Genomic DNA, 51,860 nt, shown 5'->3' with positions numbered 1-51,860 from the left:
TGTGGCGCAGACCCGCCAGGGCAAGGACCGTACCGCCCATGAAGCGTTTTTCAGGGAGATGCTCGGCGACGTCGACGAACCGACCTTGCCGTTTGGCGTGCAGCGGATCGACAGCGAGCGGGATGCCACCGAGGAGGTCGATCACTGGCTGGGCGCGGCCTTCAGCCAGCGTCTGCGACGCCAGGCACGGTACCTGGGGGTGAGCGCCGCCACGCTGTATCACTGGGTCTGGGCGCAGGTCATCGGCGCGGTGTCGGCGCGCGATGACGTGGTGTTCGGCACGGTCTTGCTCGGCCGCCTGCAGGCCGGTGACGGTGCGGAGCGTTCCCTGGGGATGTTTATCAACACCTTGCCGCTGCGCGTGCGCCTGAAGGATGAAAGCTTGACTGCGGCGGTCAAGAATACCCACGTCGCCCTGAGCCAGTTGGTGGCTCATGAGCATGCGTCGCTGACGTTGGCACAACGCTGCAGCGGCGTGGCCGCGCCGGCACCGTTGTTCAGTGCCTTGCTCAACTACCGTCATGGCGCGGCCAGCGTCAGCGAGGCCAGCCGCGTTGCCTGGGACGGCATCGAGATGCTCGCCAATGAAGGGGTCAATAGTTTTCCGCTGATTCTCTCGGTGGATGACGTGGGAGAAGACTTCCGGGTCAGTGCCCTGGCACCGCGCTCGGTGGGCGCGCAGCGGGTCTTGGGTTACGTGTGCACAGCGTTGGCCGGGCTGGTCGAGACCTTGGAGCAGGCACCACATTCGGCGGCCAACCGCCTGTCGATCCTGGGCGGCGATGAGCGCCGGCAGTTGTTGCAGACGTTCAACGATACGGCGCGTAGCTACCCGCACACCTGCACCTTGCATCGGCAGTTCGAAGCCCATGCGGCGGCTGATCCGCAGGCGTTGGCGGCGGTGCATGGCAAGCGTCCCTTGAGTTATGCGCAGTTGAACCGACGGGCCAACCAGTTGGCTCATCACCTGCTCGGCCAAGGCGTGGCGCCCGGCGAGCGTGTGGCAATCCTGCTGGAGCGCTCCGTGGACCTGCTGGTCAGCCAGTTGGCAATCAGCAAGTGCGCGGCGGTGTATGTGCCGTTGGATGTCAACGCGCCGTTGGACCGGCAAGGCTTCATGATTTCGGACAGCGGCGCGCAATGGGTGCTGACGGCAGCCTCGATCAAGGTGCCGGAAGGTGCCCGTCGCCTGGACCTGGACACCCTGGAACTGAGCGCTGAACCCACGCATAACCCGGCGCTGGAGCAATCCGCGGAAACGGCGGCGTACATCATGTACACCTCCGGCTCCACCGGCACGCCGAAGGGTGTGCTGGTGCCGCATCGGGCGATCACACGTTTGGTGATCAACAACGGCTATGCCGATTTCAATCAGCATGATCGCGTAGCGTTCGCCTCCAACCCGGCGTTTGACGCCAGCACCCTGGACGTATGGGCACCCTTACTCAACGGCGGCGCGGTGGTGGTAGTCGATCAGGATACGTTGCTGTCCCAGGCTGATTTTGCCGAGCTGCTGCAGGAGCAGGCGGTCAGCGTGTTGTGGATGACCGCTGGGTTGTTCCATCAATACGCCGAAGGGCTGTTGACGGTCTTCCCGCAGCTGCGTTACCTGATCGTCGGTGGCGATGTACTGGACCCGAACGTGATCGCTCGCGTACTCAAGGACGGCGCACCGCAGCACTTGCTCAATGGCTACGGCCCGACTGAGGCGACGACGTTCTCGACCACCCATGAGATTACCCGGGCCGACGAGGGCAGCATCCCGATTGGACGTCCGGTGGGCAATAGCCGTGCCTACGTGTTGGACGCCCGCCAGCAACCGGTACCGGTCGGTGTCACCGGCGAGTTGTACATCGGTGGCCAGGGTGTTGCCCTGGGCTATCTGAACCGGGCTGACCTGACGGCGGAGAAATTCCTCACCGACCCGTTCAACGCCGGCGGCTTGATGTACCGCACCGGCGACCTGGTGGCGTGGCGTGCCGACGGCACCTTGCAGTACCAGGGACGTAACGACCAGCAAGTGAAAATCCGCGGTTTCCGCATCGAACTGGGCGAGATCGAAACGCGCCTGGGCGAACACCCGCAGGTCAAGGACGCGGTGGTTCTCGCCCGTCAGGACGAGCCTGGGCACAAGCGTCTGGTCGCCTATTTCACCGAGCGTGAAGCGCTGGATATCGACGTGCTGCGTGCGTACCTGCAAGCGCAGTTGCCGGAGTATATGGTGCCATCGGCCTATGTGCGCCTGGACAGCCTGCCGCTGACCAGCAACGGCAAGGTCGACCGCAAGGCCTTGCCCGCGCCGGACCAGGACGCGTTGCTCAGCCGCGTTTACGAGGCTCCCGAGGGGCCGACGGAAGTGGCGCTGGCGCAACTGTGGGAGACGCTACTCAACGTCGGGCAGGTGGGGCGGCATGACCACTTCTTCGAGTTGGGTGGGCATTCATTGTTGGCGGTGAGCCTGGTCGAGCAGATGCGCAGACAAGGCATGGACGCTGACTTGCGGGTGCTGCTCGCGCAACCGACGCTGGCTGCAATGGCCGCGGCGGTGGGGCAGGTCGAGCATGTGGTCGTGCCGCAATCGAGCGTGCCCACGTTCGAGCGCAAGCGCCGGATCTGATCGGCACACACACGGCAGGCCGGCGCGGGTAAACCGCGCCGGCTTGCCGGGCGTGCGCGCTTGTTGCAGCCGCGTGTCACCCCTGCGTTGTCCCTGCTTCCTATGACATACACCTCCCCGTGGATGTTTTAGTTTTCCAGCCCTGTGGGAAGCCCTGGGGCACGCATTCAACCCATCACTTTTTGAACCTGACGGCGACAGCGCCGAGCCCATGCAGGGCCGAGCGCTGCTGTTTGACGCCGGGTGTTCAGGTTGCAATTGAAGCCGGACTTTCTCGTCACTGTTTTCGAATCTTAAGCAGGTCACACCATGCACTTCAGCGAATTGATGGCAGTTCTTTCGACTCACGCGATCCACCTGCAACGTGAAGAGGATGACCTTGTCATCCTGGGCGACGATGAAGGGCTCGACGATGAGTTGATCGACCACTTGCGCGAACACAAAGCGCAAGTGCTTGAGTTGATCGCGCGCAATGGGGGGGACTGGTTGAGCCCGGCCTACCGCATTACGCCGCAGATGCTGCCATTGACGACCCTGGACCAGGCAACCATTGACCGGATTGTCGACGCCGTGCCGGGCGGCCTGGCCAACGTCAAGGACATCTACCCGCTGGCGCCGCTGCAGGAAGGCATGTTGTACCACCATTTGACGGCGGAGCAGGGCGACCCCTATTTGCTGCAATCGCTGTATGCCTTCGACAGCCGTGCGCGGCTGGAGCACTTCACCCAGGCGATGCAATACGTGATCAAGCGTCACGACATCCTGCGCACCACCGTGGTCTGGGAAAGCCTCGATGAACCTATGCAAGTGGTACTGCGCAAGGCCACGCTGATCAGTGAGGAACTGCATCTGGACCCACGCGAAGGCGATGTGTTGGGCCAGTTGCGCAGCCGCTTCGATGCGCGCCACTACCGTCTGGATATCCGCCAGGCACCGATGATGCGCGTGGCCTTCGCGCTGGATTCGCCGAACCAGCGCTGGGTGGCGGTGCTGTTGTTTCACCATATGGCCCTGGACCATACGGCAATGGAGGTGGTGCAGCACGAAATGCAGGCCTTCCTGCTGGGGCAGACCGAGCACCTGGGCGAGCCGGTACCGTATCGCAATTATGTGGCGCAGGCGCGCCTGGGAGTCACTGAACAGCAGCATGAAGCGTTCTTTCGCGAGATGCTCAGTGATATCTATGAGCCGACGCTGCCTTTCGGTCTGCAGGACGTGCAGGGTGACGGTCATGGCATCGAAGAAAGCCATCGCATGCTGGACAACGCCTTGAGCCAACGGCTGCGCCTGCAGGCCCGGCAGTTGGGGGTGAGTGCGGCCAGCGTGATGCACCTGGCACTGGCCCAGGTACTGGGTAAAGTGTCCGGGCGCCAGGAGGTGGTATTCGGTACCGTATTGCTGGGCCGGATGCACGCGGGCGAGGGCTCGGATCGCGCCCTGGGGATGTTCATCAACACCCTGCCGCTGCGTGTGAGCGTGGGCGCGCAAAGCGTGCGCAGTGGCCTGAAACTGACCCACCAGCGGTTGACCGCATTGCTCCAGCATGAACACGCCTCGCTGGCCCTGGCTCAGCGTTGCAGCGCCGTGGCGACGCCGACGCCGCTGTTCAGCGCCATGCTCAACTACCGCCACAGTGCTGCCGGCGGTAGTGCCGAGGCGCAGACGGCATGGGCCGGCATACACGCCTTGGGCGCTGAAGAGCGCACCAACTACCCGCTGACCGTCAACCTCGACGACTTGGGGGAAGATTTTCATATCACGCTGCTTGCGGACGCCCAAATCGGCGCGGCGCGGATCGCCGATTATCTGCATGCCGCCCTGGAAAGCCAGGTGGCCGCGCTGGAACACACGCCGCAGGCGGCGTTGCAAACCCTGGGCATCCTGCCGACGGCCGAACGTCAGCACCTGCTGCACCACTGGAACAGTTGCGATGCCGTATTTGCCGACAGCGCCTTGATCCACCAGCAGGTCGAAGCCCAGGCAGCGGCCGAACCCGACGCTACGGCGGTGCTGTTTGAAGACCTGCGCCTGAGCTATGGCGACTTGAACCGCCGCGCCAACCAGGTCGCGCACCGCTTGCTGAGCCTCGGCGTGCGCCCGGATGACCGTGTGGCGATCTGCGTCGAGCGCGGCCTGGACATGATCATCGGCCTGCTGGGTATCCTCAAGGCCGGTGCCGGTTACGTACCGATCGACCCGGCGTACCCGCAGGAACGCATCAGCTACACCCTGCAGGACAGCGCGCCGGTGGCGGTGCTGGTGCAGCAGGCGACCCGTGCCCAGGTGAGCGAGGTGTCGGTGCCGGTGATCGAACTGGACGGCGGCGATTGCCGGGCCGAATCCACCGATAACCCGCAGGTCCCGGGCCTGACCGCGTCCAGCCTGGCCTACGTGATCTACACCTCCGGCTCCACCGGCCTGCCCAAGGGCGTGATGATTGAGCACCGCAACGTAGCGCGGCTGTTCAGCGCCACCGAGGGCTGGTTCAACTTCAACGAGCAAGATGTGTGGGCACTGTTTCACTCGTTTGCCTTCGACTTCTCGGTGTGGGAAATCTGGGGCGCGCTGATGCATGGCGGGCAACTGCTGGTGGTGCCGCAGCTCACCAGCCGTTCGCCGGACGAATGCTATGCGCTGCTATGCAACGCCGGAGTGACTATTCTCAACCAGACGCCGAGTGCCTTCCGTTCGTTGATTGCGGCCCAGGGCCAGAGCGAACTCAAGCACTCCCTGCGCCAGGTGATATTTGGCGGCGAAGCCCTGGAGCCGGGGATTCTCAAGCCTTGGTATGCGCGGATGGGCAACGCCGGTACGCAACTGGTGAACATGTACGGCATCACCGAAACCACCGTGCATGTGACTTATCGTGCGCTCCAAGCGGCGGATGCGCAGTTGGTCGGCGTCAGCCCGATTGGTGGGCGCATACCGGACTTGCAACTGTATGTGCTCGACGACCAGAACGAACCGGTGCCGGTGGGCGTGGTCGGCGAGTTGTACGTGGGCGGCGCGGGGGTTGCCCGTGGCTATCTCAACCGACCGGAGTTGAACGCCGAACGGTTTATCGCCGACCCGTTCAGCGGTCGTGCCGAGGCGCGCCTGTACAAGACCGGGGACCTGGGGCGTTGGCAGGCGGACGGCAGCCTTGACTACCTGGGCCGCAACGACGACCAGGTGAAGATCCGCGGTTTCCGTATTGAACTGGGCGAGATCGAAGCGCGCTTGGCGGCCTGTGAGGGCGTGCGCGAAGCGGTGGTGATTGCCCGCGAAGATGAGCCGGGCGACAAGCGCCTGGTGGCCTATGTGATCGCCACCGACGACGCTGAACCGTCGGCCGCCGAGCTGCGTGCGCAGTTGCTGGTGTCCCTGGCTGAATACATGGTGCCCGCCGCGTTTGTGCGGGTGGCGCAGTTCCCGTTGACCACCAACGGCAAGCTGGACCGCAAGGCGTTGCCGGCGCCGGATGCCGATGCATTGGCGCGTCGCCGGTTCGAAGCCCCCGAGGGTGAGGTGGAAGCCACGATTGCCGCGATCTGGCAAGATTTGCTCGGCGTTGAACGCGTGGGCCGCCAGGATCACTTTTTCGAATTGGGCGGCCATTCGTTATTGGCGGTCAAACTGATCGAGCGCATGCGCCAGGTTGGGCTGGGCGCCGATGTGCGTGTGCTGTTCGGCCAGCCGACCCTGGCCGCACTGGCGGCCGCCGTGGCCGATGCAAGCAAGGACGTGGCGGTGCCCGCCAATCGTGTCCCTGAAGGCTGCGAACACATTACCCCGGATATGCTGCCCCTGGCCACGCTGGATCAGGCCGCCATCGAGCGGATCGTCGCAAGCGTGCCGGGCGGCGCGCGTAACGTCCAGGAAATCTATAGCCTGGCGCCGCTGCAAGAGGGGATTCTGTACCACCACCTCGCGGCGGCCCAAGGCGATCCGTACCTGCAATACATGACCTTCAGCTTTGACAGCCGCGAGCGCCTGCAACGCTTTGCCGCTGCACTGCAAGGCGTGATTTCGCGGCATGACATCCTGCGCACCGCCGTGGTCTGGGAGCGCCTCGACGAGCCGGTACAAGTGGTCTGGCGCGAGGCGCAACTGGGGATGGATGAGATTCACCTGGACCCGGCCGCCGGGGATATCGCCGCGCAATTGACCGAGTGTCTCAACCCGCGTCACCACCGCCTGGATATTCGCCAGGCGCCCATGATGCGCATCGGCTACAGCGAAGACGCGCCCAACCAACGCTGGGTCGCGGTGTTGCTGCTGCACCATCTGGTGGATGACGCCACGTCGCTGCGTATGCTCATCTCGGAAATCGAAGCCCATACCCGTGGCGAAGAGGCCCTGCTGCCACCGTCGGTGCCGTACCGTAATTATGTCGCTCAGGCGCGCCAGGGCGTGAGTCGCGAAGCGCATGAAGCGTTCTTCAGCGAGATGCTCGGGGACATCGATGAACCGACCTTGCCCTTTGGTCTGCAGGATGTGCAGGGCGACGGCCACGGTGTCGAAGAGGTCGTCCTGCTGCTGGATGACAGCCTCAGCCGGCGCCTGCGCGCACAGTCCCGCCAGTTGGGGGTTACTCCGGCCAGCTTGTATCACTTGGCGTGGGCGCGGGTGCTGGGCGGCGTGTCGGGACGCACCGATGTGGTGTTCGGCACCGTGTTGCTGGGGCGCTTGCAGGGCGGTGAAGGCTCAGACCGCGCCTTGGGGATGTTCATCAACACCTTGCCGCTGCGGGTCAGCCTCGCTGAAGCCGGCGTACGCGCCATGGTCAAGAGCACTCATGCGCGCCTGACCGACTTGCTCGGCCATGAGCACGCCTCGCTGGTGCTGGCGCAACGCTGCAGCCAAGTGGCGGCGTCGACGCCGCTGTTCAGTTCGCTGCTCAACTATCGCCAGCTCGGTGGCGCGGACGTCTCGGCACAAGCGCTGACGGCCTGGGAAGGCATTGCCGTGCTCGACAGCAAGGAGCGCACCAACTACCCGCTGACCCTGTCGGTGAACGACATGGGTGAGGCATTCAGCCTGTCGGTCATGGCCGACGGTTCGATTGGCGCGGCGCGAGTGTGCGGCTACATGCAATGCGTCCTGGAGAATCTGGTCCAGGCCTTGGAGCAGACCCCGCAGGCTTCGCTGCAAAGCCTGGCGATGCTGCCGGCGGGCGAGCGCGAACACTTGTTGCAACACTGGAACGCTACCGACAGCCTGTTCGCCGACAGCGCGTTGATTCATCACCAGGTCGAGCTGCAGGCCGCTGTGCGGCCCGACGCTACGGCGGTGCTGTTTGAAGACCTGCGCCTGAGCTATGGCGACTTGAACCGCCGCGCCAACCAGGTTGCGCATCGCTTGTTGAGCCTCGGCGTGCGCCCGGATGACCGCGTGGCGATCTGCGTCGAGCGCGGGCTGGACATGATCATCGGCCTGCTCGGCATCCTCAAGGCCGGTGCCGGTTATGTGCCGATCGACCCGGCATACCCGCAGGAACGCATCCGCTACACCCTGCAGGACAGCACGCCGGTGGCGGTGCTGGTGCAGCAGGCGACCCGTGCCCTGGTGACCGAGGTGTCGGTGCCGGTGGTCGAACTGGACGGCGGCGATTGCCAGGCCGAATCCACTCAGAATCCCCACGTACCGGACCTGACTTCGGCCAACCTGGCGTACGTGATCTACACCTCCGGTTCCACCGGCTTGCCCAAGGGAGTGATGGTCGAGCACCACAACGTGGCACGCTTGTTCAGCGCCACCGAGGGCTGGTTCAACTTCAACGATCAAGATGTATGGGCACTGTTCCACTCGTTTGCCTTTGACTTCTCGGTCTGGGAAATCTGGGGCGCACTCATCCACGGTGGGCAGTTGCTGGTGGTGCCGCAGCTCACCAGCCGTTCGCCGGACGCGTGTTATGCGCTGCTGTGCAGCGCCGGGGTGACCATCCTCAACCAGACGCCGAGTGCCTTTCGTTCGTTGATTGCGGCCCAGGGCCAGAGTGCCTTGAAGCATTCCCTGCGCCAGGTGATCTTCGGCGGCGAAGCCCTGGAGCCGGGGATTCTCAAGCCTTGGTACGCACGCCCAGGCAACGCCGGTACGCAACTGGTCAACATGTACGGCATCACCGAAACCACCGTGCATGTGACCTATCGCGCCCTTGAAGCGGCGGATGCGCAGCGGGTCGGCGTCAGCCCGATTGGTGGACGCATTCCGGATTTGCAACTGTATATTCTCGACGACCAGCGCGAACCGGTGCCGGTCGGCGTAGTCGGCGAGTTGTACGTGGGGGGCGCGGGGGTTGCCCGTGGCTACTTGAACCGGCCGGAGTTGAACGCCGAACGGTTTATCGTCGACCCGTTCAGTGGACGTGCCGAGGCGCGCCTGTACAAGACCGGGGACCTGGGGCGCTGGCTGGCGGACGGCAGCATTGACTACCTGGGCCGCAACGACGACCAGGTGAAAATCCGTGGCTTCCGTATCGAGCTGGGCGAGATCGAAGCACGCCTGGCGGCCTGTGAGGGTGTGCGTGAAGCCGTGGTGATTGCCCGTGAAGACGCTCCCGGTAACAAGCGTCTGGTGGCCTATGTGATCGCCACCGACGGCGCTGAACCGTCGGCCGCTGAGCTGCGTGCGCAGTTGCTGGTGTCTCTGGCCGATTACATGGTCCCCAGTGCGTTCGTCATGCTTGATGGCTTCCCGCTGACCACCAACGGCAAGCTCGACCGCAAGGCCTTGCCGGCCCCCGATGGCGAAGCCCTGGCCCGTCGCGAATACGAGCATCCTGAAGGCGAGATGGAACTGACCCTTGCCGCGCTCTGGCAAGAATTGCTCGATGTGGAGCGTGTGGGTCGCCACGACAACTTCTTTGAACTGGGTGGTCATTCGCTGCTGGCGGTCAAACTGATCGAACGCATGCGCCAGATTGACTTGAGCGCCGATGTGCGCGTGCTGTTCGGCCAGCCGACCCTGGCGGCGCTGGCGGCGGCGGTCGGGGGGCATCAGGCACTGGAGGTGCCGGCCAACCGCATCGAGCCGGACTGCCAGCGCATCACCCCGGACCTGTTGCCCCTGGCCGACCTTGACCAGGCCGCTATCGACCGGATCGTCGCGAGCGTGCCGGGCGGCGTGCGCAATGTGCAGGATATCTACGGCCTGGCGCCGCTGCAGGACGGCATGCTCTACCACCACCTGGCGGCGCCGCAAGGCGATGCCTACCTGCTGCACATGCTGTTCACCTTCACCGGTCCGGAGCCGGTGAACCAGTTCGCCAAGGCGCTGCAAAGCGTGATCGAGCGCCACGATATCCTGCGCAGCAGCATCGCCTGGGAAGGGCTCGAGGACCCGGTGCAAGTCGTTTGGCGCCAGGCAACCCTGGGGCTGGAAGAGGTGGTGATCGACCCGGCGGACGGTGACGTGCTGACGCAGCTGCACGAGCAGTTCGACCCGCGCCATTACCGCCTGGACCTGAGCCGTGCGCCGCTGATGCATCTGGCCTACGCCCAGGACAGCGCCCAGCAGCGCTGGGTCGGTATCCTGCTGTTCCATCACATGGTGCTCGACCACACCGCGCTTGAGGTGCTGATCGAAGAAGTCCAGGCCAGCCTGCAGGGCTGCACCGAAGACCTGGCGCCGTCGATTCCCTATCGCAACCATGTGGCGCAGTCGCGCCTGGGCGCGGATCGACAGGCCCACGAACGCTTCTTCAAAGGCATGCTCGGCGACATCGATGAACCGACCTTGGCCTTCGGCCTGCGCGATGTGCAGGGTGATGGCAGCGGTGTCGAAGAAGCCCACCTGATGCTTGACAGCCAACTGAGCGGGCGCTTGCGCGAGCAGGCGCGCTTGCTCGGCGTCAGCGCCGCCAGCCTGATGCACCTGGCCTGGGGCCAAGTGTTGGCGCAGATTGCGGGGCGTGACGACGTGGTCTTCGGTACGGTGTTGCTCGGCCGCCTGCAAGGCGGTGAAGGCGCCGGCCGTGCCTTGGGCCTGTTCATCAATACCTTGCCACTGCGCGTCAGCGTCGGCGGGCAGGGTGCCCGCGAAGCGGTGCGTGTCACGCATGAGCGGCTGTCGCAATTGCTTGCCCATGAACACGCGTCGTTGTCCCTGGCCCAACAGTGCAGCGGCCTGCCGGCGACGCAGGCGCTGTTCAATACCTTGCTCAACTACCGGCACAGCGCGTCGGTCGAGGCCACCAGCACGGATATCGCCGCGTGGGACGGTATCCAGGCTGTGAGCATGGAAGAGCGCACCAACTATCCGCTGGTGTTGAACGTCGATGATTTCGGTGTCGGCTTCCAGCTCAATGCCCAGGCGCTGGTGAAAATCGGTGCGCAACGGGTCTGCGGCTTTATGCAGATGGCCCTGGCGCACCTGGTCAACGCGTTGGAGCACACGCCCCAGCTGGCGTTGAATCAGCTCTCGGTGCTGTCGGCCGCCGAGCGTGATGCCGTGCTGTTCGATGTCAACGCCACCGCTGTGCATTACTCCGAGGCGCAGACCATCCACCGCCTGTTCGAGGCCCAGGTCGAACGCCAGCCGGATGCCACGGCGGTGCGCCAGGACGACCAGCACATCACGTACCGCCAGCTTGATCAGCGCGCCAATCAGTTGGCCCACTGCCTGCTCGAAGCGGGCGTGCGGACGGATGATCGGGTTGCCATCTGCGCGCGCCGCAGCCTGGAAACCCTGGTCGGCCTGGTGGCCATCCTCAAGGCCGGTGCGGCGTATGTGCCGATTGATCCGGCGCACCCGCAGGAGCGCATCACTTACCTGTTGCAGGACTGCGCCCCGGTGCTGGTGTTGGCGCAATCGAGCACGCGCTCGCTGCTGAGCCACACCGAACTGCCGGTGATCGAACTGGACAGCGACCAATGGCACCGCCGTCCGACGCTCAACCCGAACGTGGCAGGCTTGACGCCGGCCAACCTGGCCTACGTGATCTACACCTCCGGTTCCACCGGCTTGCCCAAAGGCGTGATGGTAGAACACCGTACCTTGGAGAACTTGGTGCACTGGCATTGCCAGGCCTTCAACCTGCACGCGGGCGGGCATACCTCCAGCGTCGCCGGGTTCGGTTTCGATGCCATGGCCTGGGAAGTCTGGCCGGCCCTCTGCGTGGGGGCGACGCTGCACCTGCCACCCGCCAAGCAGGGCAGCGAGGACATCGACGCGTTGCTGCGCTGGTGGCTGGCGCAGCCGCTGGATGTGAGCTTCCTGCCGACCCCGGTGGCGGAGTACGCATTCAATCAGCAGTTGCAGCACCCGACCCTGAAAACCTTGCTGATCGGTGGTGACCGCCTGCGTCAGTTCAACACGCCGCAGCGTTTCAATGTGGTCAACAACTATGGCCCGACCGAAGCCACGGTGGTCGCGACCTCCGGCCTGATTGAGGCCGGCGGCGTCCTGCACATCGGCAAACCCATCGCCAACACCCAGGTCTACCTGCTCGACGCGCACCTCAAGCCGGTGCCGCAGGGTGTCGCCGGTGAGCTGTACGTCGGTGGCGCCGGTGTGGCGCGGGGTTACCTGAACCGTGCGGAACTGACCGCCGAACGCTTTTTGCAAGACCCCTTCAGCCACGACCCGCAAGCCCGCCTGTATCGCACCGGCGACCTGGCGCGCTGGCTGGAAGACGGCACGCTGGAGTACCTGGGACGCAATGACGACCAGGTGAAAATCCGTGGTGTGCGGATCGAGCTGGGCGAAATCGAAGCCTGCCTGGCCGAGCATCCGCATGTCGGCGAAACCGTGGTGCTGGCCCGCGACGGGCGCCTGGTGGCGTACTTCACCGAACATCAGGCCCTTGACCGTCAGACCCTGCGCAGCTGGCTACAGACGCAATTGCCGGAGTACATGGTGCCGGCGGCGTACGTGCGCCTGGACAGCCTGCCGCTGACCGCCAACGGCAAGCTCGACCGCAAGGCCCTGCCGGTGCCCGACCAGGACGCCGTGCTCAGCCGCGGTTATGAAGCGCCACAGGGCGAGGTCGAAACCGCCCTGGCGCATATCTGGAGCCAGGTACTCAAGGTCGAACAGGTCGGGCGTGAGGACCATTTCTTCGAACTGGGCGGGCACTCGTTGCTGGCCATGCGCTTGATCTCCCAGGTGCGCCTGCACCTGGGGGTGGAGCTGGACCTGGCGGACCTGTTTGCACATCCGCAACTGACGGCTCTGGCGCACGTGGTGGGCAAGGCCGGGCGCAGCAGCCTGCCGCCGATTGTGCCGGTGTCCCGGGACGAATCCCTGCCGTTGTCGTTTGCCCAACAGCGCCTGTGGTTCCTGGCGCAAATGGACAATGCGGGGGCGGCCTACAACATGCCGATCGGCCTGGGCCTGCGCGGCGCGCTGGACACCCTGGCGCTGGAGCGCGCGCTGGCGCAGATCGTCAGTCGTCACGAGGTGCTGCGCAGTGCCTTTGTGATGGACAACGATGAGCCGCAACTGGTGATCACGCCGGTCGAGGGTTCATTTGTGCTGGAACAGGATGACCTGCGCGAGCTGGCCGACGCACCGCAGCGGTTGAAGGTGTTGACCGAATATGAAGCGTCGACGCCGTTCGACCTGGTCAATGGCCCGCTGCTGCGCGCACGCCTGGTACGCATGGGCGACGAGCACCATGTGTTGTTGCTGACCGTGCACCATATCGCCGCTGACGGCTGGTCGATGGGCGTGCTGAGCCGCGAAATGGTGACGCTGTATGGCGCCTTCAGCCAGGGCCTGGCCGACCCGTTGCCGCCGCTTACGTTGCAATACGCCGACTTTGCAGTGTGGCAACGCCGTTGGTTGAGTGGCGAGGTCTTGCACAGGCAAAACCTGTACTGGCAGCAGACCCTGGCCGGAGCGCCGGCCATACTGACCCTGCCGACAGACCGGCCGCGCCCGGCGCAACAGGATTTCTCCGGCGCAGTGCTGGCGTTTCAACTGGATGAGGAAGTGACCCAGGGCCTCAAGCGCCTGAGTCAACGGCATGGAACTTCGTTGTACATGAGCCTGCTGGCGGCGTGGGGCGTGTTGTTGGCGCGCTTGTCGGGGCAGGATGAAGTGGTGATCGGCTCGCCGGTGGCCAACCGCAACCAGGTGGAGCTGGAAGGTCTGATCGGCCTGTTCGTCAACACGCTGGCGATGCGGATTGATACCTCGGGCGAACCGACGGTGCCCACCTTGCTGGCGCGGGTCAAGGCCCGGACACTGGGCGCGCAGGCGCATCAGGACCTGCCGTTCGAACAAGTGGTAGACATCGTCAAGCCGGTGCGCAGCATGGCCTACAGCCCGGTGTTCCAGGCCATGCTGACCTGGCAGGGCAGTGAAGAAGGGGGCACGCCGGTAGTCGGCGACCTGCTCATGGAAGAGGGCGGCCAGGTCAACACATCGGCGAAGTTCGATGTGTCCCTGGAGTTAAGCGAAGCCCAGGGCCATATCATCGGCTCGCTGAGCTATGCCACGGCGCTGTTCGATGAAGCGACCGTCAAGCGTCACCTGGGCTACTTCGAGCGCCTGTTACGCGCGATGGTTGCCGACGATCAATGCGTGCCGGCGCGTGTACCCCTGCTGGATGAGCAGGAGCGTCAACAGCAGTTGGCCGGCCTCAGCGGCCTGCGCACACCGCTCAACCCCGGTACCGTGCACAGCCTGTTTGAAGCCCAGGCCGTGCGCACGCCCGATGCGGTGGCGGTGCAGGCGGCCGGTGCGGCGCTGACCTACCGTCAGCTTAACGAGCGCGCCAACCAGTTGGCCCATCACCTGCGTGACCTCGGCGTGCAGCCGGACGCGCGCGTGGCGATTTGCGTGGAGCGCAGCGCCGAGCTGATCGTTGGTTTGCTGGCGATTCTCAAGGCCGGTGGCGCCTATGTGCCGATCGACCCGAATTACCCGCTGGAACGCATTCACTACATGCTCAAGGACAGCGCCCCGGCGGCGCTGCTGGTGCACGGCGCGACCACGCAATTGGCTGCCGCAGCGGGCTTGCCGGTCGTCGACCTCGACCGTGAGGACTGGCGTGGGCATGCGTTGGACAACCCGCAGGTGGCCGGGCTGAGCGCAACGCATCTGACCTATGTGATCTACACCTCGGGTTCCACCGGCCAGCCCAAAGGCGTCATGGTCGAACACCAGGGCGTGGTCAACATGCTCGACTGGTACCTCGCGGACGTCGGGCTGGGCGCCGACGATGCGGTGTTGCTGCTGACGTCCCACAGCTTTGACCTGACCCAGAAAAACATCTTCGCCAGCCTGGCCGTCGGTGCCACCTTGCACCTGGCGGACAGCCCGTTCGATCCTTCGAGCATCGTGCGCCAGATCGACGCGCAGGCGATCACCCACATCAACCTGGCGCCGAGTGCGTTTTACACGTTGATCGACGCCGATCAACAGCACGTCTTGAGCCGCCTGCGCCGGGTGGTGCTCGGCGGTGAACCGATCAAACTGTCGCAGTTGGAAAAACTACGGGTGCCGCGTCCGCAATTCATCAACAGCTATGGCCCGACCGAGTGCAGCGACGTGGTGGCCTGGCACAGCGTCAATGCCGACCTTGCCGGCTATGGGGCGGGGGATATTCCGCTGGGCCGGCCGTTGCGCAACCTGACGCTCTACGTGCTGGACGCCTGCGGGCAACAGGTACCCACCGGCAGTGTCGGCGAATTGTACATTGGCGGTGCCGGCGTGGCGCGCGGCTACCTCAACCGCGAAGACCTGACGGCCGAACGTTTCCTCGACGACCCGTTCACCGCCCAGGGCCGCATGTACCGTACCGGCGACCTGGCGCGTTACCGGGCGGACGGCACCCTCGAGTACCTGGGGCGCAATGACGACCAGGTCAAGATTCGCGGCCTGCGCATTGAGCTGGGTGAAATCGAAGCCTTGCTCGCGGCCCATCCCGAGGTGCTTGAAGCGGCCGTCCTGGTGCGCGATGAGCGCCTGGTGGCGTATTTCACCGCGCACATGGCGGGGCAGGCACCTCAGATCGAGGATTTGCGCACCTACCTGCAAAGCGAACTGCCGGAATACATGGTGCCGTCGGCCTATGTTCAACTGCAGACACTGCCGCTGAGCCCCAACGGCAAGCTGGATCGCAAAGCGCTGCCGGCACCGGGGCTCGATGCGGTGGTCAGTGGGGTGTATGAAGCGCCGGAAGGCGAAATTGAAACCACGCTGGCGCAGATCTGGCAGGACCTGCTGGGGCTTGAACAGGTAGGCCGCCAAGGACATTTCTTTGAATTGGGCGGGCACTCGCTGTTGGCGATGCGCCTGATTTCCCAGGTGCGTCAGCGCCTGGGTGTCGAGTTGGCGCTCGCCGAGTTGTTTGCCCATCCGCAGTTGGCGGCGTTGGCCCAGGTGCTCGCCCAGGCGGCACGCAGTACGTTGCCGGCGATCTTGCCGGTGCCACGAGACCAGGATTTACCGCTGTCGTTTGCCCAGCAGCGCTTGTGGTTCCTGGCGCAGATGGAGGGCGCCAGCACCGCCTACAACATGCCGATTGCCCTGGGGCTGCGCGGGCATCTGGATACCCAGGCGCTGGAGCGCGCGCTGACCGCTATTGTGGCGCGGCATGAAGCGCTGCGTAGCCGGTTTGTGCAATACAACAATGAGCCGCTGGTACGTATCGAACCGGCCGAACGGGCGTTCGCGCTCAAGCGCCTGGAGGTGGACAGCGATGTCGACTTGCAGCTGCACGTCAGCAATGAAGCCCTTGAACCGTTCGACCTGGAACAGGGACCGCTGATCCGCGCACGCTTGTTGCGACGCGCCGACGATCACCACCTGTTGCTGCTGACCATGCACCACATCGTTTCCGATGGCTGGTCGATGGGCATCCTGACCCGTGAGTTGATGGCGCTGTATGAAGCGTTCCGCCTGGGGCAGGCCGACCCGCTGCCGCCGCTGGCCCTGCAATACGGCGATTTTGCCGTGTGGCAACGGCGCTGGTTGAGTGGCGATGTGCTGCAGCAACAGAGCCAGTACTGGCAGCAGGCTTTGGCGGATGCACCGGCCTTGCTGTTGTTACCCACCGACCGCCCACGGCCGGCGCGCCAGGACTACAGCGGCGCGACCCTGAGCCTGTTGCTCGATGTCAACCTGACCGCCGGGCTCAAGGCCTTGAGCCAGCGTCACGGCACCACGCTGTACATGACCATGATGGCCGCGTGGGGCGCGTTGCTCTGCCGGCTGTCCGGCCAGGAGGAGGTGGTGATCGGCTCGCCGGCGGCCAACCGCATGCGTGCCGAAGTCGAAGGCCTGATCGGCCTGTTCGTCAACACCCTGGCAGTGCGTATCGGCGCAGGCGAAGAGCTGACGGTGGCAGCGTTGCTGGCCCACGCGAAAGACCGCACCCTGGCCGCGCAGGCCCATCAGGACTTGCCGTTCGAGCAAGTAGTGGAAGTGCTCAAGCCGGCGCGTAGCCTGGCCCACAGCCCGCTGTTCCAGACCTTGCTGACCTGGCAGAGCAGCGATGCCCCGAGCCTGGTGATGGGCGATCTGCAGTTCGAAGGGGTCGGCGAGGCCAGCAGCTTTGCCAAGTTCGACCTGTCCCTGGACCTCAGCGAAGTGCAGGGGCACATTGCCGGTGCCCTGGAGTACGCCACGGCCTTGTTCGACGAGACCACCGTGCAACGTTACCTGGGGTACTTCGAGTGCCTGCTGCACGCCATGGTTGCCGATGACCAGGCCTTGCTGACGCAGATTCCCCTGATCGATGAAGACGAGCGCGACTACCTGTTGCACGGCCTCAACCACACCCAGGTGGCCTATCCGCAGGACAGCACCATTCACCACCTGTTCGAAGCCCGGGTCGAGGCACATCCGGATGCCATCGCCGTGGCGTTCGAACAGCAGCGCATCAGTTACGCTGAACTGAACCGTCGGGCCAACCGCCTGGCGCACCACCTGATCGGCCTGGGCATCAGCCCGGATGACCGCGTGGCGATCTGCGCCGAGCGTGGCGATGAAGTATTGGTGGGCCTGCTCGGGGTACTCAAGGCCGGCGGCGCCTATGTGCCGCTGGACCCCAATTACCCGCCGGAGCGTCTGGCCTACATGATTGCCGACAGTACGCCGTCGGCGGTCTTGACCCAGCGCGCGTTGCAGGACCGGCTGCCGCCGCTGGAGGTTGCGCAAGTGCTGCTGGACGAGCCGTGCAGCGGTGCCGAGCACAACCCGCAGGTACCGGGGCTGACTGCCCGTCACCTGGCGTATGTGATCTACACGTCCGGTTCCACCGGCAATCCCAAGGGTGTGATGATCGAACATCGCGGGCTGGTCAACTACAGCCTGGACGCCGCGCGCCTGTTCGGGCTGACCGCGCGGGACACGGTGTTGCAGCAGAACACCCTGAACTTCGACCTGTCGGTGGAGGAGATCTTCCCGGCCTGGCTGGCGGGCGCGACGCTGGCGCCAAGCCGTTATGTGTTTGGCACTGAAGCCGCGCGGGACCCGGCGATCACGCCGACCTTCCTGCACCTGACGGCCGCGCACTGGCACACCCTGGCCGCCGAATGGCACCACAGCCCCGAGCAGGCCCAGGAGCATCTGCGCCATGTGCGGTTGATCAACGTGACCGGTGATGCGTTGTCGGCGCAGAAATTGAAGCTGTGGGACGAGGTCCGCCCGGCCCATACCCGGTTGATCAACACCTATGGCCCGACGGAAGCGACGGTGTCCTGCACCACCGCTTATGTGACCCACACGGGCGATACCACGGGCAATACCACCATCGGTAAACCGATGGCCAACACCCGTATCTACCTGCTCGATAGCCAACAGCAACCGGTGCCGTTCGGCGTGGCGGGGGAGATTTTCATCGGCGGTGACGGTGTCGCGCGTGGTTATCTGAACCTCGACCAGATCAGTGCCGAGCGCTTCCTCCCTGACCCGTTCAACGACGCGCCGGGAGCGCGGATGTACAAGACCGGTGACCTGGCGCGTTACCTGGCGGATGGTTCAATCGAGTACCTGGGCCGCAACGACTTCCAGGTCAAGGTGCGCGGGTTCCGTATCGAACTGGGCGAGATCGAATCGCGCCTGGGCAACTGCGCCGGCGTCAAGGAAGCGGCAGTGATCGCCCGTGAAGATCGTCCTGGCGAGAAACGCCTGGTGGCCTACGTGGTGCCGCACGCCGGGGTCAGCCTGACGGCGGCCGGCCTGCGCAGCTACCTGGCGCCGTTGCTGGCCGAGTACATGATCCCGTCGGCGTTCGTCACCCTCGACGCGTTGCCGCTCACGCCCAACCGCAAACTGGACCGCAAGGCCTTGCCTGCACCGGATCAGTCGGCGGTGGCCAGCCGCGATTACCAGGCTCCCGAGGGGCGCATTGAGCGCAGCTTGGCGCAGATCTGGGCGCAGGTCCTGCAACTGGAGCAGGTTGGCCGGCATGACAACTTCTTCGAGCTTGGCGGCCATTCGTTGCTGGCAGTCAAGCTGGTCGAGCGCATGCGTCAGGACGACCTGCGGGTCGACGTCGGAGCCTTGTTTACCCACCCGACCCTGGCCGGTCTGGCCAAGGTCGTGGGCAGCAGCCGGGCGCTGGTGATCCCGGCCAATGGCATCACCGCCGAGTGCCGGCGCATCACGCCGTCGATGCTGCCGCTGGCCAGTCTCAGCCAGGACGAAATCGACCGCCTTGTCGCCGGCGTGCCGGGCCAATTGGCCAACGTGCAAGACATCTACGGCATGACGCCGTTGCAGGAAGGCATCCTTTATCACCACTTGCTGGCCGATGAGGGCGACCTCTATCTGGAGCAGGCCTCGTTCAATTTCGACAGCCGCGAGCGCCTCGAAGCGTTCGCCCAGGCTTTGCAGGGCGTGGTTGAGCGCAACGACATTTTGCGCTCCACGATGCGTTGGGAGGGTTTGAGCGAGCCGGTGCAGGTGGTCTTGCGTCATGTGCCGTTCGCGCTGGAAGAGATCAGCCTGGACGGCGACGACGAGGCCGGTGCGCAACTGCGTGAGCGTTTCAACCCGCAGCATTTCCGCATGGACCTGCGCGACGCGCCGTTGATGCGTCTGGTGTGCGCCTATGATCGGTCGCAACAGCGCTGGGCTGCGTTGCTGATGTTCCATCACATGCTGTTCGACCACGTCGCCATGGACCTCCTGCAATACGAGTTGCAGGCGTTCCTTGCGGGCCAGGAAGCCCGCCTGAGCGCGCCGGTGCCGTACCGCAATTACGTGGCCCAGGCGCGTCTCGGGATGACAGAACAGGAGCACGAAGCGTTCTTCGGCGCGATGCTGGCGGACATCGACGAACCGACCCTGCCGTTCGGCCTGCACAATGTGCAGGCCGGTGGCACCCTGGAACTGGCGCAACTGCTGGTGGAAGAGGGCCTTGGCCAGCGCCTGCGCAGCTGTGCCCGGCAACTGGGGGTGAGCGCCGCCAGCCTGATGCATGTGGCTTGGGCTCAGGTATTGGCGCATGTCTGTGGTCAGGATGAGGTGGTGTTCGGCACCGTGCTGATGGGCGGCATGCAGGGCGGCGAACGCGCCCTGGGGCTGTTTATCAACACCTTGCCGTTGCGCGTCAGCGTCGGCGCTGAAGGCGCACAGGCCGGGGTCAAGGCCACGCATGCGCGCCTGAGCACTTTGTTGAGTCATGAGCACGCCTCCCTGGCCCTGGCGCAGCGTTGCAGCGGCGTGGCCGCGCCGGCACCTCTGTTCAGTGCCTTGCTCAACTACCGTCACAGCGCGGGCGCTGCCTCCAGTGACGACATGGCCGTATGGGCCGGTATCCAGGCACTGGGCGGTGAAGAGCGCAGCAACTACCCGCTGTCGCTGGACGTCGATGATTTCGGCCAGGCCTTTGCCCTGACCGTCCAGGTCAGCCCGGATGTCGGCGCGCAGCGGGTGTGCGCGTACATGCACGCTGCGCTGGACAGCCTGGTGGATGCCCTGGAACGCACGCCGGACGCGTCGTTGAGCAGCCTGGAGGTCCTGCCGCTGAGCGAGCGCCGCCAAGTGTTGCTGGACTTCAACCAGACCAGCACCACAGACGCACAAGATCAACTGATCCATGCGTTATTCGAGCAGCAGGTGCTGCGCACTCCCGACGCGGTCGCGCTGGAGTTCGACGGCCAGTCGCTGAGCTACGGCGAGTTGAATGCCCAGGCCAACCAGTTGGCCCATCATTTGATCGCCCTCGGCGTGCAGCCTGACGACCGTGTGGCCATCGCCCTGGAGCGCGGTACCCGGATGATCGTGGCCCTGCTCGCGAGCCTGAAGGCCGGCGCCGCGTATGTACCGCTCGACCCGGCGTACCCACCGCAGCGCCTGGCGTTCATGCTGGCCGACAGCGCACCGCGGGTGTTGCTCAGCGAGTACGCCGTGCTGCCGTTGCTCGGTGCACTGCCGCAGGCCTTGCAGGTGGTGACCTTGAACAGCGCGCTGCAACCGTGGCGTGAGTTGGGCGAGCACAACCCGCTCGCGGCTGAGCTGGGGCTTGGCAGCGAGCACCTGGCCTACGTGCTTTACACCTCCGGCTCCACGGGCACGCCCAAAGGCGTGATGATCGAGCATGCGGGCTTGTGCAACGAGATCCGCGCAATCAGCGGCTTGACCGGCCTGACGGTGGGGGACCGCGCGCTGCAATTTGCGACCATCAACTTTGACGCGTCCATCGAGGAGATCTTCGGCGCGCTGACCTGTGGCGCGACCCTGGTCGTGCGCAGTGCCGCGTGGTTGACCGATGCCGCCCGGTTCTGGGCACTGGCGGCGCAGGCGCGTTTGTCGGTGATCAGCCTGCCCACGCGCTTCTGGCAGGGCCTGGCGGACGATCAGGCGAGTGTCATTCCGGCCTCGGTGCGGGTAATCGTGGTCGGTGGCGAAGAGCTGAGTCCGGAAGCGGTGCAGCACTGGTTCCTGCGCAGCGGGCACACGCCACGTTTGCTCAATACCTATGGCCCGACCGAAGCGACGATTATCGCGACCGCCAATGAGGTGTTCGCGGCCAACCCGCATCCTCGCGCAATCGGGCGCCCGATCGCCAACACCCGGGTGTATGTGTTGGATGCCCATGGGCATCCGACCGGGTTGGGGGTGGCCGGCGAGATCCATATTGCCGGTGCCGGTATCGCCCGGGGTTATCTCAACCAGCCGCAACTGAGCAGTGAGCGCTTCCTGGCCGACCCGTTCAGCGAAGTGCCGGGTCGCCTGTATAAAACCGGTGACCTGGGGCGCTGGCTGCCGGACGGCACCCTGGAGTACCTGGGCCGTAACGATGACCAGGTGAAAATCCGTGGCTTCCGCATCGAGCTGGGTGAAGTCGAGAGCGCGCTGCTGGCCTGTGAAGGTGTCCGGGCGGCGGTGGTCATGGCACGCGATGACAGCGAAGGGCAGGTCAGCGGCAAGCAGTTGGTCGCCTACCTGTGCGGTACGCCGGGTTCGGTCGAGCAACTGCGTGAAGAACTGCTGACCCACCTGCCGCAGTACATGTTGCCCAGTGCCTATGTACAGCTGGACAGCCTGCCGGTGACGCCAAACGGCAAGCTGGACCGCAAGGCCCTGCCGGCACCTGAGCAGGTGATGCTCAGCCGCGACTATGAGGCACCGGCGGATGCGCTGGAAGAACGCCTGGCGACCCAATGGGCCTTGGCGTTGAAACTGCCACGGGTCGGGCGTCACGACAGCTTCTTTGAAATGGGCGGGCACTCGCTGCTGGCGATCCGTCTGGTGAGCCTGCTGACCCAGGTCGATGTGCAGGTGACGTTGGCGGAGCTGTTCCAGCATGCCAGCGTCGCGTCGATGGCGGCGCTGTTACGGTTGCGCACCGACGCGCCGATGCCGGAGCAGGGCCTCGTCACCGTGCGTGCCGGTGGCACGCAGGCGCCGTTGTTCCTGGTGCATGAGTTCAGTGGCTTGAATGTGTATTTCCCGGCGCTGGGCCAGCATCTGGATGCCGATGTCCCGGTGTACGGGCTGGAAGGCGTGGCCTGGGGCGACCCGCAACTGAATACCATGGAGTGCCTGGCGGCGCGGCATATCGACCTGATGCGCAAGGTCCAGCCACACGGGCCGTACCGCCTGGCCGGCTGGTCGTTCGGCGGGGTCCTGGCCTACGAAATCGCCGCGCAGTTGATCGGTATGGACGAGGAGGTCGCGTTCCTCGGCCTGCTCGATACCCACGTGCCGCGCCTGGTGGATCAGGGCACGGCGCGCTGGTCGACGGCCCATGCCCACGGTTTGCACCTGCTGGAACAATGCCGCGCGTTCTGTCAGGCCCAGGTGCCGGTGGACAGCCAGGCACTGGCGACAGTCGCACAACTGGAGTCCGAAGCCGAGCACTTGGACTTTGATGACCTGTGGCAGCGTGTCCGCGCGGCGGGTGTGCTGCAACCGCAGCTGGCGGCGCTGTCGCGTGATGCGTTGTGGGCGTACCTGGACCGTGAGGTTGCCCATGGCCATGCGCAGGCCCATTACAGCCTGTTCCCGTTGAACCTCCCGGTGCATCTGTTTACCGCTGAACAGCGCACGGACGAGAGCTCGCGCAGCAGCCAGACCCTGGGCTGGGACCAGATCGTGCCGGCCTCGTTGCTGCACCGCATCGATGTACCGGGCGATCACCAGAGCATGATGCAGGCACCGCATATCGCGGCGTTGGGCAAGGCCATCGACGTGGCGCTGAGCACCCCTGCTCCGACGCCGACCAAGGCGCCGTATCAGCCGGTGCTGACGATCCAGAGCGGGCAGGCGGGGCACGCACCGATCTTCTGCATTCCGGGAGCCGGCGACAGCGTCACCGGGTTTATCGGCCTGACCGATGCGTTCGGACCGGCCTGGCCGATCCATGGCCTGCAGCCGCGTGGGCTGGACGCCAAGGCGGTGCCCCATAGCCGCGTGGAATCGGCGGCGCAGGCTTACCTCGTGGCGCTTGAGCAGCAATGCCCGAGCGGACCTGTGCACCTGCTGGGGCATTCCTTCGGTGGCTGGGTGGCGTTCGAGATGGCGCTGCGCCTGCAGGCCCAGGGGCGTGAAGTGCTGTCCCTGAGCCTGATCGACAGTGAGGCGCCCGGGGGCACCGGCGTGGCGGGCAAGCCCTACACGGCGACCGGCGTATTGCAGCGCTTGATCGAAACCATGCAACTGGCGGCCGGCAAGCCTTTCGGGATTGATCCGCAGGCATTTGCCGGTCTGGACGAAGCGGCTCAGTGGGTGGCGTTGCACCGCGCCATGGTGCAGGTCGGCATGCTCTCCGCACGCTCGACCCCTGACGTGATGTACGGGCCGGCGCGTGCTTTCGGTGCCGCGCTGCGTACGGTCTACCAGCCACGCCAGCGTTACCACGGCCAGGTCCGCCTGGTGCTGGCCGACGATCCGACCCTGGATGCACAGGGTAATCAGCGCGAGCAGGCCGGCATGATCGAGGGTTGGAGCCGGCTTACCGATCACCTGGAAACCTGGTACGGCCCAGGCAACCATTTCACCCTGCTCAAGGCGCCGCATGTTTACAGCCTGGCGTCCTGGTGGCACGACGGGCTGGTCGTACCGGTCGGCAAGGTGACCTCATGAAGTGTGGCAGAGGGGGAGCCGGCACGGGCGCTTGCGCCCTTACCTGAACCGAACATTCACGCAACTTAGTGCGAACCCGGCCACAGGTCGGGTCTACCTTTCAACGTATTAGTGGTCATCTATGGAAAAGTCGAAGTTTCGCAAGGTTTTCTGGGGCGTGGGTCTGGCTGTCGTGGCCGGGATGATTGTCTATTCGGTGCAATCACCTGCCGAGCCACCCGAATATTTGACCGCCAAGGTCGAGCGCGGCGAAATCGAGAACTCAGTGCTGGCCACCGGGATTTTGCAGGGGGTCAAGCAAGTGGACGTTGGTGCGCAAGTCTCCGGCCAATTGAAGTCACTGAAGGTCAAGCTCGGCGACAAGGTCAAGAAGGGCCAGTGGCTGGCCGAGATCGACCCGCTGGTGTTGCAGAACACCCTGCGCCAGGCCCAGGTCAATGAAGAAAATCTGGACGCCCAACGCAAGGCTACGGCGGCGCAGGTCGCCCAGACCAAAGCAGTATGGGAGCGTTACAACAAGCTGCAATCGGATGCGGCAATTTCCCGGCAGGATTTCGAGACCGCCGAATCCAACTACCTGGTGCAGAGCGCCAATCTGGTGGCCCTGGATGCCCAACTGAAAAATGCACGTATCCAGATCGACACCGCCAAGGTCAATCTGGGCTACACCCGTATCGTCGCGCCGATTGACGGGGATGTGGTCGGCATCGTCACCCAGGAAGGCCAGACCGTGATCGCCGAGCAGCTGGCGCCCGTGCTGCTGAAACTGGCGGACCTGGACACCATGACCATCAAGGCCCAGGTGTCGGAAGCGGATGTGATCCATATCCAGCCGGGCCAGGAGGTGTACTTCACCATCCTGGGTGAAGCCAACAAGCGCTACTACGCCAAGCTGCGCGGCACCGAACCGGCACCGCAAAACTACCTGGATACCCAGGCCGCGGGTACCGCCAAGCAGAACACGGCGGTGTTCTATAACGCCTTGTTCGATGTGCCCAACCCGGAGCACCGCCTGCGTATTTCGATGACCGCCCAGGTGCGGATTGTGCGTGACACCGCCAAAGATGTGCTGATGGTCCCGGTGGCGGCGCTGGGCAAGCGCAATGCCGACGGCTCCTACGTGGTGCGCGTGATTGACGAGACCGGCCACGCCCAGGAGCGCAACGTGCAGGTGGGGATCAATAACAACGTCAAGGCGCAGATCAAGGATGGCCTCGCGGAGGGCGACAAAGTTGTCATCGGCGATCCGGCGCCTGCCGTGGCGGGGGCCTGACAATGACTCAAGCCTTGTTGGAACTCAAAGGCATCAGCCGCAGCTTTGTGGCGGGAGAGAAGGCCTTCATGGCCCTCAAGAATGTCAGCCTGACCATCAACGCCGGAGAAATGGTGGCGATCACCGGCGCCTCGGGGTCGGGTAAGTCGACGCTGATGAATATCCTCGGTTGCCTGGACTACGCCACGGAGGGCAGTTACACCATCAACGGCCGTGAAACCCGCGACCTGGCGGACCACGAGCTGGCGGAACTGCGTCGTGACCACTTTGGTTTCATCTTCCAGCGCTATCACTTGCTGCCGCACTTGAGCGCCATGCACAACGTCGAGATGCCGTCGATCTACGCCGGTGTGACGGAAGCTCAGCGCCACAGCCGCGCGAAGGAACTGCTGGTGCGGCTCGGCCTGGCCAATCACCTGGTCAACCGTCCCAGCCAGTTGTCCGGGGGCCAGCAGCAACGGGTGAGTATCGCGCGGGCCTTGATGAACGGTGGCGAGGTGATTCTCGCCGACGAGCCGACCGGTGCCCTCGACACCGCCAGCGGCAAGGAGGTGATGAATATCTTGCTGGAGCTGCACGCGGCGGGGCACACGGTGATCATCGTGACCCACGACGCCAAGGTTGCGGCGAATGCCGAACGGATCATCGAGATGCGCGACGGCGAGGTACTCAGTGATCGCGTCAACGAGCGCGTCGGCGTCGAGGTGGCGCCGCCCGCTGCTACCCAGCTCAAGGCCAACCCGGGGCGGCGTCTGGTGGCGAGCCTGGGGCTGTTCAAGGAAGCCTTTGTGATGGCCTGGATCGCGTTGATTTCGCACCGCATGCGCACATTGTTGACCATGCTCGGCATTGTGATCGGCATCACCTCGGTGGTGTCGATCGTGGCCATCGGCGAAGGCGCCAAGCGTTATGTCCTCAGTGATATCCAGGCGATCGGCAGCAACACCATCGATATCTATCCGGGCAACGACTTTGGCGACAGCCATGCCTCGGCCATCGAAACCCTGGTGTTGTCCGACGTGACCGCCCTCAGCCAGTTGCATTACATCGACAGCGCTACACCCAACGCGGGGCGCAATCTGTTGCTGCGTTTTGGCAATATCGACGTGGATGCCACGGTCAACGGCGTGAGTGCAAGCTCGTTCCAGGTCCGCGGGATCAAGATCGCCGAAGGTATCGCCTTCAGCCAGGACGATGACAATCGCCAGGCCCAGGTCGTGGTGATTGACCACAATACCCGCAACCGCTTGTTCGGGCCGAATGTCGAGGCGCTGGGCCAGATCATCCTGGTGGGGAACCTGCCGTGCACGGTGATCGGCGTGGCGGCGGAGAATAAAAACATCTTCAACACCAGCAAGGCATTGAATGTCTGGGTGCCTTACGAAACGGCCGCCGGGCGCCTGCTGGGCCAGCGTTACCTGGATAGCATTACGGTGCGGATCAAGGATGGGCAGCCGAGCAAGGTGGTGGAGGCCAACGTGGTCAAGCTGATGGAGCAGCGCCACGGCACCAAGGACTTCTTCACCTACAACCTCGACAGCATCATGCAGACGGTGCAGAAGACCAGCCAGTCGCTGGCGTTGCTGCTGTCGCTGATCGCCTTGATTTCCTTGGTGGTGGGCGGCATCGGTGTGATGAACATCATGCTGGTGTCGGTGACCGAGCGGACGCGGGAAATCGGCATTCGCATGGCGGTGGGCGCGCGTCAGTCGGACATTCGGCAACAGTTCCTGGTGGAAGCGGTGATGGTCTGCCTGATCGGCGGGGTGATCGGTATCTCATTGTCGTTCGGTATCGGCTTTGTGTTTTCCCTGCTGATCAAGGAATGGCAGATGGTGTTTTCCCTGGAGTCGATTGTCACCGCGTTCGTGTGTTCAAGCCTGATTGGCATCATCTTCGGCTTCGTACCTGCCCGCAACGCGGCGCGGCTGGATCCGATCGAAGCCCTCGCGCGGGACTGAGGTATTAAAAAGCCCGCCACCGGTGACGGTTGGCGGGCTTTTTTACGGCCGGTGGTCAGGCGGACTGACCGACCCTCTGCAAGCGGTGTGCGGTGGCGGTGCTGACCGCGTCTTCAAAGCGATCGAGTACGTTGCCCACCTGGGCTTCGGTGATCGTCAGGGCGGGCAGGAAGCGCAGGACCGAACCGTGGCGACCGCCGGTTTCGATAATCAGGCCGTTATCGAAGCAGTTGAGCTTGATCGCCCGCGCCAGCGTGCCATCGCCCAGGCCCACCCGGCCGTCCGTTCGCGACTTGGTGACCTCGACGCCGATCATCAGGCCGCGACCCCGCACATCGGCGATCGGGTCATGACGCCCGGCGATTTCCTGCAGGCCGGCCAGCAGTTGCGCGCCACGTGCGGCCGCATTTTCAACCAGCTTGGCCTGTTGGATGTGACGCATGGTGGCGCGCCCGGCGACCATGGCGATCTGATTGCCGCGGAACGTGCCGGCATGCATGCCGGGGCCCCAGGTGTCGAGGTGTTCGGCATAGATAATCACCGACAGCGGGTAGCCGCCGCCGATTGCCTTGGACAGCACCAGGATGTCGGGGACGATACCGGCATGTTCGATGGCAAAGGTGCTGCCGGTACGGCCCAGGCCGGTCTGCACTTCATCGATGATCAGCACAATGCCCAGCTCGCGGGTGATCTCGCGCAATCCGCGCAGCCACTGAGCCGAGGCGGGAATGCAGCCACCTTCACCTTGCACCACTTCGACGAGCACGGCGGCGGGGCGGGTGACGCCACCTTCCGGGTCAGAGAGCACGGTGCGGATATAGTCGATTGACAGCTGATCCGTCTGCTCGCCGTCGGTGCCGAACGGGCAACGGAAGCGGTACGGGTAGGGCAGGAAGTGGGTGTTTTGCGCGGTGACGCTGGGGATGCTTTTCGGATTGAGATTGCCCATGGCCGACAGGGCGCCAGCCGTCATGCCGTGATAGCCGCCGTGAAAGGCCATCAGCGCCGAGCGCTTGGTGTAATGACGCGCCAGTTTGATCGCTGCTTCCACTGCGTCCGAGCCGCTGGGGCCGCAGAACAGAATCTTGCTGGTGTCGCGCATGGCGGCCGGCAACTGGGAAAACAGTTCCTGCACGAAGGCGTGCTTGGCCGGTGTGGCGAGGTCCAGGGCTTGTTGCAGTTGGTCGGTGCCGAGGAAGTCCAGCACCGCTTCTTTGACGACGGGCGGATTGTGACCCAGGGCCAGGGTGCCGGCATTGGCCAGGCAGTCGAGGTACTCCTTGCCTTGGGCATCCTTGACCCATACGCCGTTGCCGCTGACGAACAGGCGCTGAAAAGTGGTTGCATAAGTGCGTGCATTCGACTCGACTTTCTTCAGATAACTCAGCTCTTCCATAATCATGTACTCATCGGCTGCGGCAAAGCGCAGCGCTGGATAGTTGATGGAACAAGAGACGGCGTGTCGTTGATAACGACAGTTCTTTAGGGCAGTAATCGGTGGGTCGGTTATATGACCGTATGACTGTCGGCCTGGCAAAGAAACTCAGCCGAAAAGTTAGCTGAACAGCCTGTTGAATGAGCACTGTAAAGTTAACTTATGACCCTGATTAGTTTGAAGGAAGGCAGCAGCGGCCGCTATCGGTTCAGGCGGGGGGTGTCCCTGAAATCTATGTCAATAAAGTGCAGGTAAAAGCATAAGTCTGCGCGTGCGCTTGAACTGTGAAAGTTGTACGCGAGCGGCGTGCTCAGAACAAAACAATTCTGCTGAAATGACGATCTTGAATAATTAACAAGACAGTTTTATTGCAGGCGTGTAACGGCTGGACTGCCTGGGTTGGCATGCATCCAACGGATCAGCGAATGGCGCCCGCTGATGCCCATTTTGATCACCGCGCGTTTCAAGTAGCTTTCCACCGTGTTGACCTTCAGTTCCAGCGCTTCAGCCAGCTCAGGCGCGGTACGTCCCGCCAGGAGGCCGGCGCAGATTTCCTTTTCGCGATTGGACAGCTTCAAGCCGGACTGCAGCAGGCGGGCCTCAAAACGCTGACGGAGGGAATCCATGTCCCGGTTTTGCGGGACAAGCCCTTCAGTGGCGATATTTTTGTCGGGAATGCCTTGAGAATTTATCGCGTTAATGTGCTTCTCTACCAACGCCAGCAACAGCAAGGAGAAATCCTTGAGGATTATTTGCTCTTGCATCGAGAAGTTATCGGCCTGTGCGCGATAGAACGAAATTATATAAAAGTATTCTTTTTTACGGGATTTCAGATGCAACTGGGAGCTGAACGAGATGGGCGCCAAGTCGTGTTTTGCACCCGTGTCGACCGACGCTGAAAAACCGGTCATGGGTTGAGCAATCAGCCGCTCTTGCACCAGAGGGTCGGTCGGTGACGCAGGTGTTGTTTGTTGCTCGGCTTCAATCAGTGAGGACATGCGCTCAGGGCTCAGGATCTCTGCGCCGTTACCGTTGGGTTCTGCACGTGTTCCGTCGGCGCCCTTTATGCGGATGTGCGTAATGTGCGTGGCATCCACGGGCACCTTGGTCAGTACCAGGTCATGCAAAAACCGCGAGAAATGGCGGCTGCCCGTACTGGCGATGACTTTACCGATGAGAGGGAACAAGGTTTGAGAGTTCATTATTTCACCGTCATGTTTCGGTTGAGGATTGTCGCAGCGGTTGCGTCGGTTGAAGAGCAAGCCTCACGGGGGTAGAGCGGTATGAAAGCCCAAGCTTTGGTTGCATGTTTCTAAACGGTGCCCTAGCATGAATCTCAATGGTGGCACAGTGATATTGTCTACTTGCCCGGCCGTCCTATCGAACTTCACTGCCGGCTGTGTGCACATGTTTTATCCCTGCATCAGTCGCTGTGTGCCCATGACTCCGGACAACAGGCCGATACCCAGCAGAAATACACTGGGCGCCTTGGCCATGATTTTCTGGGCCGCCGCGAGGGACAACAGCTGGCGTGAGATGGCGCCATAGATCAGCAGGATCGTGACGTCGATCACACCCCAGATCAGTGCGAGGATCAGGCCCTGTTTAATGAAGTCGCCATTGGGGTCAATGAACCCAGGTAGGAAAGCGAGGAAGAACAGGATGTCTTTCGGGTTGGACAAGCCCACTTTGAGGGCGCGCCAGAAAAAGTGACGCTGACCTTTTTGCACCGTCGCAACGCTGTCCGAGCTGGCCAGGAGGCTGGACACCCCCAACCAGGCCAAATAAAGTCCGCCGATCAGTTGACCCCAGTTCAGCAGCACCGGGCTGACATCCAGCGCGGTATAGATGAGCGCCAGGGTGATCAGTAGCAAGAGTTGGGCGGACAACACGCCGCCCGTGATCGTAGCGGCAGGCCAGGCTTGCCTGGCATCGGAGATGACCAGGGCCACCACCGGACCGGGCGAGGCGATCAGGAAAAACACAGCCAGGGCAAAGGTCAGGTGCAGCATGCTCATAGGGTGGTTACCAGGTCCAGTACGCGGTTGTTGTTGCCCAGGCGTTGCGCGTAGTAGCGATAGCCGGCCACCGCGAAAGTGCGTTGGATCCAGCGATCACGGCCATCCAGGCCGGCTGAGAAAGCACTACGGGCATGCGCGGTTTTACGGTTGTCGATGATCAACAGGTCGCCGGCCTTGAGGTGTACCGGATGGGCGACCTCCCAGGCGGCCTTGCGCAAGTATTCAAGTTTGAGTTGCGCGTGTTTGCTGTGTGCGACCATGAATTGAGGATCGAATCGGAAATAGGGCGATTCGGGGTCACCGTATAGAACCGTCTGTTTTTGATTTATATCAATACGGCAGTTTTTTTCCGTCTCGCAGTAGTCCGACAGAAAGTTGTACTTTTCTTCATGGAAATAATTCAGGTCTTCCGGTGTAATGATGTCGCGAATGCCATCGATAGAACTAATGAAGGTTGCGGCTTGGGCGCCGGGGTCCTGGCGCAGGCAAAAGAGCACCAGGTAATCCGGAGACACAGCATGGAAGGCATTTTCGGTATGCAGTTCCAACTCGCAATCGTAGCTGTCGGAGTTGGCACCCTTGGAGTATTTTTTATGCGGGAAGAAGTTGTTGATGATAGCGCCGTTGGATTCCTGGATATAACCGATCGGGTCGCCCAGCATGGCCGTCGCTTTCAGGATGATCTGCTCACTGATAGTGCATTCTTTGTTCAGGCTGGCGCGATCGCTGGGTGTCGGCGGAACCCTGCCGATGGGCAGGTTTTTTAAATGCAGGAAGCCTTTTTTATTACCAAATAAACGAAAATTCAATATGTCGGATTCGGTCGTCTGGTCGAGCTTTGCTTGCTGGATACTGGAAGACAGGAGTTGATTGAAATTAGGCATGGTGAAGGATCTGCTGTGTGTTTAAAAAATATTAAAGGCCGCAGAGGTTAGGCGCATGCCAAGCATGATTGATTTTTTTAGTTGGGTTCGGTTGCGCTTGAAATGACTAATAAGTCTGTCGCTTATTTGTACGGTTGATTATTCGTCAACCGCACTGTCTTTAAAAACGGAAAAAAATGATGGGTAAGGATGAGTATGAATCATGATGCGCTTGATCAAGGGACGCGCCGACTGCCACCGCTCTACGCATTGCGTGCCTTCGAATTGGCCGCGCGTTTCAGTTCTTTCACCCAGGCTGCCGACAACCTCTTCATTACCCAAAGTGCCGTGAGCCGGCACGTCAAGGCCTTGGAAGAGCATTTTGGCTGCGCGTTGTTCGAGCGCAAAGGGCCGAAAATTTTCCTCACCCAGGCCGGCCGATTGTTGGCTCAAGAACTGAGAGTCGGCTTTCGCCTGATCGAGAATGCCTGCACCGTCACCCGGCGCAAGGAGAAAACCTTACGGGTCAAGGCGCCCTCGACCTTGACAATGCGCTGGTTGCTGCATGTGCTTGATGAGTTCAATGCAGTCAATGATATAGAGCAGGCGCAATTGTCCAGTGAGTGGATGGACGTCGATTTCGTCAACTTCGATGTCGAGCCGTTCGACTGCGCAGTATTGTTGGGCAACGGGCGGTTCTCCAACGACCTTGAATTTATCAAGCTGTTTGACGAATGGCTGATACCGGTCTGCTCGCCAAGCCTGCTGGAGCAGCACAACCTGAGTGGTGAAGGGGTGTTCTCGGCGGAGTTGATCCACCCGTCCCGCGACCGGCGCGATTGGCAACGCTGGCTGGAACGAGTGGGCTTGATGTCGGCGGTGTCCTGGCAGAAAGGCAAAATTTTCGACACCCTGGAACTGGGCATCTCCGCAGCCATCCAGGGCCGCGGTATTTCCATCGGCGACCTGGCCCTGGTGGGCGACGAACTGGTCAAGGGGTCACTGGTACTGCCCTACAACAAGGCGGTCAGCACCGGCGACAGCTACTACCTGGTCTGGCCCGCGCGCAGCAATAACAACGCGGCGCTGGAGAGCTTCAAGCGTTATCTGCTGGAAACCGTCCCAGTGATCGACGAGCGCGGGTTGGAGTTCTTGAGTTGACGCCGCCAGCCCAGGCAACGCTGCAAAATCCGGCATGCGCTAAACGCTGAAGCACTCGTCGAGTCGGCACACGTCCAGCACTGGTTTGGGGGTACCAGGAACCAGGCTGGAGCCATCCGGCGTCGGTGCCGGCACCTATGGGTGAACGGGATAATCGGTGTAGCCGCGCTGATCGCCACCAAAGAAGGTGCTGGGGTCCGACGCGTTGAGCGCCAGCCCGTCACGGATCCGCCGCGGCAAGTCAGGGTTGGCCAGGAACGGCCTTCCAAAGGCAATGATGTCGGCACGGTTGGCGGCCAATGCGCGTTCTGCCGTTTTCGGATCGTAACCACCGGCAATCATCAGCACGCCTTTCCATTGCGTACGAAGTTGACTGATGATTGCGTCCCAGCGCGGATCGAAATTCTCGTCCTTGACGGTGCCCACCACGGCAGGTTCCACCAGGTGCAGATAGGCCAGGGGCAAGCGGTTCAGCGCGCCCACGATGTGGCCGAACGTGGCTTCGGGGGTCGCATCGCCCATTCCCATGAAGCGGCCCATGGGCGTAAGTCGAACACCTGTTCGCTCGGCTCCCACCTCATCGGCGACAGCCTCTACGACTTCCAGCAGCAGGCGAGCGCGATTTTCCACACTGCCGCCGTAGTTGTCCTCACGCTGGTTGCTGTTGCTATTGATGAACTGGTCGAGCAGATAACCGTTGCCCGCGTGGATTTCAACGCCGTCCATGCCGGCTCTCAAGGCATTGCGCGCGGCGCGACGATAGTCGTCGATGATTTGCGCAATCTCCGAGGTTTCCAAGGCTCGCGGGACGGGGACATCACCCCAGACACCCTTGCCATCTTCATCGACGATAAACGTCTTGCCTGGCACCGGCAGTGCGCTGGGGGCAACCGGCAGGGCGTTATCGGGTTGGAAGCTTGGGTGGGAAACACGCCCCACATGCCACAGCTGCATGAAGATCAGCCCTCCGGCTTCGTGGACGTGTGTACTCACCTGGCGCCAGGCCTGCACCTGTTCCTCGCTGTAAATTCCCGGGGTCCAGGCATAGCCCTGGCCTTGGCGGGAAATCTGCGTGGCTTCGGTGATGATCAAGGCCGCACTGGCGCGTTGTCGGTAATACTCGGCGTTCAGGGCGGTTGGAAGGTCGCCCGGCTGTCCGGCTCGGGACCGGGTCAAAGGGGCCATGGCCACGCGATGGGCCAGTGTGTAGGGGCCAACCGTAATGGGTTGAAACAGGTGCTGAGTCATGAACAGTTCCTTGGGAGGGCATCGAGCGGGATGCCGTGAGTGCTCAGGCGGACGGGGCCTGGTTGAAAAGCAGGTGATTGCCGATTTCCGTACCCTGGATCCGCAGTCGCCGCCCCAGCGCCACTTGAGCGTGCTCCCAGTTGCGCAGCGCCCGATCAATATCGTTGGGGAAAGCACGCAGGGCGGAGCCGAGAGCTAACGCATTGGTTGCAGCCTTCGAGGTACTCGCTGCAGTGTGTGGCCGAGGTATGGCGGCGGCATCACCGAGCAGCAATACCCGGCGGTCAACCATATGGTCGACGGCAAGGTCCCGGATTGCCTGGACAAAAGGATGCTGGGTCGCTTGTACGATGGCGCGGAACTGGGGAGGCAGCAGGGCGTCGGCCTGCTCGAACAGGTCATCGCGCCAGGCCGGCGCCAACCGGCCTTCAGGCACCGAAAAGCCACGTTCGTGGCCGTCCGCATCGGTCATGATGCGCGGGAGGATGTCGAGGGGGGCGACCCGATACCAGACCCAGTTGTAGAGTCGGTGGCCCGGCCGTAAATCGTTATCGGCACCTGGCACCAGATAACCGAGAATGTGTGAGCCCTGGTTGTTGGCAAAGCCGAAGGTGCCGAACATTTCTTCGCGCACCCCGGCGGGTACGGCGTGCTCGGGGACGAGACCTCGCCATGCCACGTAGCCTGCATAGGTTGGCTGGCTGTCCGGCCACAGCAGTCGACGTACCGTCGAGCTTCCGCCGTCGGCGCCAATCAATAGCTGCGCCTGTGCTGCATGCCCGCTATCGAAGACGGCACTGACAAGCCCGGGCTTGGTTTGATCGACGTTTACCAGCGTCTGGCCCCGGTGATAGTGCTCAGGTCCGAAGGCATCGCGCAGAGTTGTGTAGATCAATGACCAGGACGTCTGGACCTGGGGCATGTGTGAATGACTGCGTATCGAGCCGTCCGGACGAAACACGGTTCGGTACTCTGATCGCACGCCCAGTTCGCTGAGTGGAAGCTCGCAACCGCTTTGGCGTAGAGCCTCGACCACCTCGGGCTGCAATACGATGCCGCCACCTCGGCTGTCGAGGTCCTGTGCCGAGCGTTCATACACGTCTACGTCCCACCCCGCGGTGCGCAGCAGATTGCCGGCGAACAAGCCGCCGAGTGAGCCGCCGATGACAAGGGCGCGGCGTTGATGATGCGATGGTGATGCAGTGCCGGACATGGGATTTTCCTCCTGTTGGGCACTAACTTAATCCGGTGGGCCGTGCGTGATAATCCAGACATGGCCCTATGCTGCATTGCGTGAAACGCAACGCTTCGACCGGGGGGCGGCTTCAGGTCATGCCTGCTGCACCGAGCGCGTCAGGGGCAGGTTCAGCCAGCGCCGGCCGGTGGCGTTCGCTATGGCATTGCCAATGGCGGCGGCCATGGGGCCCTGGACGATCTCGGCGGCCCCGAGAAACGGTTGTCCGGGCTGATCGAGTAAATGTACGTCGACCTGCCTGGGCAACTGTGTAAAGCGCAGGATCGGATAACCGCTCCAGTCGTAGCTGCGCACACCGCCCGGGTCGTAGCCGACTTTTTCATACAAGGTCCAACTGGCGGACTGCACGATGCCGCCTTCCACCTGGTTGCGCAGGCCATCGGGGTTGACGATCTGGCCCACGTCCACGGCTGTTATCACGTGGTCGAGCCGAATCTCGCCGGTTTGCGGATGCACCTGCAAACGTACGGCGATTGCGCAGTACCCCATGATGTTTTTGTAGCGGGCAAACGCGAAGCCAATGCCGGCGCCCGGCTCATTACCTTTATGCGGCCAGCCGCTGGCGTCCCGGACGCGTTCGACCACCGCACGGGCTCGCGGGTCTGCCAGATGGGCGAGGCGCAAGGCAACCGGATCGGTGCCGGCCTGGATGGCCAGTTCATCGATGCAGGCTTCGATGGCGAAGATATTGATGTGCGCCCCCAGTGAACGCATGGCGGATGTGCGAAACGGCATGCTGGTCACGAAGTTCATGTCGATGCGGGTGGATGCCAGGGTGTACAGCGGCACCGCGTTGCGATCGCCGTCCCCTTCGGGCTGCGCGATTGGAACCGACGGCGCGGAGACGAATGGCCGAGCCAACAGCCGTGCGGGAATCAGCCTGCCGGCATTGACGATGCGTTCGTTGTGCGGCGTCGTCCACAATTCATAGGCCCAGTCCTGCAATTTGCCCTGCGAATCCAGGTTGGCGCGGACCTCGGTGAGCATGGCACTGCTGTAGGGCTCCCAGAGGTTTTCCTGCTCGCGCATCCATTGCACACGCACCGGCGTGCCTGCAACACGCATCGCAATCAGCGCGGCATCGGCTGCCGCGTCGTCCGCTCCGTTGTGGCCGTAACACCCGGACCCCTCGATATGGATGCAGCGCACCTGCGCCGGGGCCAGCCCCACCATCTCGGCGATCCCTGTGCGCAAAGGGTAGACGCCTTGCGTGTGGGTCCACACGGTGAGCGTGCCATCCTTGAACCAGGCCACGGCACAGGACGGACCAATGGAACCGTGCATGAGGTACTGCTTGGTGACGCGCGCGTGATAACTCACGCCGGCTCCGGCCGCCGGGCTGCCTGCATGGCTGATCGGATAGCGGCGCGCCGGCAGGCGTATCAACAGTGAGTGGATGTCATCCGATTCGGGGATCGCCGCTGCGCCGCTCCAGCGGGCCAGTTCGTACCCGCTGCGCATCGCTTTGATGGCCTGCCATTCATCTCGTGCTACCACGGCCAGGTAGTTGCCGTCGCGCACCACCTGCACCACCCCGGGCAGCCCCTTTATCGACTCGCTATCGAACTCTTCAAGGACGCAACCAGGCCGTGGTGGGCGGATGACGCGGGCATGCAGCATGCCGGGCAGGCGCAGATCCTGGACGAACGCCGCGCCGCCACTGACTTTGGCCGGGATATCCAGGCGCGCAACGGAATGACCGATCAGCTTGAAAGCGGATGCCGGCATCGAGGGTGATTGCGCCTTCGCATAATGGTGCAGGTCGACGCCCTTGACGGCTTGGGCATATGTCATCCGTTGTCCGGCCAGGCCCTGGATGACGCCCTCATGGGTGGTCAGCAGGGCGGCTTCGACTTCCCAACTGCGCGCCGCCGACTCCAGCAGCAACTCGCGAACCTGGGCCGCCGCATTGAACAAGGCCGTGCCGCTGTCGAAAATACTATGGCTGCCGGCCGTATAACCTTCGTCGGGTGTCAGGGCGGTATCCGCGGTGAGCAGATGGATTGCGCTCGGTGGGACATCCAGGCGTTCGGCGGCAATCTGCAGGAGGGCCGTTTTCACCCCCGTACCCAATTCGACCTTGCCGGTGTAGACGGTGATGCCTTCGGCGTCGACGCGGATCCAGGCATCGAGGTAGGGGTTGGTGCGCAGGCTGCCTGGGAGATCGGGTGCCAGCACGACAGTGCCGAGCGTATCGACTTCGCTGTCGGCCAGCGCATGGCGCGCTGCCGGCACCAGTGTGAATGTCAGCACCAACGCGCCTGCGCGCAGGAAAGCGCGGCGGCCCTGATCAACTTCATGCTGAAGAGTCATGGGGCGCTCCTGTCTTGCCTGGCGACACGGCTGATGGCGTCGATGATCCGCAAGTGGGTGCCGCAGCGGCACAGGTTGCTCGCCATATGCTCGCGAATGGTGTGTTCGTCCGGATGAGGCGTGCGCTCAAGCAACGCCTGGGCGCGCATCAGCATGCCGGCGATGCAGTATCCGCATTGAGCGGCCTGTGCCTCGATAAAGGCTTTTTGCAAAGGGCCGGGACGCTCCGCCGTGCCCAGGCTCTCGACCGTACGGATGGCCTTGCCTTCCAGCCCTGTGCAGGGCGTCAGGCAGGAAAATACGGGTTGGTCGTCCACCAGCACGGTGCAGGCACCGCACTGTCCCAAACCGCAGCCGTACTTGGCGCCGTTAAGCCCCAGATGGTTGCGCAGCGCATACAGCAATGGCATGTCGGGCGCGAGCTCCAGCGAATGGGGCGAGCCGTTGACGTTGAGGGTCATTTGGGTCATTGCGCCTCCTGACGTAACTCGAGAAGAGTGGAAGAAAGGTCTGTCCACGGCTGGCCTGGCTTGGCCTGCTCGCGAAGAAATGCAGCCAGCGCCGCGAGCTGGTCGTTGTCCAGGCTGGCAACGAAAGGCGGCATGACCGGCCCGGGTCGCCCAGGTGTGGCAGGCACGCCGTCGAGCACCGTCTTGAGAAAGTTGCGCGCACTGGCTGCCTGCAGGGCCGATGTGCGGTCCAGAGCGGGGCGCCCATCAATCTCTCGCATCGGCGCGGCGGGGCCATGGCAGCCCGCGCAGGCACCTTCGAACAACAGGGCGCCAGGCGTCTGCTCGGCTACCTCGGTGGGGCGTGTGGCCGCCGAGGCGGGTAGGGGCGGTGCGGGGTCAGTGAGGCTCAGCAGGTATTCGGCAACGGCTTGGGCATCGCTGGCGGGCAGGTTGGCCAGGCTGAGGCTGACCGGTCGCATCGGCCCGGCGGCGGTGCCATGGCCCTCCACAACTTCAGCACGCAGGTACCCTACCAACTGTTCGCTGCTCCAGGGCCGGGCACGGTTGGCCATACCCAGCAGAGAAGGCGCCTCCCATCCGTCGACCAGCCCTCCCGCCAGGTGCTGAGCGGTTTTCTCGGCGCCCAGCAGGTTAAGCGCAGAATGGCAGCCTGCGCAGTGGCCAGGGCCTTCGACCAGATAGCGTCCGCGGTTCCAGGTCGCAGATTGCTGCGCCACGGGCGTCAAGGGGTCTGTATGCAGGAACAGCAGATTCCAGAACGCCACCAATGGCCGGATGTTCATCGGGAATTTCATCTGGTTCGGCATGGCTGGCGAGTGCACGGCGGGGCCGCTCATCAAATAGGCATAGACGTCGCTGATATCCCCTTCCGTCAGGCGACGGTAGTGCACGTAAGGGAAGGCGGGGTACAGCAAGTGCCCGTCGCGCGAGACGCCGTCGCGCATTGCCCGTTCAAAGGCCGGCAATGACCATTGGCCAATGCCGGTCTCGGCGTCCGGTGTGATATTCGTGCTGTAGAGCGTGCCGAACGGGGTCACCAGCGCCAATCCACCGGCCAGGTGCTGGCCGCCGGGACGTGTATGGCAGACCGCGCAGTCGCCGGCTTCGGCTACCCGCGCACCCTGTGCTACCTGTGCGGAATCGAAACGCTGCGGCGGTTCGGCCGGTGCGATCGCCGGGCGCCACATCAGCAACACAGCGCCTATCCCGCCTGCCGCAGCGAGCACTGCAGCGCCTATCCATAGCTGCCTGGCTTTCATCACGTCACCCTTCATTCGTCCATGGAACCCGCGAGGGACTTGTATCGCCGAGGGTAGAGAAGAGAAGCGCGGGGCGGTATTGCCAAACCGCGCAATGGCGCTTTGCGCCATCGGCAACACTGAGATCGTTGCGTCATACGCATCGCTCAATTGCCCCGGCGCCGGATTCTCCTCGGCGAACGTCGCGCCTAGCCTTGCCGAAACTGTCCCAATCAAACGAGGTTCATCATGCCTATCGGCAACGTTGCAGCAACGGCAAGCACGACGGTGAAGGGGGAACACCCCGCGTCAATCTCAGGTGCCCTGGTGGTTTTGTTGGCCTTCTGTTGTGGTGCCGTCGTCGCCAATCTTTACTATGCCCAGCCGATAGTCGAGCTGATCGCGCCTCAAATTGGTCTATCCAACGCTCACGCCAGCCTGATTGTTTCGCTGACCCAGTTCGGTTATGCCGCGGGTTTGCTGTTGTTGGTGCCGCTGGCCGACCTGATGGAGAACCGCCGTCTGGTGGTGGGGTTCACGCTGGCTGTGAGCCTTTGCCTGGTTGGCGCCGGCTTTACTCAGTCGCCTTCGCTGTTCCTGGTGCTCTCATTGCTCATCGGCCTGACGTCCGTGGCCGTACAGATTCTTGTGCCGTTGGCTGCGCACATGGCACCTGAAGCAACCCGCGGGCGGGTGGTGGGCAATATCATGAGCGGCCTGCTGCTGGGCATTCTGTTGTCGCGCCCGCTGTCGAGCCTGTTGTCGGAGTCTCTCGGTTGGCGCGGCGTGTTCTTCAGCGCTGCGGGCCTGATGGCATTGATCGCCTGCATCATGGCCGTTGCCTTGCCACGGCGCATGCCGACACATCAGTCCTCTTATGGCGCGTTGATCCGCTCTGTATTTGCGCTCGCACGGCGCCATCCGAGCCTGCGTGAGCGTTCCTTGTATCAAGGGTTATTGTTCGCCAGCTTCAGCCTGTTCTGGACCATCGTGCCAATAGAGTTGATTCGCCAGGATGGCTTCAGCCAGGCGCAGGTTGCCGTGTTTGCCCTGGTGGGCGCCGTTGGTGCGATTGCCGCCCCGATTGCCGGCCGGCTGGCTGATGCGGGGCATGGGCAGCGCGGCACGCTCGTTGCGTTGGTGTTGGCGCCTGTTTCCTTGCTGATAGGCGCCCTGCCGGGCAGTGGCTATGTTTGGCTGGTAGCGTGCGCGGTGCTGCTGGATTTTGCGGTGCAACTCAACATGGTGCTCGGGCAGCGTGAGGTCTACGCCATTGATCCGCATAGCCGGGCACGCCTGAATGCCGTGTACATGACCAGCATCTTCGTCGGCGGAGCCTTGGGTTCGCTGGTGGCCAGCCCCCTTTATGAGTGGGGTGGTTGGAGCCTGTCGGCCGTCTCGATTGCGACGGTCCCTGGTCTGGCACTGGTGATGTTTCTCCGCCGCCGGTACCGCCAGGCGTAGGCCCCGGCGCGAGCGGTTGAGGCCTATCGAAGAGCAAGCAGCCACGCCCGTGCCTGAGCACAGGCGTGCAAGACACCCCATGCGCGGTCAGGCATAGTAATCAGCTTGATTTTTCGCTTGGGATGGCCTGATGGACAAGCTGCTGGCGCTGAAGATGTTTGTTGAAACCGTACGCTGTGGCGGCTATTCATCAGCGGCGCGCAAGCTCGGTCTGTCTACGTCTTCGGTGACGCGGCAGGTGGCGGGCCTGGAAAGTGAATTGGGCGCCAGCCTGCTGAATCGCACCACGCGCAACACCAGTGTCACGGCGGCAGGGCAGGCTTATTTCGAGAAGGCCGTGCTGATTCTCGAGGCCGTCGACGAAGCCGATGCCACCGTCGCCGACCGTGGCAGCGAGGTCCAGGGGCACCTGCGTGCCAGCGTTCCGGTGGAGTTCGGGCGGCGCATCATCGCGCCTCACCTGGGGCGCCTGCTGGAGCGCCATCCGGGCCTGGAGATCAGCCTGTCGTTGAGCGATCGGGTCAGTGACCTGATCAGCGAGCGAATCGATGTGTCTGTGCGCCTCGGCTCTTCGATCGTCAACGATGACATCGTCAGCAAGAAGGTCGGTGAGTTTCAGCGTTGGGTCGTGGCCAGTCCCGAATACCTGGCACGGGCCGGTCTGCCGCGTCACCCGAGTGATCTGGTGGAGCATCAATGCCTGCGTTTCGACTATGGCGCGGTGCACCACGACTGGACGTTCCAGGGCGATGAGGACACCTTGCGCCTGAGTGTCCAGGGGCGCTTGCAAAGCAACAACGCCGATATCCTGCGCGAAGCGGCACTGGCGGGTGGCGGAGTGGCGCTGCTGGCCGACTGGCTGGTGCGTGACGATGTCGCCCGGGGCGGCCTGACCCGCGTGCTGGAACAGTATGAAGTCAATCCCGGCACTGCCAGCACCTGCATCAACGCGCTGTACCTGCCCAACCACCGTGGCTCCAGTCGCATCAATGTGTTCATTGCGTTCCTTGAGGAAATCCTCTCTTCCTGAAGACCCCTTCAGGTCTTCGACAAAGCAGCGCTGTGCACTGTGTGGCTCTTCCCTGCGGCCGTACCGAACAGGGCGGGGGGGCGCCAGGCGCCGCGTTTGCGTTTGGCCTTCGATCGAAAGGCTGGAATCGACGTATTGACCGACTAAGATTGACGGCAGTGTGCGCGGGTTCATATTTCCTTGTTGTTACAATTGGCCATAATGGTCGGCACTGACGCGCGTCTCCTATTTCTTTGATTTCAGTGACTTACAAACCATGAAAACCGTGGCAATGGTGCTGTTTCCAGACTTCCTCCTGCTTGATATGGCCGGGCCCATGGAAGTGTTTTCCATCGCCAATCGTTATCTGGCGCCGGGCGACCGTTATCAGCTGTCGACGATCGGCACCGAGCATGGCGCGCTGCGCGCATCCAACGGCATCAACGTGCAGGCCGATGTGCATATAGACCAGGCCCGCGACAGCTATGACCTGTTGCTGGTGCCGGGCGGTCCGGGGGCCTACGACGGTAAACATCAACCGTTGCTCGACTGGCTGCAGAGCGCCGTCAGTCGGTCGTCCAGGTATGGCTCGATCTGCACGGGGGCATTCATATTGGGGCATGCCGGTTTGCTGGACGGTTACCAGGTGACGACTCACTGGCATTACACCGAGCGGTTGATCCGGGCCTTCCCTAACGCTCTGGTGAAGACCGATCAGATTTACGTCCAGGATCGCAACCTGAACAGTTCCGGTGGGGTCACCGCCGGCATCGACCTGGCACTGGCGCTGGTCGCTCAGGATCACGGCAAGAAAATCGCCCAGGACGTGGCCAAGGTGCTGCTGGTGGTGATGAAACGCCAGGGCGGACAGGCGCAGTTCAGCCCGTTGATGCCCGCAGTCGCCCCTCCGGAAACGCCGGTGGCCCGGGTGCAGAGCTATGTGCTCGCTCACCTTGATGAAAGCTTCAGCGTCGAACGCATGGCCAGCCTGGCGAATATGAGTGCGCGGCATTTCGCCCGGTTGTTTGCCCGGGAAGTGAACATGACACCCATGGAGTTTTTGCAAAGCGCACGTATCGATTTTGCCAGAAGCCTGCTGGAAACCAGTGACCTGCCGCTCAAGACCGTTGCCTACAAGAGCGGCTTCGGCAGCGTGCGGCACATGCGGTTTCTGTTCAGTGAAAAACTGGGTTTGACCCCCGCGCAGTACCGCGAACTGTTCAGCTGAAACGTTATTGTCCGTACTGCGCACCGCTATGTCCGTGACGCTCCCTCCATGGCCGTTGTTCGGTCACCCCTGTCTGCCAAGATGTTTGTGAACTTTTGGCAATGGAGAGGCGGGAGCCTGGGCGAACGCGTGCAAGGGATGATGCAGTACCTTGAGTCGGGCCCGGTTTTCGGCACGTGAATGTGCATGAACAGACTCAGCGATTTAAATAGCAGTGCGGTGCTGCGGTTTGGCCCGTACGTGTTTCACACTCGTCAACGCCTGATTCTGGAGGGTGATCGGCCGCTGCGTATGGGCGGACGGGCACTGGATATTCTCCAGGTACTGGTCGAGCAAGCGGGTGATGTGGTCAGCAAGGAGGCATTGATTGCCCGCGTCTGGCCGACTTCGGTGGTCGAGGAAATCAACCTGCGCGTGCACATCGCCGCGCTGCGCCGGGCACTGCGCGATGGTCAGGACGGGTGTTGCTACATCGTCAATGTTCCCCAGCGCGGTTATTGCTTTGTCGCCCCGGTGCAGTGCGAGCCGGAGGGGCTGCCGGTCTCGATCGAGGCCGTTGAGCAACCCCGCCACAACCTGCCTGTACGGATCACGCCAGTGATCGGCCGGGATTCGATCGTGGGCAGTGTGGTCCGGCAGTTGCCGGTTTTCCGTTTCATGACGCTGGTCGGCCCTGCCGGCATTGGCAAGACCACGGTGGCCTTGCGCGTGGCCGAACTGCTGTTGCAGCACTATCGAGATGGCGTCTGGTTCGTTGATCTGGCGGCAATCGACGACCCCAAACGGCTTGACGATTATCTGAGCCAGACGCTTGGGCTGGACATTGGCGTGGAGACACTGGCGCAACGGCATGCATTGCTGGTGCTCGACAACTGTGAGCACCTGCTCGAATGTTGCCGAACGCGCGTGGAGAGCCTGTTGGCTTCGGCGCCACGGTTGTCGATCCTGGTCACCAGCCGCGAGCCGTTGCGGGCGGCACGGGAAACGGTGCAGTGCTTGCCGGCCCTGGCGGTGCCGCCGATGTCGGCGCTGCACAGTGTCGCCGAGGCTATGAGCTATTCGGCGGTGCAGCTGTTTGTCAGCCGTGCGCGTACCCGCCAGCAAGGGTTTGCGCTGCGTGAACAGGACCTCGAGGGCGTGCGGGAAATCTGTCGGCGCCTCGACGGGCTGCCCCTGGCCATCGAACTGGCAGCGGCGCAGATCGATGCGCTGGCGCTGGTTGGGCTGCGGGCACAACTGAATAATTGTTTTCAACTGCTGACCCAAGGCCGGCGCACCGCCGTCCCACGGCACCAGACGCTCAAGGCCGCCCTGGACTGGAGCTACCAGCGGCTGAGCCCGCTGGAGCAGACCGTCCTGCAAGGGCTGGCGGTGTTCAAAATAGCCTTTACGCTGGAAGCCGCCATCGGCGTCATCAGTTGTGCGGTACTGCGGCCCGCCAGCCTGGTCGAGGCGATAGAACGGCTGGTGCTGAAATCACTGTTGTCAGTTGAACCAAGCGATGGCATGACCCGCTATCGCTTCCTCAACACCACCCGCACTTATGTACTGGAAAAGCTTGAACTGAGCGGGCTGCAGCGCATGTTTGAAGTGCGTTATGCCGGCTACATCAGTCGGGCACGCTGGGTTTCAGGAAGACCGGTGTTGTTGCAGCTCGTCAAGCAGAAGGCGGACGTTGCTTAGGTCGGGGGTGGCAAAACCTTCGGTGAAGCCGTTGTAGATGGGCGCCAACAGATCATGGGCTTGTTGGAAACGACCCTGACGCTGCCAAAGCTCGGCCAGTGATGTAGCCGTGCGCAGCTCCCACGCCCGAGCACCCTGGGCCTGTGCCACGCCCAGCGCTTTGAGCAGCACCGTCTCAGCCGCAGGCTGGCTGTTTTGTGCAAGCAGAGCATTTGCGCTGGCCCGAAGGATTTCCGCGGTGCTCCAACCCGCCGCGCCGCTTTCGGCGCGTGCCAGCAATGCGTCGTCGACGAAACGGCCATCCAGTGTGACCATGATTTCATTGATCAGCCCGGCGCCGACTGGCGGTGTCGGATGCGTACTCTCGTCATCGATCACCTGCGCATAGTGCCGGGCCCAGTTGTAAAACAGCAGCACCGAATGTTTTTGGGCTTGTTCGAGCAGCAGGCGCAAGAGGTCGCGGGCCGTTTGAGTGTCGCCGTTGTAGTGGGCGATCAGGCAACCGGAGAGTGCCAGGGTGTAGCAGATGGACGTGCCGTGGTCGATCTCGAGCGCAATGTCCAACGCCTGGCGGGCGGCGCGCCAGGCCTTTTCGGGGTGGCCCTGCAACCAGAGGATCCGCGCCAGAATCGTCAGCGAGGCGACGCACTGGTCGTACTGGACACCAAAGCCATGGGTGAAGCGATTGAGGTGTCCACTCTGGGCCATGTGCTGGATAACCTGTTCAGCACGCGTGCGTGCCTTCGGCTGGTCCCCGGCAAAGTGCAGGGCCAGCACCTGCAACCGCTGGGTACTCAGGGACACGGCGGCATGACCTTGCACACCCAGGCGATCGAATTGCAGGCTCTGTTCCAGGGCCGTCTGATAGTTGCCGCAACTGAGGTTGACCGCCATGTGCCCGGACACGGCTCTGAGCTGGCCGGCGACATCGTTGCAGCGTTCGGCGAGGGTTCTGGCGCTCACAAAGGCTTCGACGGTTTCGGCGCTGCCGCCCTGGGTGTGGTAGCAGGAGCTGCCAAGGGCGAGCTTGAGGGCCATTTTCAGGCGAGGGCAGGGCTCGGGCGTCAATTCAAGCAGGGCCAGGGCCTTGCGCACGTACACGCCGTGCTCCTTGAGCAGCGACAGTTCCTGCCAGAGTGACGTCGACACCGAAGCCAGGCGGATCGCCACAGCCTGTGGCCCTTGTGCGTTCAACCCCCAGTCCAGGGCCGAACGGATGTCTTCGAGGCTGCGCGCGTAACGCTCGATCCATACATCGGTCTGGGTGTGCTCCCAGTCGTTCTGGGCTTGATGCATCAAGGCCAGGCAGCACTGGGCATGGCGTCCCAGGGTGTCGGGCAAATCATTTGCCTGGTCGAGTTTTTCCAGGGCATAGCTGCGGGTGGTGTCGAGCAGACGATAGAACACCTGCTCGTCACCGACCTCCACATTCAGCAGGGACTTGGCCACCAGTTGCGTGATTGCGCCAAGCACCGCGCAGCTTTCGACGTGTTCGCCGACAATCACGGCCGCCGCCGATTCCAGCGTGAAACCACCCCTGAACACGCTCAGTCGGCGCAGGCAGATCTGTTCGCAGGCCGTCAGCAGCTCAAAGCTGCAGTCGAGGGTCGCGCGCAGGGTCTGATGCCGCCCCAGCGTCGTCTGGGAGCCCTGTGCGAGCAAACGGAAACTGCCTTGCAGTTGCGTCAGCAAGCCACTCAGGCCGAGGCTGTTCACTTGCGCTGCGGCCAGTTCGATCGCTAGAGGAATACCGTCCAGGCGGCGGCAAATCTCGATCACCAGGGGCAGTTCGGCATCGGTCAGTTCGAAACTGTCATGGCTGGCCATTGCTCGTTCGACAAACAATTGCACCGCCGAAAAGCCCAGGGCCTGGTCGCGCTCCAGCGCGGCGACAGGCGGCGGGCAGTCTAGTGACTCCAGGCGCTGCACGAATTCGCCGTCGGCCCGCAGGCTCTCGCGGCTGGTGGCCAGGATATGCACATCGGGCGCCCCGCACAGGATGCTTTCGCTGAGCACCGCGATGGCGTCGATCAGGTGCTCGCAGTTGTCGATGACCAGCAGCATTTGCCGCTCGCGCAGGAAGGTGGTGAGACAGCTCACCGGCTCTGTGTCATGCAACGACAGGTCCAGCAGCATCGCCAGGTGGGTGGTGATCATCGCTGGCTCGCTGATCAAGGCAAGGTCCAGCAGGCGAATGCCGTCCCGGTAGCGGCCGATCAGTTGTTCCGCGACGCGCAGTGCCACGGTGGTCTTGCCGATACCGCCAGGGCCGACCAGGGTGATGAACCGCTGGCGTGGCAATTGCGTCACCAGGCGGTCCACCAGAACCTGGCGACCAATCATGCGCGTACGACGAATCGGCAGGTTATGACCGTTGTGCCCGTGGCCGCTGCTCGGTGGGCGTTGCTCGATGGGCTCCAGCGAGTACGGCGCGACAAAGCTGTAGCCACGCTGGGCCACGGTGACGATATAGCGCTGGCCGGCTTGACCGTCGCCAAGGGCTTTGCGCAGCGCCGCGATGTGCACTCGCACATTGATGTCTTCGACGACGCTGTTGGGCCAGACCCGTGCGATCAACTGCTGCTTGCTGACCAGATTCCCGGCGTGCTCCAGCAGGATCAACAGAATGTCCATGGCGCGCCGACTCAGGCGCAGGGGATGATCGGCCTCCAGCACCAGGCGTTGTCCGGGATAGACCCGGTAAGGGCCGAAATGCACCGCCTGTTCGGGGAAAAGGGTCAACGGGTCACTCCTGCCTGCCTGCGTCTATCACGCGATATCCGCGCATGTTCCTCAGTTTTTTTCGCCAGCGCAACGCAGCATTCGGGCAACTCGCCCGCGTGTGCGTTGACGGCCGTATTACGGCACCGTTCGCAAGCTGCGTATCGACTGGGCTGGCGCTGACAAAAGGGCGTGTCGTGGCTTTTGGCGCACCACTGAGAATTAACAACGTTTAACTCGTCCTGCGCCTGTCTTACACCCAAAAATCCAATGCCTGCAGTCTATCAACCGAAGGCACCGGTTTTTGTGCTCCGTGCAGTAAAAGGGATGAACACTTCAGGAGAAGGCTGGAATGAGTGATGTGGTGGTGGTCTATCACAGCGGTTATGGTCATACGCGGGTCATCGCCGAAGCTGTGGCCCAGGGTGTGGAGCGACACTTGGGCAGCACGTGCCAACTGATTCCGGTCGAGGAAGTGGACGCGCGCTGGGACTGCTTGCACCGCGCCGACGCGATCATCTTCGGCGCCCCGACTTACATGGGCAGTGCCTCGGGGTCCTTCAAGACGTTCATGGAGGCCACCGCGTCGTTCTACCTGGCACAGCCCTGGCGCGACAAGTTGGCTGCCGGGTTCACCAACTCCGGTTGCCTGTGTGGCGACAAGCTCAATACCTTGCTGCAGATGGCCGTATTTGCCGCTCAGCACTCGATGATCTGGGTCGGCCTCGACCTGCTGCCGGCGCGCTCCAGCGTCGGCCTGTTCGATGGGCAATTGAATCGCCTGGGCAGCTCCCTGGGGGTCATGGCCCAATCGAACGTCGAGCAATCCCCGGAGCATGCTCCACCTCCCGAAGATCGCTGCACCGCCGCTCACCTGGGGGAGCGGGTCGCGCGCCTGGCCGAACGTATGGGCCATTCAGCGGTTTGATGCACGGTTCCCCTACTCATCAGGCTCGGCTCAACGCCGAGCCGCCGGCGCAGCCGTGATCTTGAGAGAAGGCAGCGCATGTACTGCCTGACAGCGCCAGGCGAAAGGCGTGATGCCTTCGCTGCGGGTGAAAATGTGGCAGAAGTGCGCTTGATCACAGAAGCCGCATTCCAGGCTGATCTGCGTCAAGGTCAGGTCGGTATCCTGGATCAGTTGCTTGGCCCGCGTGATGCGCTGCCGACGAATCCAGTCCTGGGGCGACAGGCCGGTGCTGCACTTGAAGGCGCGGGAGAAATGACTGCGGGACAGGGCGCAGGCCCGAGCGAGCTCAGTGACCTCCAGCGTTTCACCCAGACCCTCGAGAATCAGTTTTTTGACCAGGCTTTCGCGCCACGCTGAGAGGCCTCCGGTGGCGGGCAGATGCGTTTCAGTGGCGGGTACGCGGGCGGCGTTGTGCTGAAAATAGGCCATGGCAAATATCCGTATCGAGGCGAATGCGCTGGCACACTGCGCGGTGGGTCAGCAGTTTCACGCGTTGGAAAACAGTTCGGTGCAGAGGGCTTTATTCTTGGTGGCGGGTCGGTGCTTTGCGAGTTAAACGTTGTTAATTCCACCCCGGTACATCGCCGGGCAACGGCCCTCGCTCAGCACATGGCTGCAATTTTTCGGCTGAGAATACCGGCATGATTGGCACATTTGGCCGGCCTGCGGACGGCCGCTTGCGGGTGCGGCCCACATCACTGGGATGGGCCGGCATTTTCAGTGGATGACTATGCAAAACGGGCCTTGCAAGCGGGCGGCAAAACTGCCGATTATCGAGCGATGGCCGAGTGACGAATACCTGGCTCACTACACAATGGGACTGTGCCTATGAACCGTAATGATCTGCGCCGCGTAGACATGAATCTGTTGGTGATTTTCGAGGCGCTGATGTTCGAAAAGAATCTGACCCGGGTGGCTGAAAAACTGTTCATGGGCCAGCCTGCGGTGAGTGCTGCGCTGGGACGCCTGCGGGATTTGTTCGACGACCCGCTGCTGTTGCGCAATGGCCGCGGCATGGAGCCGACGGCGCGAGCGTTGGCGATTCTCAAGGAGTTGCAACCGGCGATGGACATCATCTCGGGTGCCGTCAGCCGGGCCAAGGAGTTTGATCCGGCGACGAGCTGCGATGTGTTTCGCATAGGCCTTTCGGACGATGCCGAATTTGGTTTGTTCCCGCCGTTGTTGCGCCAGCTGCAACAGGAGGCCCCGGGCATTGTGGTGGTGGTACGCCGGGCCAATTATCTGTTGATGCCGGCCTTGCTGGCATCGGGCGAGATTTCGGTGGGGGTCAGTTACACCACCGAATTGCCGGCCAATGCCAAGCGCAAGCGGCTGCGTGATATTGCCTGCAAAGTGTTGCGCGGTGACAACCGGCCCGGTGAGCTGACACTCGATGAATACTGCCGGCGGCCCCACGCGATGGTGTCGTTCTCCGGCGACCTGAACGGCAACATTGACCTCGACCTGGCCAAGGTCGGCCGTACTCGGCGTGTAGTGCTGGGGGTTCCGCAATTCAGTGGCTTGCGCGCGATGCTCGCCGGTACCGAAATGATCGCCACCGTGCCCGATTACGCGGCGTGTGCGTTGGTCGAAGGTAGTGGCTTGAGGGCCGAAGACCCACCGTTTCCCATCGATGCGGCGCAACTGTCGATGGCCTGGAGCGGCGTTCACGACAACGATCCGGCAGAGCGCTGGCTACGCTCGCGGATCAGCCAGTACATGTCTGAACCTTTGAGCATCAAAGTCCCCTAGGTGGCGCCGGCTTGGCGGGCACCAAAAAACTCGCCACACCGGGTGGTGTGGCGAGAGGTCGGGCATCAGTTCAGATGCGTCTTGAGCTCTGCGGCGGCCTGGCGTACTGCCGCTTGGACTTCCGGAGTCCGGCTCAACGGGTTGAGCAGGCCGAAGTCATGAATCATCCCGTTGTAGCGCACCGAGGTCACCGGTACGCCGGCCGCATCGAGGTGGCGGGCGTAACTTTCGCCTTCGTCGCGCAGCACGTCGAATTCGGCGGTCTGCACCAGCGCGGCAGGCAGCCCCTTGAGCTGTTCGGCGCCGGCATTCAGCGGTGAGGCGTGGATGTGCGCGCGTTCGGCCGGGTTGGTGGTGTAGCTGTCCCAGAACCACTGCATCATGCCTTTGGTCAGGAAGTGGCCTTCGGCGAACTGCTGGTACGAGGCGGTTTCGAATCCGGCGTTGGTCACCGGCCACATCAGCAACTGGAAGCGCAGGGCAGGGGTGTTCTGTTCCTTGGCCTTCAATGCCACCACCGCCGCCATGTTGCCGCCGACACTGTTGCCGGCCACCGCCAGGCGCTTGCCGTCGACACCGATCTCCTTGCCGTGCTCGGCCACCCATTTCGTGGCGGCGTAGGCCTGGTTGATCGCGGTCGGGTAATGGGCTTCCGGCGACCGGGTGTAATCGACGTACACGGCCACTGCGCCGGAGCCCACCACCAGGTCACGAATCAAGCGTTGGTGGGTCGGGAAATCGCCCAATACCCAACCACCGCCATGGAAGAACATGAACACCGGCAACTCGCCCTTGACCTTGGCAGGACGCACCACTTTCAGGTTGATCACCTGGCCGTCGACCTTGATCGCCTTGTCGCTGACTTCAACGCCGGACAGATCGACCTGCACCGACTCCTGGGCACCGCTCAGCACGTCGCGGGCTTCTTTCGGGCTCAGTTGCTCCAGCGGTTTACCACCGCCGGCCGCGAGGGCGTCGAGGAACGCCTGCGTGTTGTGTTCGACGCCGGGGCTGCCGGCGGCGAATGCGTTGCCGATGGACAGGGCGAGGAGGGAAGCGGTGAGGGTTTTCTTGAGGCTCATGGTCAATTCCTTTTCAATCGTTCGAGTTTTCATGCCTTGGGATCGGGCTGCTGTGACGCTGGGTTCAGGCCTCAGCAACACCGTGAGCACAGATTAATGAGGTGCCTGAAAGTGAAAAAGCGGCTGGGAACCGTTTAACTGTCAATCAGAAAGTGACAATGAGCGCGCTTGAAAGCGGGCATGGCTTTATGAGGCCGTGGCCGCTGTGTTTTTGATCTTGCTTTTGATCGTAAGCGCTCCGTTAAACCATGCTGGCCGAGCGCAGGTTTGAATCCGCGTAACCCGGTATGACGGCGGCCCATGGATTCAAGTCTATGATCGAGCCTGGGCGGGCCCCCTCGCGGAGGTGCAGTTGGATAGTCGGCGGCTTCCAAGCCGTCACGGGAGCAAGCTCCCTCGCCACAGGGTCATGGCCACACCAGAGTTGTGTAGATACTCTGTGTAGCGCAGGCGAGTTGGCTTCCACAGGGAAGCAAAAGCTACAGCGCAGCATGGCTGTCTACACACATCACGATGCGAAGCGAGCCGCTTTTGATCTTGATCTCAGGCGCCCCGTTAAACCACGCTGGCCGGAATTCGATATTGATTTGGGGGGTAAACCGGCAGGGATGCCGGTTTAGCCGCC

The 51,860-nt window shown here is 62.9% G+C and carries 23 protein-coding genes; 11 read left to right on the top strand and 12 right to left on the bottom strand.

The window, feature by feature from the left end; translation table 11 throughout:
- The 4 genes from EXW71_RS28285 to EXW71_RS28270 form a co-directional block, all read left to right on the top strand.
- Positions 1 to 2,617 (top strand): non-ribosomal peptide synthetase (locus tag EXW71_RS28285; RefSeq protein ID WP_134661252.1); only part of this gene is annotated, 2,617 nt, incomplete at its 5' end.
- A 309-nt stretch (positions 2,618 to 2,926) separates the two neighbouring features.
- Positions 2,927 to 24,085, top strand: coding sequence for a non-ribosomal peptide synthase/polyketide synthase (locus EXW71_RS28280; protein ID WP_134661253.1), 21,159 nt, complete (start codon positions 2,927 to 2,929; stop codon positions 24,083 to 24,085).
- Positions 24,086 to 24,206: 121 nt separating this feature from the next.
- A complete protein-coding gene (gene macA, locus EXW71_RS28275) occupies positions 24,207 to 25,358 on the top strand; it encodes a macrolide transporter subunit MacA (protein WP_134661254.1) in 1,152 nt (383 codons plus the stop codon).
- A 2-nt stretch (positions 25,359 to 25,360) separates the two neighbouring features.
- Positions 25,361 to 27,319 carry a MacB family efflux pump subunit gene (locus EXW71_RS28270; RefSeq protein ID WP_134661255.1) on the top strand — a complete coding sequence of 653 codons (1,959 nt, stop codon included), beginning with the start codon at positions 25,361 to 25,363 and terminating at the stop codon, positions 27,317 to 27,319.
- Between the two features lie 55 nt (positions 27,320 to 27,374).
- Here EXW71_RS28270 and EXW71_RS28265 read toward each other — a convergent pair whose 3' ends face one another.
- From EXW71_RS28265 to EXW71_RS28250, 4 genes are all read right to left on the bottom strand, one after another.
- Positions 27,375 to 28,715, bottom strand: a complete 1,341-nt coding sequence (locus EXW71_RS28265) for a diaminobutyrate--2-oxoglutarate transaminase family protein (protein WP_134661256.1) — start codon at positions 28,713 to 28,715, stop codon at positions 27,375 to 27,377.
- A 404-nt stretch (positions 28,716 to 29,119) separates the two neighbouring features.
- Entirely contained in the window at positions 29,120 to 29,956 is an 837-nt protein-coding gene (locus EXW71_RS28260) for a helix-turn-helix transcriptional regulator (RefSeq protein WP_134661271.1), read from the bottom strand.
- A 210-nt stretch (positions 29,957 to 30,166) separates the two neighbouring features.
- Positions 30,167 to 30,772 carry a LysE family translocator gene (locus EXW71_RS28255; RefSeq protein ID WP_134661257.1) on the bottom strand — a complete coding sequence of 202 codons (606 nt, stop codon included), beginning with the start codon at positions 30,770 to 30,772 and terminating at the stop codon, positions 30,167 to 30,169.
- The gene (locus tag EXW71_RS28250; RefSeq protein WP_123717927.1) at positions 30,769 to 31,659 is read right to left on the bottom strand and encodes a TauD/TfdA family dioxygenase; all 891 of its coding nucleotides are present in this window, start codon (positions 31,657 to 31,659) and stop codon (positions 30,769 to 30,771) included. Before EXW71_RS28250 ends, EXW71_RS28255 begins: the two co-directional genes overlap by 4 nt.
- Before the next feature lie 189 nt (positions 31,660 to 31,848).
- Between EXW71_RS28250 and EXW71_RS28245 the strand changes: the two genes are divergently transcribed.
- Entirely contained in the window at positions 31,849 to 32,799 is a 951-nt protein-coding gene (locus EXW71_RS28245; RefSeq protein WP_123717928.1) for a LysR substrate-binding domain-containing protein, read from the top strand.
- Positions 32,800 to 32,934: 135 nt separating this feature from the next.
- On the opposite strand, the gene EXW71_RS28240 is transcribed toward EXW71_RS28245, so the two are convergent.
- The 5 genes from EXW71_RS28240 to EXW71_RS28220 form a co-directional block, all read right to left on the bottom strand.
- Positions 32,935 to 34,047 (bottom strand): alkene reductase, encoded by a 1,113-nt coding sequence (locus EXW71_RS28240; protein WP_134661258.1) that lies wholly within the window; start codon positions 34,045 to 34,047, stop codon positions 32,935 to 32,937.
- A gap of 43 nt (positions 34,048 to 34,090) precedes the next feature.
- Positions 34,091 to 35,260 carry an FAD binding domain-containing protein gene (locus tag EXW71_RS28235; RefSeq protein ID WP_134661259.1) on the bottom strand — a complete coding sequence of 390 codons (1,170 nt, stop codon included), beginning with the start codon at positions 35,258 to 35,260 and terminating at the stop codon, positions 34,091 to 34,093.
- Positions 35,261 to 35,377: 117 nt separating this feature from the next.
- Positions 35,378 to 37,615, bottom strand: a complete 2,238-nt coding sequence (locus EXW71_RS28230; RefSeq protein ID WP_134661260.1) for a molybdopterin cofactor-binding domain-containing protein — start codon at positions 37,613 to 37,615, stop codon at positions 35,378 to 35,380.
- A complete protein-coding gene (locus tag EXW71_RS28225) occupies positions 37,612 to 38,085 on the bottom strand; it encodes a (2Fe-2S)-binding protein (RefSeq protein ID WP_123717932.1) in 474 nt (157 codons plus the stop codon). The genes EXW71_RS28230 and EXW71_RS28225 overlap by 4 nt, the downstream gene beginning before the upstream one ends.
- Entirely contained in the window at positions 38,082 to 39,347 is a 1,266-nt protein-coding gene (locus tag EXW71_RS28220) for a c-type cytochrome (protein WP_134661261.1), read from the bottom strand. Before EXW71_RS28220 ends, EXW71_RS28225 begins: the two co-directional genes overlap by 4 nt.
- A gap of 228 nt (positions 39,348 to 39,575) precedes the next feature.
- Here EXW71_RS28220 and EXW71_RS28215 point away from each other — a divergent pair, with 228 nt between their 5' ends.
- The 4 genes from EXW71_RS28215 to EXW71_RS28200 all read left to right on the top strand — a co-directional run bounded on the left by EXW71_RS28215 (position 39,576) and on the right by EXW71_RS28200 (position 44,710).
- On the top strand, positions 39,576 to 40,790 hold the full coding sequence (locus EXW71_RS28215) for an MFS transporter (protein WP_134661262.1): 1,215 nt from the start codon (positions 39,576 to 39,578) through the stop codon (positions 40,788 to 40,790).
- A 130-nt stretch (positions 40,791 to 40,920) separates the two neighbouring features.
- Positions 40,921 to 41,820: a LysR family transcriptional regulator gene (locus EXW71_RS28210; RefSeq protein ID WP_134661263.1), complete on the top strand. Its 900-nt coding sequence runs from the start codon at positions 40,921 to 40,923 to the stop codon at positions 41,818 to 41,820.
- A gap of 256 nt (positions 41,821 to 42,076) precedes the next feature.
- Positions 42,077 to 43,027 (top strand): GlxA family transcriptional regulator, encoded by a 951-nt coding sequence (locus EXW71_RS28205; RefSeq protein ID WP_134661264.1) that lies wholly within the window; start codon positions 42,077 to 42,079, stop codon positions 43,025 to 43,027.
- Between the two features lie 186 nt (positions 43,028 to 43,213).
- Positions 43,214 to 44,710 carry a winged helix-turn-helix domain-containing protein gene (locus EXW71_RS28200; RefSeq protein WP_134661265.1) on the top strand — a complete coding sequence of 499 codons (1,497 nt, stop codon included), beginning with the start codon at positions 43,214 to 43,216 and terminating at the stop codon, positions 44,708 to 44,710.
- Here EXW71_RS28200 and EXW71_RS28195 read toward each other — a convergent pair.
- Positions 44,657 to 47,452 (bottom strand): winged helix-turn-helix domain-containing protein, encoded by a 2,796-nt coding sequence (locus EXW71_RS28195; RefSeq protein ID WP_134661266.1) that lies wholly within the window; start codon positions 47,450 to 47,452, stop codon positions 44,657 to 44,659. The genes EXW71_RS28200 and EXW71_RS28195 overlap by 54 nt on opposite strands.
- A gap of 331 nt (positions 47,453 to 47,783) precedes the next feature.
- Here EXW71_RS28195 and EXW71_RS28190 point away from each other — a divergent pair, with 331 nt between their 5' ends.
- Positions 47,784 to 48,359, top strand: a complete 576-nt coding sequence (locus EXW71_RS28190) for a flavodoxin family protein (RefSeq protein ID WP_134661267.1) — start codon at positions 47,784 to 47,786, stop codon at positions 48,357 to 48,359.
- A 30-nt stretch (positions 48,360 to 48,389) separates the two neighbouring features.
- Here the strand turns inward: EXW71_RS28190 and EXW71_RS28185 are convergent, their stop codons facing one another.
- Complete coding sequence (locus tag EXW71_RS28185; RefSeq protein ID WP_134661268.1) at positions 48,390 to 48,830, bottom strand: helix-turn-helix transcriptional regulator; 441 nt, start codon at positions 48,828 to 48,830, stop codon at positions 48,390 to 48,392.
- 399 nt (positions 48,831 to 49,229) lie between these two features.
- Here EXW71_RS28185 and EXW71_RS28180 point away from each other — a divergent pair, with 399 nt between their 5' ends.
- The gene (locus EXW71_RS28180) at positions 49,230 to 50,153 is read left to right on the top strand and encodes a LysR family transcriptional regulator (protein ID WP_134661269.1); all 924 of its coding nucleotides are present in this window, start codon (positions 49,230 to 49,232) and stop codon (positions 50,151 to 50,153) included.
- A gap of 65 nt (positions 50,154 to 50,218) precedes the next feature.
- Here the strand turns inward: EXW71_RS28180 and EXW71_RS28175 are convergent, their stop codons facing one another.
- Positions 50,219 to 51,235, bottom strand: coding sequence for an alpha/beta hydrolase (locus EXW71_RS28175; RefSeq protein ID WP_134661270.1), 1,017 nt, complete (start codon positions 51,233 to 51,235; stop codon positions 50,219 to 50,221).
- Between the last annotated feature and the right edge of the window lie 625 nt (positions 51,236 to 51,860).

Origin of the sequence: Pseudomonas sp. BCA17 (assembly GCF_004519405.1) — a bacterium.
In the GTDB taxonomy this organism is placed as follows: Bacteria; Pseudomonadota; Gammaproteobacteria; order Pseudomonadales; family Pseudomonadaceae; genus Aquipseudomonas.
Note: the sequence above shows the minus strand (reverse complement) of the source record. Positions and strands in the feature narration are given on the sequence as shown.

What these genes read in the sequence shown, in the direction of transcription:
- EXW71_RS28255 (WP_134661257.1), bottom strand. Translation starts at nt 30,772, where the DNA reads ATGAGCATGCTGCACCTGACCTTTGCCCTGGCTGTGTTTTTCCTGATC.
- EXW71_RS28225 (WP_123717932.1), bottom strand. Translation starts at nt 38,085, where the DNA reads ATGACCCAAATGACCCTCAACGTCAACGGCTCGCCCCATTCGCTGGAG.
- EXW71_RS28265 (WP_134661256.1), bottom strand. Translation starts at nt 28,715, where the DNA reads ATGGAAGAGCTGAGTTATCTGAAGAAAGTCGAGTCGAATGCACGCACT.
- EXW71_RS28175 (WP_134661270.1), bottom strand. Translation starts at nt 51,235, where the DNA reads ATGAGCCTCAAGAAAACCCTCACCGCTTCCCTCCTCGCCCTGTCCATC.
- EXW71_RS28200 (WP_134661265.1), top strand. Translation starts at nt 43,214, where the DNA reads ATGAACAGACTCAGCGATTTAAATAGCAGTGCGGTGCTGCGGTTTGGC.
- EXW71_RS28210 (WP_134661263.1), top strand. Translation starts at nt 40,921, where the DNA reads ATGGACAAGCTGCTGGCGCTGAAGATGTTTGTTGAAACCGTACGCTGT.
- EXW71_RS28205 (WP_134661264.1), top strand. Translation starts at nt 42,077, where the DNA reads ATGAAAACCGTGGCAATGGTGCTGTTTCCAGACTTCCTCCTGCTTGAT.
- EXW71_RS28245 (WP_123717928.1), top strand. Translation starts at nt 31,849, where the DNA reads ATGAGTATGAATCATGATGCGCTTGATCAAGGGACGCGCCGACTGCCA.
- EXW71_RS28260 (WP_134661271.1), bottom strand. Translation starts at nt 29,956, where the DNA reads ATGAACTCTCAAACCTTGTTCCCTCTCATCGGTAAAGTCATCGCCAGT.
- EXW71_RS28185 (WP_134661268.1), bottom strand. Translation starts at nt 48,830, where the DNA reads ATGGCCTATTTTCAGCACAACGCCGCCCGCGTACCCGCCACTGAAACG.
- EXW71_RS28190 (WP_134661267.1), top strand. Translation starts at nt 47,784, where the DNA reads ATGAGTGATGTGGTGGTGGTCTATCACAGCGGTTATGGTCATACGCGG.
- EXW71_RS28235 (WP_134661259.1), bottom strand. Translation starts at nt 35,260, where the DNA reads ATGTCCGGCACTGCATCACCATCGCATCATCAACGCCGCGCCCTTGTC.
- EXW71_RS28215 (WP_134661262.1), top strand. Translation starts at nt 39,576, where the DNA reads ATGCCTATCGGCAACGTTGCAGCAACGGCAAGCACGACGGTGAAGGGG.
- EXW71_RS28250 (WP_123717927.1), bottom strand. Translation starts at nt 31,659, where the DNA reads ATGCCTAATTTCAATCAACTCCTGTCTTCCAGTATCCAGCAAGCAAAG.
- EXW71_RS28280 (WP_134661253.1), top strand. Translation starts at nt 2,927, where the DNA reads ATGCACTTCAGCGAATTGATGGCAGTTCTTTCGACTCACGCGATCCAC.
- EXW71_RS28240 (WP_134661258.1), bottom strand. Translation starts at nt 34,047, where the DNA reads ATGACTCAGCACCTGTTTCAACCCATTACGGTTGGCCCCTACACACTG.
- macA (WP_134661254.1), top strand. Translation starts at nt 24,207, where the DNA reads ATGGAAAAGTCGAAGTTTCGCAAGGTTTTCTGGGGCGTGGGTCTGGCT.
- EXW71_RS28180 (WP_134661269.1), top strand. Translation starts at nt 49,230, where the DNA reads ATGAACCGTAATGATCTGCGCCGCGTAGACATGAATCTGTTGGTGATT.
- EXW71_RS28220 (WP_134661261.1), bottom strand. Translation starts at nt 39,347, where the DNA reads ATGAAAGCCAGGCAGCTATGGATAGGCGCTGCAGTGCTCGCTGCGGCA.
- EXW71_RS28230 (WP_134661260.1), bottom strand. Translation starts at nt 37,615, where the DNA reads ATGACTCTTCAGCATGAAGTTGATCAGGGCCGCCGCGCTTTCCTGCGC.
- EXW71_RS28270 (WP_134661255.1), top strand. Translation starts at nt 25,361, where the DNA reads ATGACTCAAGCCTTGTTGGAACTCAAAGGCATCAGCCGCAGCTTTGTG.